Genomic DNA, 57671 nt, shown 5'->3' with positions numbered 1-57671 from the left:
ATTCACAGAAAAACCTCTTATACTTATTTTGCTTGTACACTGACTGTATTACTCATTTTGTAGCTAGTTCCATCCTTGAAATAGACTTTTACCGCATAATCTAAGGTATTGGGAGTCTTATCCAGTTTTTCTGAAAATCTATTTGCTTCAACCGTCTGCCACGTACTCAGTGCTGCTTTATTTTCAGCACGATAAATCACAAAATGAGATACGTTGTTTGAACGGCAAGTCCAATCTAAAGTCACAATTTTTTGATTGGGGTCATAATTTACTTTGAGTCCTTCCACGCTGGCAATGCCATTTTCACCAACATACAAAATCGGTTGTGAAAACTCTGATTTGGATTTGAGCTTACTATAATCTTCTGCCTCCACTTTATACTCATAGCGTTGGTTATTTTTCACGTCTGTGTCTACATAACTAATAGAGGTTGTTAATAAACCATTGTATTGTTTTAACACCTCCCAGCTTCCTTTCGAAGATTTTTTGTATAATGTATGAAAAGAAACATCTTCGCTCGAACTTGGTACAATCAATAGTTTTATCCCGTTTTTCTCAACAACAATTTGTTCAAAAACTGGTGCCGTAGGAGGATTTGTATCTGGCAGTTTTGCCATAACTACTGGCGAATATTCTGAGTGATTATTACTTAAATCAACTGCAACTATCTTATAGAACAACTGTCTATTCAATAATGTTTTGTCTGGGATAGAATCTGTGTACTCAGAATTGGGAACCCCATAAGGCGTAAGCAATGTGTAATTTTTGGCATCCTTACGATACGCCCGATACACCTTATAGATTGCCACATCAGGTTCGGTACTCGCAGGCCAGTCAACAACTACTTTCCCTTGAGGCGTGGCCGAAGCTGTGAGAGTATTAGGAGCTTTTGGAGCTGTTCTATCTTCGATATTTGCCACCACTGGCATTGCATAGTTTACATTACCAGCGGTATCTACAGCTCCTACTACGTAATATCGCCCTGTATACGGCTCAGGCGATGCGTCGGTAAAACTGAGACTTTGACTAGACAAAACTTCTTTTTTGACAAAATTAAATGGTCCAGCCACCGAACCTCCTTTGGCAACAACATAACCCTTGAGATCATTGGTATTACCAGTTTTTTCCCAAGTAATATTTACTTCTTTGTTATCTACAACTTTGATTTTAACATTTTTAGGTTTTGCAGGTGGTGTAAAATCCTTTGGCGAACCTACCATAATATCCGACACTGGACTAGATACGCCAAATGGGTCAATCCCAACGATTCGATAGTAGTATTTGCGATAGTTGACCAAGTTGGAATCGATATAGGTAATCAGAGCACTAGGATTGCTAATCCCTTTGTAGGTTAAAGAATCTTGTTTGAGCATATTTTCATCTGCAGGAGTTTGAATGTAAGGATTGCTCGTAATAGATTTAAAATTCTTTCCATCCTCACTTCTTTCTATCAAATAACCAGAAAACTCACCATCGACGCTCATACGATACCAACGAAGCGTAACTTGTGAGTCACCTTGCAAAATGCCTGCTGTGATAGGCGCGTAAACTTTGGTAAACTGATTCGCAAATAGCACCACCGTAGCAGTATCAACTTTGGTATTAGATTTAGTATCTGCATCAACCCAAACTTTGTACATAATGATATCCTCTGGATTTTTGGGTGCTTTATCGACCCATCGCAAACCAAGCACGGTAGCAGCATTGGCACTATAGTCGGCCGATAACATCGCACTGGCATAACGACTATTTTGCTCATTACTTTTTTGGATAATACCTCCCACACTCTGCTGAAAAGTAGTACTTGCTTTGGGATTATAGAGTGACTGCACGGCTGCACCCACATAACTATCTTGTTTGGAATAACGCAATTTCACCTCCTCAAAGGTCAAAGGAAGAATTTTGTTGGGTGTCAAAAGGGTACTTACACCTTGGTTTGCGCCTTTTGAAATAACTGTTTTTTGAATACGAAAGCCTTTTTGACTAGCAAAAAGCCACTGAGCAGCACTGGTAGGCGCCCAACGCAATACGACCGAGTCTTGGTAATTGCGCACAAGAAGCTGTAGCTTGGGATTGAGAGACTTTTGCGCCTGTGTTTTTAATCCAATAAGGAGCAAAAGCATGAGTATATAACGATTTTTTTTCATGACTCACGATTTTTAAGGATATCGAAAAAAGGGACAAAGAGCGCATTCAGCGAGAATTATTAGAAACCTTTAATTCAAATCAAATTTTAGTAAGTAGCAGGAAAGATTAAATTAATAGTATATCAGAGGCAAAATTTGACTGTAACCTTTTGATTATGAACATCTTCAAATAACCAATATACTGTTAACTAATAACGTTTTCCTACTTATTTGACATTAGGCTTGCACTTTCTTTGTCCCAGTTTACTTAGAATTTAAAATACCCGCCTACGATTGGTGATGGTATAAATGCCGCTGTACCAAAAGTAAAAGCCTTCTCTACTCGATTAGTTGGCGCATCTACATAAGGTTTGTAATCCAATGTAATGTAAGCAGTTGTGCCACCTGTTCGTGGTTTGAAGGTATAATAACTCGATGATTGATAGCCATTATACGCATCCAAATCGGCATTACTAAAATTACGAGCCATCGAAGAGGCGGAGATATTTAACGTCAAACTTCGACTTGTTCCTTGCACGTTGATATTTGCGAAAACAGAACCAAAACCTAAGGAAACGTTTTTCCAATTCCCTAAACTTGTATTCAGTGCTTGACGAGTTTTAACCATATTCTCTCCAAAATTCTTGACTGCATAAAAGTCATGATACGCCACTTGGTCAACTTTAAAGGCAAAAGAATACATGCGGGTAGGCTCGTCTTCTAATGGGAAGAAAGTCAATGAAGGTCCAATAATATCGTCCATTCTTAGCGCTGAGCTAATCATACTGATATTACCCAGCGTTGCTTTCACACCACCCGAAGTCGTAGGTTGATTTGAAGCTGGCTGATTGACAGTAGTTTGTAATCCATTCAATGAGGTATTCAAATTAACCGACCCAATAGATCCAACTTGCCCTAGAATTGACTGACGTTGGGTAGTTACCGCTAAATCTGGCGTGCCTACACCGACGATTTTTCTTAGTTCTTGAACACCGTAATAGATACCTACTTGTTTAGCTCCAAAATTCACCAAAGGCGTGTACACTTCGTTTTGAATATAGGTATCAAAACTTACCACACCAGCTTTCATCGGACTTGACACATTTAATAGGGCAGGCTGATTTTTACCATTACGAGTATAACCATACAACTCAGCATCGTCAAAATTCTCGGCAGTTCCATTAGTTGGCTTTATATCCATGACTAAATAATCCGCTGATTGGACATTATTCGTATTGCGATATTCGGCTCTTTCAAAATTTACGGCTGACAGTTTTTCATTGATAGTACTGTACTTACTAGTTTTGAAAACGATATCATAAATTACCTTAGATTTCGGAATCGAAGAAGACGAAGTTGCTGAACGATTCAAGGCATTTTTGTTGATATAGAAAAAATCCTCTTGGCTTCTTAAAAATGCTGAGGCTTTAGCCACCGTAACCTTTTCTTTTACCATGCGCTAGCCAAAAGTTGCTGATTAAGATTGATGGCTGAGCCTACAGCACTTTGATAAATTCTACGGATTTCGACACGGTAGGTTTTATCATTTTGCAAATTGTTCGGAATATCAAATTTCACCTGATTTTGTTTGTCGTAATACACTGCTGTAGTGAGTGTATCGCCACCATCCTTCGGAATATATACCGCCTTGTAGATATATTTTCCTGACAACAAAGCACTAAATTTTGAATCGCTACCATCTACAGCACTGCGAAAGGCCTCATCAGGAATTTGCCCTTCGATGACTCCTTGTGGCAATTGATTTTTCAGGAAGTAATTTTGTCCTTCTAATGGCCAAGTATAGTTTACGTTGCTAAACTTGATATAATCAGGTTGTTTGGAGGTTGAAAACTCTACCGTTTTTTCTTCTGAACGATTAGCGTTATCACCCTTTCCTCCTACTTCTTCGATACCCAATGAAATACTAAACTTATGTTTGGAAGTTGAAGCAAAATGTTTGTTTTTCGACAAAATCAATTGTTGATTATCATTCACCCATTCAGGTGCTTGAAAGCCATCGAATGTGGTCAAACGACCGCCATTTTTGCTATCTTCATATGTAAGTTTGTATTCCTTAAGTTTAAAACGGAAGGTTTTAACAGTATTATCAGGCATGGCCAATTCATAATCTTGTCCGATACTTGTGTTGAACGTTACAGTAATTGGCGCATCGGTTTCAACCGCATTTTCTCCATTGGCAGGAGATATATCCCCAATGATTTCGATACCATCCAAACCATTATCCTTGTTGTTGGTAGGCGTACATTGTTCTCCAAAAGCCAAATCAAAACCTGTATTTATTTTGATTAAACCCAACACATTTCCTTGAACTTTTACCCTTCCACTCATCCACATCGGATTAGGAATCCCTCCTTTGAGTATTGCTCCAGCGGTCACTTCGCATATTTTGAAACGTCCTGCAGCAAACCAAGAATCTAAATCAATATAGGCACCTCCATTGAGGTAAGCATACATTTGAGCATTGGCATACCAGCCATTCCAGCCCAAGGCTTGTCCACCTTGTTCGCATTCGATTCCATATTCTAAGGCAGCATCAAAGCCTAAAATTGCAGAAGCATTTACAGATAGAATAGCTACCGTAGCGTCAAAGCTACCTTGTAGTTGTCCACCTACCAAAATAGAGAATTTTGGCACAGAGGTAACTCGTCCGTCTTCGTCGGTACTCACATTCGTTTTGGAGGCTACCTTACTATATTGAGCATTACGATACTGATCGGCAGCGGCGTTGGCACCACCCATAAAGTTACTTACCTCAGCAGGCAATTCTGGCAAACCACCTAAGTCATTGCCCATTGCTATATAGAATTTGGCTCCCAAATGCGCTTTTACCACTGGAAGATTTAAGTCCAAAATATTGAAAGCAATACGTTTTTGCGTATCGAGAGGGTCACCCAATTTGATATGCCAATTTTGTGGATCGAAATGTACACGCAAAGGCACTTGAACATTGGTTCCTAAGATGCCAGCCGTAATATCTGCGTTAACATCATAAATACCTGGCGCCAAATAATTGAAAGCGACCGAGCCTTTCACCAAAGTTGTTGGGTCATCAGGAGTGCCATCTTTACTGATAATATTGACAGAGCCCGTAGCGTTAAAATTGTTCAATGCTCCATTAGCAAAACCAGCTTCAAGCCCCACCGAAGCGGTCAATAAGCGGGCATCTGCCACAGACATATACACACGAGCTTTGAGTCCCCAAGCACCTTTTTGTGGTGAATACACTAGCCCTGACTTGGTCACTCCAGGGGCATTGTTCAGCTCCATTTTTTCGGCATCTGAGAGTGGCTTATTGGCAATTTTAGCATCTACAGTTCCTTCTTGTTTCATGTTAAAATACAAGCCTCCACCAAAACCTGTCAAGGTAAGTGGTGGCACTAATACAAAGCCAGGGTTTGCCACCACTGAAGCATCCATATAACCGTAATAGTAGTCATTGGTATTTCCAAAAATGATATTAGATTCGACCGTTGCCAAATTCGGAATTTTCACTTTTCCCCATCCACTTAAGCCTGTTCCATATTTTGCATCATCATAATAAAATTTCAGTTCACCTTTTACATTAGCAGGCCCAAATTGTCCATCAATCGTAAATCGAGAAGGATAGACTCCTTTGAAAGAAGGGGTTAATTTTCCATTTATAAAATCTAATCTACCCAATACTTGTACAGTACCTGAGGCATTTGCCAAGCTGGCGTCGTCGCCACCTACCATGACTTTTACCCCAAATTCAAAGCCTAAGCCGATATTATTTTTCACAAATTTTGGCGGAATCAATTGAATAGGAAAGCCTCCCATTTTTGATTCTTTACCTCCATTAGCCACAGCTGAAGTCATGATTATATCCTCGTGAGGACCGCCTTTTACATCCTTATTGGCTGGGTCTTTTTCATGCTCCCCTGCGAGTCCTCCTTCCAGATACCATTCACCTGTTTGAAGATATATCCCACTTCCAGCAATTTCGTCGCCACCCAAGGCTTTAAAAGTTGAAAGAGAGAAATTCTCAAAAGTCAGGTCAGGCACGACCATATTCAGAGGTGGTTTTGAATCTAAGGTTAAAGTACCATTGAGAGAAAATAAAAACTCAGGGTCTTTATCCTTTATCAAGCCTATCACAAAAACTGAGTTGGGGGCTATTTTCATATTAGCCATAAACACTGGCACGTTGTATCCTTGTGGTTTGGGTTTCACCAAGATTTTGAGCGAATCCAAACCATTGCGAAGATTACAAGTATAATCTAGCACATCCGAACTAATAGGCAATTGTATTTTACCCACCATATTGCCACGTATCAAGGCATTTTTGACAATCAATACCTCAAAAGAATCAACCGAAAAGGCTAATTTTCCCATTTTGCCAGTGGTATAATCCAACAATGGATAACGTGAAGGCGTAAAACGTGCCGTAAGTCCGTCGCTATCAAAAACCATATTGGATGCCGCAAAGCTGAGTCGATTATTGCCTCCGCCGCCTAGTGATTTTGGCAATAGTACATCAACTCGTTGCAAGTACAAACCTTTGAAGGTATTCCCTCTTTCTCCATCGTATTCGGCTGGTGGGTTAAAATTAGGAGGATTACGAAAATCAGAATGGTCATAAAACGCATCTAAACCTTTTACCGAGATACCTCCGGCATCTTTTAATCCAAATGTTGGAACAGTGACAGTAGCAACCCAGTCATTCCATTTATTAAAATCAAATTTGAGTTGCGTAATCACATCTCCGGGTAGCGTATTGCCATTGTCGTCATTCAATTCCAACACATTTTTCCCTAGATTCAAATCTGCCTCTACGTGTACATGACGAACCGAATCTTCGTCGAGAATGGCATACGTACCATCGTTTTGTGGATAGTGGCTTTGCTTAAACGTGATTGGCGTGTAGGGAGCTTTAAAATCTTTGACTAAATAAAGGACTGCATTTTTGGGAAAAAGCTTGTCGGGCAACATACACATTTCGGTGGCGGCCATCGACAAAAAGGAATTATCCTCTGGCATTTTGACATTTAACAATGCTCCCATTTCAGCACCGTCTGGTGCAATCGTGAAATAATTAATACCTATCAAACCAGCGCCAGTACTATAGCCAATAGGCAGGGAAACAGCCATTTGTCCTTTAAGGTCATTCCAAAGTTTACTGGTTAGCAAATTGGTGTAGGTTTTGAGGTAGTCTACACTTATATTTTTGTAGGTCGATAAATCGGGAGGAGTAATGCCAGGCATTTGAAAACCTTCATCGCTTCCATTTGCCAAACCAGAAATAGCTTGATTGGCTGCATTAATTTTCAGTTTGGAAAACTTGACTTTCAATGGAACATAATTCCAAGTAATTCGCCCGTTCCCCGACCAGCCATCTGGCGAATCTATTGCTTGGTCAATCGTCATGTCAAAATTGCCTATTTTGATAGTTTTGCCTGTCAAGTCAGTCTGTTTTACAGCTATCAAATCGGCTGGAAATTTGGCATTTTTACACTTTACAATACTGCTGTTTGCCGCTAACATTTCGCCTTGTGCACCAACTCTAAACGTGCAAACTTCACTTTTTCCATCATTTTGTAAAAAGATTTTTTCGTTAGCGTCTTTCGCGACCACCATCCAAGCATATAGTCCATTGGCGAGCTCGGGGTAATTGGCACCAAAAATGAGATTGGGAGCGACCAAATCCTTCTCTGAATATGGATTTCCTACATTTCTATTGATAGCATTATTAATGGCGTCGTTGGGATTTTGTCCCTCTGGCACTCTAACAAGATAAAAATCATAGTTAATCTGTGCGCCAGCAATATTGCCTACGCAAGGAGTCCAGTTAAAAACGATATTTTGTGGATTGGTCGATTGAATTGGTGTAACGGGGTCACATACAGGCATAGTCAGGCGCGGTGGCTCGATATACGTGATGGGTATCATAATACATCCACGGGGTTCATTGCCGTTCAATATCGCAGGTCGCTGATTGTAGGGCGCCACCTTAATACAGAATTCGTAAAAGCCCTGAGGAATTAAACCACTAATCAAGGATTTGGGGTCGATGCCCGTAATGTCGATGTTACTTTCAGTAAAAAAGTTTTGACTCGAACCAAAAATCTCCACCTCCACAGGCACTCCATTGCCAGGGAGTGTTATCGGCGAGGAAGGCTGATAAGAATCTTTGGTTACGGCACGCACGCCGTTGTTTTGTCCTTTTATTTCTCCCAAAAGCTTTACGTCTACTGGATTGGGGGTTGTATTCGTCAAAATCACTCTCAAGGAATTGTTTGCACCGTCGGGTGCATAATCCTTGAGTCTTGGGCTATAGGGTGGGGGAAAAATCGTTTGAACGTTGATTCCACTAAGGGTTTGACAAAAAGAGTCAAACCCTACTCCCATCAATAAGCTCAGAAAAAGAAAAAGTTTTTTCATGGCGTTGAATGATTTAAAAGTTGAGAGAGTAACCTGCTTGGGTATAAACTTCTGTAAAATTTCTTGCTTCAAATTTGAGATCCTTGTTGTAGAGCAATGCTGCACTCAACGAAAGTTGTTGTTTGCTCGATAGTCTGATACGTCCGTTCCATCGGGCATTGAATGTATAACCGTTGGCATTTTCTTTATAATAGTTTTGGTTGTAATTGACATTCAAGCTATTAGAGAATGACTTCAAGTTTTTGGAAATATTCAAACTTGCCCCCATCGACTGTGTGTTTCCGTATGACAAAAAGTTTTTGATAAAAATCCCGCCTGGACTTATCGTAATTTTCTGTTTCATATTGTTTCTCAGATAGTTGAAAGACAAAAAGAGGTTATTAAACTCTAATAACTGTTTGGAAACAGTATTGTAATCGCTGGAGTTTTGGTAACTCGACATTAGGTTTATCGAATGACTTACCACCCTGTCGCCCCAAGAAAAACGAGGTGCTACCACCAAGCTTTGATTGACCTGCTGGATTTTGAGGGTATCAATAATTCTATCAGGATTATTCTGGAAAGTACCATAATTCGAATAGGTCATCAACATCCCAAATTTGGTGGAGGGTTGCACTGACAAATTGAGCGATCCGATGTTGCGGGTGGTTTGAGTAGCCTTGGTTTTACTAACGTTATCTTGCTGTATACCATAACTACCACTCAGATTTACTCGACCTTGCCAAAAAGAAAAAGAAGGAGAAAAGAGAATTTCTTGTACATCATTGTTGAAAAAATACGCACCCATCGACTTATAATCTGTCGAAATCAAACGGTATTGTACTTGTAAGGATGCAAAGCGTGAACTAAACCTCAAACTACTATTGGCGGCATAACCCACCTGAGTGCTTCGTTTTAGTAAAAATAGTTTTTTCAAAAAATCACTATCAAGCGATATGGTTCCAGTCAAATCTTTGGCATTTACATCGGAGGTATAACCACTTACCCCAACATCGGACGACCAAGTTATTTTTTTAAAAAAGTCAATTGAGAAACAATGCCGAGTGTAGTGTTTTCGGCGGGAGTGATACCCTCGGCTATTGGGATTTTGATAGAATTTTCTTCGTCCCATGCTTTGGTATAAATCAAGTCGATGAAGTTTTGTGAAGACCCCACTCCTACTTTTACGGCATACCCCATGCGTCTGAAGCTAGAGGGTAAAGACGAAAAGGTATTACGAGTTGTATCTCGCAAACTTGCTTGTTGAAAGCGTCCATACATGGCAGAAAAGCGAAATTTGCCAGGATTCAGGTCGATACCTGCTCCAAAAAACATTCGCCCAGCCAATGTGTAATTGGAATAGCTAAGGTTACGATACCCCAAGTGTAGTCTCGCCCATTTGTAAGATGGACTCATTCCAAACTGTTGGAACGGCCCCGAAAAGGACTGACTTTGTTGGTTAATCAAGAAAAAGAATGGCATTTGAATACCATAAAGCGAAATAACAGGACTGGCAGAAATAGTCCAAGAAAAAGGGTCGAGACGTTGCCTGCCTTCAAGATTTGAATAAGTATTAAAACCTAAATTCAAACCTCCTGAAACAGTGACAGGCTTTTGTCCCTTTAGACCACCCAAATCTTGCGCTAATAGCGGAATCTGCCAAAAGCATAGTAGTATGAAAAGTTTATTCATGAGTAGGGCAAGGAAAATGTTTACCCAAAATAAGAGGGTTTATTTGCCTTTATCTATGCCCTTTTTTAGTCATTGAACAAGCGGACAATTGCCTGTATTTCAAACAATTAAGTAATTTTAAAAATGATTATTCCTTTGTTTTAAATAGGACGTAACCCTTTTTACACATTGTTAGGTGATGATTTCGATTTTTGAAGTTGAAAACTTAAGAAAAAAGGGAGTCCAAGACGAAGTCTTGAACTAGGCGAATTACACACTGTTTTGTTATTTTAGTACTTTTTTGAAGTTGATGACTTGGGAAAAATAAGTCCGAACCTAAGTAGTAAACTAGGCTTATTTTTAGTTTTTATGTTAATATCAGCATTAAAACAGATAAGAATGTGTAGATTTGACACAATATTTACAAAATTCAAATTAATCTATTAAGCCCCAATTAATAAAGCGTCATGCTTTTTGAACTCAATTATGAAAAAAGTACTATTTATCGTTGCGATGCTTCTGCAAATTTCAAGCTTCGCTCAGGAAAATGTAAGCATTCTTAGTCCCGACAAACAACTGAAGGTTAGTTTGGCAGTTACAGAAGGCAAAGCGAATTATTCTGTTACTTATCAAGGTATTAAGGTGTTGGAAAACTCTCCATTGGGACTTGCCACGAGTATCGGAGACTTCAGCAAATCTTTGACTTTTGTCAAAAAAGAAGAAAAACAAATCGACAAGACTTACCAACAAAGTAGAATCAAAAAATCCAATATTCACTATGTTGCCAACCAAGTGGTTTGTACTTTTTCAAATGCTGATAAAAAACTTTTAGAAATTACTTTTCAGGTAAGCAACAACGATATTGCCTTTCGCTATGGACTTTTTCCATATAAAGAAACTGCCAACTGTATTGTCGAAAAAGAACTAACAGGTTTTAGTTTTCCTTCAAACACTACTACTTTTTTAACCCCACAAGCACCTGCAGGAAGTGGCTGGATGCGTACCAAACCAAGTTATGAAGAAGAGTACGAAGCAGATGCAGCACTCAATCAAAACTCCAAATATCGTTTGGGATATACCTTCCCTGCCTTGTTCCATGTGGGTAAAGAAGCTTGGGCTTTGGTTTCGGAAACAGGTGTAACAGGTGCCTATTGTGGTTCAAAATTGAGTGAATCCAATAATGGCACGTTTACTATTTCATTTCCAGAAAAAGACGAAAATAACGGTCATGGAAGTGCCGAACCAGCAATGGCTTTGCCAGCTACAACACCTTGGCGTACCATCACTGTGGGAACAAGTTTGAAACCGATTGTGGAGACAACCATTCCTTTTGATGTAGTTGATCCACTATATGCACCTTCACAGGAATATAAAGCAGGACGTGCCACTTGGAGCTGGATTATGTGGCAAGATGACAGTATGGTCTACGATGACCAAATTACGTTTATTGATTTGGCTCAAAAATTAGGATATGAATATATTTTGATGGATGCACTTTGGGACAAAAATGTCGGATATGAACGCATGGAAGCATTGATTAAATATGCTCATTCTAAAAAGGTAGATGTGTTTTTGTGGTATAATTCCAACGGTGCTTGGAACAACGCCCCTCAAGGTCCGAAAAACTGCATGAATAATGCTATTGCTCGTAAAAAAGAAATGAAGTGGCTAAAAGCTCAAGGCGTAAAAGGCTTGAAAGTGGATTTCTTTGGAGGTGACAAACAGGAAACTATCCAGCTTTATGAAGAAATCTTAAGCGATGCCAACGAATATGGTTTGATGATTATTTTCCATGGTTGTACGCTTCCTCGCGGTTGGGAAAGAATGTACCCTAACTATGTGAGCAGTGAGGCAGTTTTGGCATCTGAAAACTTGATTTTCAATCAGCATTTTGATGATAATGAAGCATTTAATGCGTCTCTGCATCCGTTTATCAGAAATACTGTCGGAAGTATGGATTTTGGAGGGACTTTACTCAACAAACGTCTCAACAGAAATAATAATGGAGGAAGAACTCGTAAAACAACGGATATTTTTCAATTAGCGACCGCGGTTTTATTCCAAACAACCGTACAGAACTTTGCACTCACGCCAAACAATTTGACGGATGTTCCAAGTTTTGAAATTGATTTTATGAAAAAAGTGCCAACTACTTGGGACGAAACCGTTTTTGTGGATGGTTACCCAGGAAAATATTGCGTATTGGCGCGTCGTCATGGCAATGAGTGGTATTTGGTGGGTGTCAATGCTGAAAAAACTGCGCTAAAAATCAATGTAAAATTACCCATGTTTGCAGGAAAAACCGTTGCAGAATATAGTGATGACGAGAAAAGAAATCCAACTTTTAAATCTACGAAAGTGGCAAACTCTGGAGAAGCGACCCTTGTAATTCAACCAGAAGGTGGTATTATTTGGGTAAAATAAAGGGGATTCGATTTCGGATTTCGGATTTCGGATGTTGGATTTGTGCCCTTGTCGGAGTTTTCTCCGACAAACTTGCGTCAGCAACAATTTTGATTCTTACCTAGTCTGGGGCTTAGACTCGGATTAGGTAAGATTTCAGTTTTTCGCCCTTGTCGGAGTTTTCTCCGACAAACTTGCGTCAGCAACAATTTTGATTCTTACCTAGTCTGGGGCTTAGACTCGGATTAGGTAAGATTTCAGTTTATAAACTGTTAACAAAATAAGTCCAAGACTAAGTCATGAACTAGTTTAGCCTCTATGTAAGGTAATCACTCATTGACAATCTTCTCACGAATTGCCTTTGCCACGGCTTCGGTGCCACATTGAACTTGAAGTTTGAAATAGATATTTTTGAGATGACGACGTACGGTTTCTATCGAAATAGAACATTCGTGAGCAATCATTTTATAGGAATAGCCTTTGGTCAAATACTCTAGCACCTCTTTCTCGCGCTCAGTCAAATGATACGAATTTTGGGTAGGTGCAGGTTTTCTAAAAGTCTGCAAAATACGTTTGGCAATACCTGGCGACATCGGAGCACCACCTTCAAAAAGCTGTTTTATAGCGCCAAATAGCATACTTGGTGAATCTTTTTTCAGGATATAACCATCTGCACCGTAGCTCAAACAAGCAAATAGTCGATCATCATCTTCAAAAACGGTATGCATGATTACTTTCATATTAGGGTATTTCTCTTTCACCAACTTCACTCCAGTAATTCCATCTATTACAGGCATATCTATATCCATTATGAGCATATCTGGTGACTCAGACTGGATATGCCGTAAAATATCTTCACAGTTGTGATGCTTCCCTACCACCAGAAACTCCTCCGCAGAATTTATCAGTAATTCGAGTAATTCTCGAAGTTTAGGGTTATCTTCATATATTGCTATTCGGTTCATTAATTTGGATTGGCTGTAGGATATGATATGTAAAATTTAGTGAAGACCTGTCAATCAATTTTGATACTGCAAAACAACAGAATAAATAGATCGTTGTAAATAACCTTTTTGGGTCAGTTGCCTTATTAATACTATGCAAACGTATAAACACATCATTTTTGATTTTGATGGCACTATTGCCAATTCTGTCCCAATTTTTCTGAAAATCTACAATGAATTGGCTACAGAAAAAAACTTTAAGCTTATTTCAGCAGAAACTATTCCTCAAATTAGACATTTATCTTATCTAAAGCGAGCCGAATATCTGGGAATTCCGCTCTATCAAATCCCTTTTATTATTCCTGTACTATACAAAAAATACAAGCAAAACATTCAGTTTCTTCAAGCCTATGACGGAATTTTTGATTTTTTAACAACGCTTCAACAGCAGGGTTTCACACTAGACATTGTGTCTTCTAATAGCAAAGAAAATATCCTTCAATTTCTTGACAATCAAAACTTTACCCACTTCAAAAACATCTATTGCTCAGAAAATTTTATGGGCAAAGATAAGGTTTTGAAAAAGCTACTCAAAGCTACTGAATACCCCTTGCGTGAGTGTTTGTACATAGGCGACGAGAACAGAGATATTGAAGCTTGTATGAAAATTAGTATGGATTGCGCATGGGTTAACTGGGGATATGAAGATGAGTTGCAACCACAGCTACAATATTATCCAAAAGGGCACTTCAAAACTCATGAGGAACTACAGAGATTTATTTGTAAAAAAGCCTAATCACTTAATCATTCCTTTGTGAAAATTGTTATTTGGCAAAGTATTTGCGAAAGAAAAAGTACGCGTTGTCACCTTTTTTCTTTCAGTAAACCTGATTTTTAAACGCTTAATCTAATAACATCCAAGCTTTTGATACGCTTATGAAATTAGACGCAAATCAGATTGATGATTGGGAATGGGAAATCAAACCGTCGGTTGGATGGTTCGATTTTAGTTTCAAAAAAATATTGAATCATACTGATTTGATTTGGAGTCTTACCAAAAGGGACTTACAAAGTAGTCATAAACAAACCGTTTTGGGTAACTTTTGGCTAATTTTCCAGCCACTTATCACAACGATTGTATATACGCTCGTTTTTGCCAATATCATTAAAGTTTCTACAGATGGAATGCCCCCGTTGTTGTTTTACCTGACAGGTAATATGCTTTGGAGCTTTTTTGCGGATAGTATGTTTGGTTCACTGTACACTTTCAGGACCAATGCTCATATTTTATCAAAAGTATACTTTCCAAGAATCATTCTACCCTTGAGTAGCGTATTAGTCCAAGCTTACAAACTCGGTGTAAACCTTCTATTCTTTATCGTTGCCGTTTTATTTTATCAGTTTTTTACGAATTGGGAAGTATCCTTTAATTTGAACCTAATAGCAATTCCTTTTCTTCTTGCATTTGTAGCATTATATGCATTGGCGCTGGGTTCATTTTCTTTTATTCTTACCACCAAATACAAGGATTTAGAAAATATTATCCAGTTGGTAATGAGACTATATATGTTTGTTACGCCAGTGTTTTACCCTGTTTCATTAGTTTCGAAAGAGTTATCTTGGGCGTTTTGGTTTAACCCCTTAACGGCTATTTTCGAAAGTTTCAGAGCATGTTATTCGTTAAGTGAGTTTTGGACTATGGAACTCTATATTTCGCTAGGTTCAATAACGGTATTTAGTATGATTGCCTTGCTCATCTTCAGAAAGTTTGAAAGTAAATTCATAGAAGTACTCTAATGGCCAAACCTGTGATTGAATTTGACCATATTTCAAAATCATTTGAAATTGGTAAACTCGGAAGCGAAACGTTACGTCAAGACCTGATTAAATATTGGAAACAACTAACTCAAAAAGCTAGTCTAAATCCATCCAATGATACTTTTTGGGCATTACAGGATATCTCCTTTAGCGTAAATGAAGGCGAGGTTATTGGTATTATTGGTAGAAACGGTTCAGGGAAATCAACTCTCATGAAAATCCTTTCGAGGGTTTTACTCCCGACTACAGGACTTATTCGTGGTAAAGGAAAGATATCAAGTATTTTAGAAGTCGGAACTGGATTTCATGGAGAGCTCACTGGACTTGAAAATATATTTCTCAATGCTCAGATTTTGGGAATGAAAAAGCATGAAGTAACTCAAAAGCTTGATAAAATCATTGCATTTTCTGGAATCGAAGAGTTTATCAATACACCTGTGAAGCGTTATTCGAGTGGAATGTATGTGAGATTAGCCTTTTCGGTAGCGGCACATCTCGATGCCGATATTTTGATTTTAGATGAGGTATTAGCAGTAGGTGACGCAGATTTCCAGAAAAAATGCCTTGTAAAAATGCGGGAATTAGCCTCTAATGAAGGTAAAACAGCGTTAATAATCAGTCATGATATGCAAGCGTTGAGGCAACTTTGTAACCAAATTGCCTATCTGGAAAAAGGTAAACTCAAAGAGTTTGGAGCACCTACTCCAACGATTGCCAAATATTTATATCAGGAAAAAATCGAGTTCTTGGGTCAAGTTTATATTTCACCAGATGAAGCCCCAGGAAATCAATATTTAAGAGTGAAGAAAGTATCTATTACTCCCTCGGAGCGGGTCAACCAAATTATTTATCGAAACGCAACTTTAAGTTTTGAACTTGAATATTGGAACCTTATTCCTGATATTTCAATAATGGTCAGATTATTTGTGTTCAGTTTCTCAGGCGAATGTTTGATACAAATTGACACGCCTCTTAAAAACTTGGGAGTAAATACCCTTCACTGCGTCACAGGAACAATTCCAAGTAATTATTTAGGGGCAGGCTCGTATTATTTCTCCGTCTATTTTCTCGATGCTGACGAACACAAAGTTTTAGGTTTTGATACCTGTCTTTCCATTGATTTGGCTGGCAAGGAGTCTATTATTCTAGGAGACATACCTCAAGCTCATGTATCCTCTATTTTAAAACTTCAATATATTTAAACCCCATTTAATATCTCGAAGGTGTTATGAGTAAAACCGCTTATTCTTCACGTAAAATACATCATTGTCACCTAGAGGAAGGTATTCCAGCTCTCCCAAACGGAGAAGCGGCCTACTATCTTTTTTGGTACAATAATATTCCAATGGGGCATCTTTGGCTAGATAGCATTTACCCAAAAGATCTAACAGAATGGGAGAGTTTTATTATAAACTCGTTGAAACAAGCATGGTCTTTCTATTTTAAGCCGCTCAATGTGTCCGAAAAACATCAACTTTTACGTGCATTTAAGGACAACCCAACCTATCTAAACGAGCAATTTTCTAGTAATTATAAAAAAATATTTCAACGTCCTACTCCTACTACTTCATTACCAAGTATATCTGTTGTGATTTGTACGAGGAATAGAACCTCCGCGCTCAGAGAATGTCTTACCAGACTTTTTCTTTCCACGGAAAAAAACTTCGAAATAGTAGTAGTAGATAATGCGCCATCAGATAGTGGAACGGCGGAGTTAATTAAAAAGGAGTTTCCCTCAGTAACTTATGTATTAGAACCCCGTAAAGGGTTAGATATTGCCAGAAATACGGGAGCACTTACAGCAAAAGCTGAGATTCTAGCCTACACCGACGATGATGTAATTGTTACCCCAGAATGGGTTTCTCAAATCAGACAAAGCTTTGAAGATCCACTTACGATGTCGGTCACAGGACTGGTTATACCGTATAGATTAGACACCGAGGCTCAATGTTTTTTTGAGAGATTTTGGGGATTCAACAAAGGTCATCAACCACTTATTTTTGATAAGGCCTATTTTGCTAAACATCTACCTGTGGGAGTACCTGCTTGGGATGTTGGAGCTGGGGCGAATATGGCATTTAGGAAAACAGTATTTGAAAAAGTAGGATATTTTGATGAAAGATTGGATGTAGGTGCCTCTGGTTGTAGTGGTGACTCAGAATACTGGTATCGGATTATGGCAGAAGGTTTTACCTGTAGATATTTTCCTCATATTTATGTTTATCATCAACATCGTGAGTCGTGGAATGATTTAAAAAAGCAGATATTTGCCTACATGAGAGGGAATGTAAGTTCTGTATTGGTGCAATACCAGAAATATCATCATCAAGGAGAATTGTACAGACTTAGAAAAAGCTTACCACTCTACTATCTTAAACGAATTAAATTTGCTATTTTACATCCAAAATCAAGACATAACAAGTTCATTTTAGAAGAAATAAAAGGATGTTTTTCTGGTTGGAAATTTTTCCTAAAACATAAAGATTCTCCTTTTTATCCAGAAATTTGAACTGTAATGCTACACAGATTTTCAAAAAACTAGTGGGTACGCAAAATATAATTGAATTTTTGAGCTTACGGCTTTGAGCTTTCGGCAAAAATATATCTATCGTTACTAAAAACAATTTAAGACTCTTTGCCTTGTGCCTGTTGCCTTATGCCTTCAACAAAAAACTTAATTCTTATTTTGCACGATTACCTAGGTATTCGGCTACAAGTCGTTAGTGAAATAGTTTATGGTGTTGCTTAAGAAGTCATAATTACATTTTGTCTGCTACCAACGGCTGAACGCCAAAAGCCCAATAATGCATGAATATTGTGCATTATTCCTTGATTCAACTCTTCTTGCTATACATTCTTATAAATTTCGGCATTTCTGAATTGCCATATTTCCTTATTGTTTAATATATCATCTAGTTTAATATTATGTCTCTTTACAACGTTAGAACTCCTGATTCGCCTCCCAAAATTGAGGCAATTAGTATTGATAAAAGGCCGTTGATATCTGTTATGATCCCTGCCTATAATTGTTATGCGTATGTCGAGCAGACCCTAAAAAGCGTCATACATCAAGTTCAGGACTTCTCTGATTTTCAAATAGAAATTATCGATGACCACAGCACAGATGGCGACCTTGGTGCTATTGTAGAGAAATACAGTCATTTGAATATCGGTTACTTTCGTCAGGAAAAAAATGTGGGTAGCCTCAGAAACTTTGAGACCTGTATCAATCGTGCTAAAGGTCACTGGATTCATATCTTACATGGTGATGATATGGTGAAAGAGGGATTTTATCATGAGATTTTTGAGTTGATTCGGTCTTATCCGAAGGTCGGTGCAGTGTTCACTGATTATATCTATATGAATGAAAAAAATGAAGAACTATATGCCTTACCTCCCTTGCATCATGAATCAGGAATTCTGCATAATTGGTTTGAAAGAATCTCAAAAGGGCAGCGAGTACAGCCCCCCGCAATTGTTGTAAAACGCTCGGTATATGAAGATTTGGGTAGTTTTTTTGCCGTACACTATGGCGAAGATTGGGAAATGTGGGTAAGAATTGCCTCCAAATACGATTTTGCCTATACCCCAAAATACCTTGCCCTATATCGACTCCATCAGAATAATATCACAAGTCGTTCCTTTTTATCAAACGATGATATCAAAAGCATCCTGAAGGTTATAGACATTATTCAGCACTATTGGCCAACAGACAAAAGAAAGGAGCTTAAGCAAGAGGCTTTAAAAAATTTCTCACAATACTTTGCCAAAATTTCCGATAAAATTTATCATGATTATCGTAGTCCTCAAGCAGCTCACAAACATGCTTGGCAAAGCTTTTTAATGCATCAAAATCAGATTACGCTCAAATACTTCGTAAAAAATACCATCAAACGCATAATTAGGTACAGAATTTAATGGTAGAATATTGAGCGAGTGAGTGATTCCATTTGTAGAAGTATTTAGGCTTTGAGATATCAGCTTTCAGCGATGGGCTTTGGAAAAAGCAGGTCTTTGGTTATTAAACTCTTTGCCTAGAGCCTGCTGTCTAAGCATTTTAAATCTTCTTTTGGACTAATACTTAACTAACCTAATAGCATCAAAAACATGAATAAACCCCAATTTCTAGGGTTGGGATTATTCTACAAGTTTTTATCAAAAAAGCGGTCGAAAAATAAATTTTTGACCGCTTTTTTGATGCTACTATGCTAGATATGAACGGCTTAAGATGCCATCATTGCATCTTTACTGATGTATCACATAATCGCTCAATTAGAGATGCTCCCTCTTTTCCTGACACAGATACAGCATAACCCTAAATCAATAAATTCAGGAGAACTCAATCTGCATCTTATTTATTTGTCACTTTAAATACCCAAGCTGGTTGCGAAGCAAAAGCTGCACGAACTTTTTCAGGAATAGTTACTTCAATTCCGTTAGGAGTAATTTTGTATTTTAAAGGTTTGATTTCTCCAATCAATGTTACAATTGTAGACTTTTCAGCCTTTTTCCAAGGTAAAACCACCGTCGCTGGAACAGTTTCTCCTTCTTTGGCCAAGTAAGTCAAATACGTTGATTTTTCTTTTCCAGTAAATGCCCATTGTCCTTCACGGTATGGCGCCACAGGTTTGGTACCGTAAATAGATTCTCCGTTTACAGATACCCATTTACCCATTTCTTCCATACGTTGGTAGGCTTCGTTGTGCCATTCACCGTCTGGTCCTGGGGCTACATTCAACAATAAGTTACCATTTTTAGCCACGATGTCGACCAACATGTGAATGATTTCACGAAGCGATTTGTACTTGTCATTAGGTACATACGACCAGCTGGTCCCCATAGTAGTACAAGTCTCCCAAGGAATCGGCATGTAATGGTCAGGAATAGACTGTTCTGGTGTTACATAGTTTTCGAATTCACCCGTTACAGTACGGTCAACCACCAAAAGCCCAGGTTGATTCTTACGACCCATAGCAGCAATTTTTGCCATGTCAATATCTTGGTCATAAGGAATCGTTTTTTGCCAACTGATATTTGGATCAATCGTCGAGAATGGACGTACCCAACCGCCATCTAACCAAAGAATATCCATTTTGCCATATTGGGTCATCAACTCCTCAATTTGGTTGTAGGTAAAGTCTTTGAACTCTTGCCATTTTTGAGGATATTTCTTTGGATCATAGTTGACATTGCGGTCTTTTGGTGGAAAATATGACCACCAATATGAAGGCGTATTCCAGTCAGGTTTCGAGAAATAAGCCCCAACCATGAAATCTTTTTTACGAAAAGCATCAAATACTTCCTTGGCAATATTGCTACGTGGATTACTAGAGAAAGGCGTTTTTGCATCCGTCACTTTGTAATTGGTATATTTTGAATCAAACATACAAAAACCGTCATGGTGCTTTGTGGTAAAAACCACATACTTCATCCCTGCTTTTTGAGCAGCATCTGCCCATTTTTCTGGCGCAAATTTTACAGGATTAAAGGTAGTTTGAAGGTTTTCGTAAGCTTTTTTGTATTCAAAATAATTGGTAGAAGACGCCCCTTTACGCTCGCACCAACCCTCATCTTCAGGACATAATGACCAAGACTCAACGATACCCCATTCGCTGTAGGTACCCCAGTGCATCAACAAACCAAATTTGATGTCTTGCCAGTTGTCTAATTTCTTTTTTACCAACTCGTCCTTCGGCCATACATACTTGCTATGGTCTTGTTCTGAGTGTTGTTGGGCGTTAGCATTGAAGCCAAATAAGCTAGCGGCCAAACCTGCGATTAAAAATGATTTTTTCATTGGGTGTTTTGATTTGCCAGAAAATTCTACTTGAGTTCCGGCTATTAAAATTGAAATTGGGTGAATGTAAGTAATAGTGCTGAATTATGAGTGGTGAATTGTGAATGTAAAATTTTAATTATCAATACTTTGTTCTCACCATCACTTAAATTTTATTTTGCATGACTACTTAAGTTAGTGGGCAAAATAAAATTTAAGATTGTGCTTTGGGCCTTCAGGTATCGGCTTTCGGCGGTGGGCTTTGTAAAAAAGCATGGCTGAGGTCAATAAAAGCATTTTAACACTCTGTGCCTTGTGCCCGTTGCCTTGTCCCTAAACACATAACTTAAATCTTATTTTGCTCGATTACTTAAGTTAGTGGGCAAAATAAAATTTAAGATTGTGCTTTGGGCCTTCAGGTATCGGCTTTCGGCGGTGGGCTTTGTAAAAAAGCATGGATGAGGTCAATAAAAGCATTTTAACACTCTGTGCCTTGTGCCCGTTGACTTGTCCCTAAAGCACATAAATCAAATCTTATTTTGCACTATTACTTATCAAAACTTAGATACTATTATTTTAATGCTAATTTCTTCAAAATATACTCACCTATATTTTCTCCTTGTTTACCACCATCTTCAATTGAATCTCGAAAATGGATTCCCCCATAGAGTCTAGAGATGGCTGCTTCTTGGGCAGCATGTTTAAAAGATTTGAATTTTCGAGCAGGAACTCCAAACTCTACTTCTACCACATCTGTATAGGCAAAATTATCACCTACTAGCGCAGTTAAAACTGTTGCTACAGAAGCAGATACAACGCTATGTCCACTCGTATATTCTGGAAAAGGAGGAGTTTGTAGGACAGCTCTCCATGCTGGATCTATCCACTGATTGATCACCGTTTCGGGTCTTATTCGGTTACTTCGATATTTCTCATCCCAACAAGAAATAAAAGCGTCCGCCATCGTCATGGCAACAAGTGCATGCGTTCGAATCGTTTTATTTAGGTCTAATTTCTTTTGAGTACATGCGATACCAGTAATTCCCATCCAATGCCCCCCAGGAGAAATCTTCTTTGTCCCAAAACTGATATGTCCTTTTTGGTTTAAGAAAAAAGGATTACAATCCCAGAAATTTGCAATATGTAATTGGTCCTTTGTCAGGTTTCGAGATGCCTCGTATACTTCTTTGGTAAGAGCATAAAACTCACTCTTTGGGTCTGCACTGTAAACTACAGGAGGATTGGGTTTAAATTGAGCAGCACTATCTAGTACAAAAGGGCGAAGAGTTCGCCAATGAGGCTCATACGCTTCTGTATATGCTGGTGGGGTCGGTTGCCAGTATCCAGGTTTATTGATTGGTGTATATCTTAAATAACCACTCGTTTTTACGTAACCATCTTTTAAAGCATATTTCACAAATCTTTTTACTACGCTATCAGCCAATATTTTTGATTCAGCAAACGCTTTTGGAGTCAATTGAAGCTGAGCCTTTTGAATTAACTCTAACTTAGGTTTCTCCAACAAATATCCAGAGGGTAATAGCTCTTCCCCCATTCTTAATAAAGTATATATTGATGCAAAATCTGCTACAACAGATTCTCCTATCTTCAAATCTCCAAGCTGAGGATACTGTCTCAATTGAGAGAGAACTTGATTGGCTGAGGTATTGTGTTCACATAATGCATTTACCTGCCACGCTGCCAAAGTAGTGTACGCATAGTATCTGGCTGCGGCACAGGGACCCGTAACATCTTCGACCATGACATCAGTTATTTTCTTTAGGGATTTAACATAGTCTGTGGTGGATAACGTTGAATTGGCTTTAGGCTTTGGTTGCGCTATAGATTGTAAAGCCAAGAGTGTCATCACAAAAAATGGAAAAATGCGAGAAATATTCATAATGGAAAGTATTTACAATCATCCTTACACGAGTATGTGAAAGTGGAGATGTTTGAGTTCTATTTTTTGCTATTCAAACGATAGCTTTTTACACTGTCATTATTTCTAAAAAAATGTATTTGGCTACCTTTTGTTTGAGGGATAATTACCATATCTCTTACCTCACCTTTTACTTGGAAACCAGATTGATTTTGAGGTATATAGGTAAATGTACCATTTCCTTTGTTCAAAAATAACTGACCATAGTTAGCATCCATTCTGCCTATTTTAATTCTAGAATGAAAGAGATTTCCAGCTAAAACTAGATCCTTAAAACCATCTAAATTAACATCTAATAAACTAATGGCATATACTGGTGACATTTGCGCTTCGACTGGAAGAGGGATGGGGTTGAATATTCCTTTTCCTTGATTGAGCAATACAATCGACTCAAACTGATTTGCTTCTAATTTACTGGCTTTGGATAACTGTTCTGGGGTAAAAAGTTGCTCCATACTTGCATCAGCGTAACTAGTATAATTAGGAAACTTTTTTCTTAATGAAAATACTTGATTTAAAGCTTCATCACGGCTTACCAATGGATAAGTTTTCCCTTGCACATAGTAATTCACAAATGGATCGATAGCCTCATTTTGGTCAAAATCCGCGTATGTTAGGGACACAGGCGTCTGTAAACTAGGCTTCAATTGATTGTTTTTACCATAATTTCCAACCACCAAGTCCAAATCACCATCGTTATCCAAATCGGCAGATTCTAAAGATGACCACCAGCCAATGCTAGGGTAATTTGATAGTAATAATTCAGAAGACAAAAATTTACCATTTGTATTTTTAATCCAAAGGATAGGCTGCCATTCTCCCACTAAAACTAAGTCCTCCCATCCATCACCATCAATGTCAATGTTTTTGCCAGCAGTTATTCTCCCTAAAGTTTCAAGAGCGGGTGCTAATTCTTTCGTAACATCTGTAAAAAAACCTTTGCCATCATTTTGTAGCAATCGACTTCCAGGAGAAAAAGGGTACTTCCCAGGAATTATTCTTCCTCCGATTACTAGGTCTAGGTCGCCATCCTTATCAAAATCAATGGTCATTACACAAGAGTCACTATTCAAATCACCTGTCACCAGATTATCTTCTGCCTTCCTAAAATTACCTTTACCATCGTTTAGGTAAAGTCTATCTTGTAACAATAAATCATCAGGAAGGTAGGAGTATCCTCCACTTACGACATACAAGTCCAAATCGCCATCTTTGTCTGCATCAAAAAAAATAGCATCTGTATCGGTACACATGATATCACTATCGATACTAGCTTGTTCGGTTCCTATCCACGAACCATTGGGTTGTTGAAGTAAAATAGCACCTGATTGGCCCTTCGAGCCACCGACATATATATCTACTAACCCATCTCCATTTACATCGCCATGTGCAGTCTTAGGACCAATGTATGATAACATATTTGGTAAAAGCAATTGGCGCTTGAAGTCGTTATAATCATCCTCTACATTGCCGTAGGGTAAGGTGTCAGTATCAATTTGTTTAAAATATGGAGCTTGGAGATTTACAGCCCATTGGCCAAAAGGTTCTTGAACTTTAACTTTATGAACTTGGTTTATTGCCGGATTTAGAAGTGTTTGCTTCTTATTGTTAGGAAAAATAATTTGTACACTATCTACTTTGGTTTTCCCTAGCCCAAAATGTAGTGGAATCATCATACAAGATTGAAAGCCTCTTGTTGGGAAATGCTCTCTTAATTGCTTTTGTCCACTTTGATACACCAAAACTTTGGTTCCATAAGTTTTGGCATCTAATAACCCATCTATGTCAAATGCAATATAGTTTCCTTGAGTTTGTTCATTCAGGTAAATACTGGCCTCAAGGTTAACATTATTTGTGACTATTTCTAAATCGCCATCATTGTCCAAATCGGCATATATAGCCCCATTGGAAAGGCGAAGTTGATCGCACGCCCATGCAGTAGTTTTATCTTCAAATTGGAGATTACCCTTATTCAAGAAGAAATAGTTTTTAGTAAGTGTAGAAGGCATTTCTTTGATAATATCCATTAAGGCAGTAGGACTCCCTTGAGCTGCTTTTAGCTCTTTATCAGCATAAAACTTCATAAAGTCCATGTTGGTGTAATCTCTCAAATAGCCATTTGTAATATATATATCTTTTTGACCATCATTGTTAAAATCTGCCACAAGCGGTGCCCAGCTCCAATCTGTATTAGATACTCCAGCCAACTGTCCTATTTCACTAAATGTCCCATCACCATTATTTAACTGCAACATGTTACGCATAATTTGATGATAAAACCCATTACGAACCATAGATTTATAATTCTCATAGTTTTCGGGGCCATAAAGTAGTTTTTGGCGACGATTATCCTCTGGTAACATGTCTAAGGTCAAAATATCAGGCAAACCATCATTGTTGATATCCACCACCTCATTTCCCATTGAAAACTGACTTAAATGCCCAACAGAAGTCTCCAATTGATCCGAAAAAGTGCCATCTTTTTGATTGATATAGAGATAATCTTGTTCGATATAATCATTTGACACATAGATATCAGGCCAGCTATCTTGATTAATATCAGCAATGGCAATACCCAATCCAAACCCAAGGGGATTTCCTTTGATATGCGCCTGTTCGCTCACATCAATAAACTTTCCATGATCATTACGCAAGAGCCTATCACCTGCTTGAGGGTCTCGCTGACTTTTTAGAACCGAGGCATCAAAGCGTTTATAATCTTTAATGCTATGGTTGAGTAAAAAACAGTCGAGGTCGCCATCTTTATCGTAATCAAAAAATGAAGCTTGAGTTGAGTTTGTTGGTAGGTCTAGTCCAAACTGCGAGGCTTTTTCAACAAATTGAAAGTTCTTTTGATTTATATATAGTCTATTTCTTCTTGAAGCTTCATCACCATCTCCCGAATAACAAACATAAATATCTAACCAACCATCTTGATTTATGTCCACCAAGGTTACACCTGTTTTCCAACCATTTCCTTTACTAATACCAGCACTAGCAGTCTGGTCTTTAAATTTCATTTTTCCCATATTCTGGTAAATACGATCAGAAACCATATTACCAGTAAAATACAAATCTATTAGTCCATCATTATTAAAATCACCTGCCGCTACTCCTCCTCCATTATAAAAATATTCATAAGCCAAAACATTATGCTTTTCATTTTCAGTAAGCTGATTTTTAAAAGAGATTCCCGTTTCAGTTGGCGAAAGCAATCTAAATTGACCAATTGTTGGGAAGAAAAGAAATGATACACAAAATGCTAGCAGGAGTCTCATGAGGCAAAAGAATTGAGCGTTGATGTCCGCAATTAGTTAAAGAGGTAAATTAATCAAAACCTCAAATTATTCAAAATGCCTCTTTGAGGGAGGCATTTTGAATATAATTTCAAGAAAAACTAAGCTGTACACTAAAAGTATTTTACACGTTATTACTATTCTTTAAACTATAAGTTAAAAGAAAACAGGCACAGAAAATATGTGCCTGTTTGGGTAATAGATTATTGTTTATCCCACCACATACGAGTAGTAAATAAATCAGCGCCTTGTTGAGCCACAGCTGCATTGTAGTTAGCAGCATTTTTAGATGACTCTGACTGAGGGTATTTCAAACGACGTGGAATAACACCACCTGTTTCGTTACCAGGGTAGTTTGTTGGCGTCAAAGCAGGGTATCCAGTACGTCTCCAGTTAGCATAAGCCTCATAAGAGTTTAGGAAGTTAACTGCCCAATACTGAGTATGAATCTGTTCCATCTGAGTATTAGTTGTTGTAGCATTATATGGATGCGCAGTCAAATAAGCTGTGATCGCCGCATCAGAGATTGTTGCACCATACAAGCTAAACATTTTCATAGCAGCAGTCACACCTTTGTTATAGTGAGTAGCAGCTTGACCGTCACCCCATCCACGCAAAGCAGCTTCTGCCAACAATAATTCTACCTCAGCATAAGTTTGGAATAACGTTGGAGCAGCATTACTAGCTACATAGTTCAAATTAGCCTCTGAATATTCAGCCAATGAATTATCGTTCCAAGTTGTAATAAGGTTTTTGATGGTTGTATTATCATAACCATTTGGAAGACCTTTTTGTACTGCTGGAGCAGAAGCTGTTGCTAATTGAGTAGCATCAGCGTTTCCTTGCCATAAAGTAGCAAAATATGGTAAACGAGGGTCATTGTTGTTTTTCAAGAAATCAACAAATGTTTTACTCAATTTACTGTTTGCTTTACCTTTCAAGTTAGCAGCATCGTATTCTTGAGTTCTCAACGTATTACCATCTAAGTTACGATTATTATCATTGGTATCTTGGTGATTAATTTTTGCAATGTCATCATTACTTTGCATTACTCCACCAGAAATTGCTTTTCTCACCCAAGTTTGAGCAGCGCTAGCATCTACTTTAGTCAAACGCATACCTAAACGTAACATCAATGAGTTTGCAAAGCGTTTCCATTTTGCAACATCTCCACCATAAACAGCATCAGCAGTTCCATAAGTAGCTTTTGTTGCATCTAAAGCACCACCAGCTTGCTCTAACTCTTTCAACAAATCAGCATAAATATCTGCTTGTTTGTCATATTTTGGAGCATACAAGTTCGACAAATAACCTTTTCCTGCTTCCGAGTATGGAATATCACCATAAAGGTCAGTCATGCGGCTATAGATATAAGCACGCCAGATACGAGCTACATTGTATTTGTTTGACAATGCTGTATTGTCTTTCGTCAATGAAATAATTTGCTCAATTTCCTTTACTTGGTTTTGGTAACCTGTATCAAAGTAAGCACTGTAATACTCCACGTTTGAAAGGTATTTATCACCTGACCAATAGGTATTCAATGAAGCAAAATGCTGAACCATTGCACCACAATAAATCAAGTTGGCACGGTGGTTTTCATATCCAGTACCAGCCGTTTTTACAAGATTGTATGTGAAAAGGTTTTCTAAAACAGGGTCAGTAAGAGCATTAGGGTTTTTGTTCATTTCCTCAAAACCCTTATCACATGATGTAGCTAACATTGTCGCTGCAGTGAGCATTCCTGTTAGCATTAATCCTCTTTTTTGTTTGATATATCTGATCATTATTTTCAAAAGATTTTAGTAAAAAGACTAGAATTTAGCTGACAAGTTCAAACCAAAGCTACGAGTAGTTGGTACACCAAACATTTCCAAACCTTGAGCATTGCCGTTGTTGTAAGTTGATTCAGGGTCAATGTTAGGAACATTGTTGAAAATCATCAACAAGTTACGAGCAACAAAGTTGATTGATAATGATTGGATTGGAGTCTTAGCCAAGAATGATTTTGGAACATTATAACCAAATGTCAATTGTCTCAACTTAGCAAAGTTGGCGTTGTACACAAACTCATCAGTAATAGTAGTTGAAATACCAGTGAAGTAGTCTTGAGCAGAAATCGTCTTAGTAAATGGAGCACCATTTTGATCAACACCAGTTACAGTAACACCACTTTCGCGAACGTTGTTAGCAACTGTACGTTGTGTCAAACCAAAACGAGTTGCAAAAGCATTTGTTGCAGAGTACAAAGAAGCTCCGAATTTAGCATCAATCAAGAAGCTAAGGTTGAAGTTTTTGTAGCTAAATGTGTTAGTTAAACCCATTGTTACTGGAGGAACACCTCTACCCAATGAAGTAAATTCGCCTTGTATTGGCAAACCTGTATCTTTGTTGTACACAGTATTACCATTTGCATCTTTTTTAGCACGGTAACCTGCAATCATACCAAATGCCTGTCCTTCAAAGTGATAGATATAAGCATTACGAGTTCTTGATTCATCCATTGAAAGATTTGTCAAACCGTCTGCAATCTTGATAACCTTGTTGTCATTATAAGCGAAATTATAGCTAACATCCCATTTCAAGTTAGAAGTTTTTACTGGAGTACCAGTTAATAAAACCTCGATACCTTTGTTTTCAACACGACCTACGTTCAATAATACATCCGAATAACCACTAGATGATGATACTGAAGCTCTAACTGCATCGTTCTCAGTTACACGATTGTACAATGTCAAATCTAAACCTAAACGATTATCAAGCGTTTTTAAGTCAAAACCTAATTCCGTTGTTGTTGTAGTATTTGGCTTCAATTGAGAGTTAGGAATTGTACTTGTACCAATGTTCATCAATGGGTATCCCATATACGAGTTTGACTGTAATGTATATGGTAAGTTCAAGGCATAAGCACCTGGATAACCACCACCTACTGTAGCATAAGATGCACGTACTTTACCATAAGTCAACCAATTTGGACGAGAAGCCAAGGCATCTGAGAATACAAAACCAGTACTTACTGCTGGATAGAAAATGTTATTATTCTTAGGGTCTAATGTAGAGAACCAGTCTTGACGACCTGTCAATGTCAAAAACAACATGTTTTTGTAAGATAAGTCAGCCGAACCATAGACTGAGTTTACTGCAAACTTTTGATAGTCGTAGTTCCAGTTACTCTGAATCAAGTTACTAGGAAAATAGTTGAAAGGAACGTTAAATTGACCACCACTAATACCTGTACCCTCACTCACTTTTGACATTTGGTTACCACCAACGAACGCATTTACTGAATAATCACCAATTTCTTTCGTATATCCGATGATTAACTCAGCGTTAGTTTCAGTGATTTTACGCTCACTTTGACTCAAACTACCACGAGTGTTGTAAGCGATACCTGTTGGTTCAATCTGCCAGAATTTCAATTGGTTGTAGTCTGTACCCAAACGAGCTTTTGCATACAAGTTATCAGTCAAATTATAACGTAAGTTGAATGAACCCATAAAACGATTACGATCATCTGTGTTCTTTACGTAGTTAGTAGCAAAATACGGGTTTTGAGCATAAACGTTATCATTCCAAAGAGATTCATAGCCACGGCTATCTACGCCCGGAGCTAAAGTACGAATGTCAATACTTGTAGCCAACAACTGAGCTGCAACGTTAGGGTTTTTAGGAGTATCAGACAAGAAAGAACGGTTTTCACCATTTTCTACGTTATACTGAACAACACTTTGGAAAGTTAATTTTTTCGCCAGTGTACCATTTGTAGCCAAGTTGAATGACTTACGGCTAAATGTCGAGTTAGGAACAACGCTTTTCGAGTCAGCATTTGACATTGAAAAACGGAAGTTCAAATCTTGGTTACCACCCGAAATCGCTAATGTATTAGAGAAAGTACTACCTACGTTGTAGAAATTCTTAATGTTATCTTTTTGAGCAACATAAGCGCGAGATACACCATCTGGTTGAATTACTGAAGAACCGTCCAATTTAGCACCCCACGAAAATCTACCAGCTGCAATCGCCTCGTCTTTAGTCGTAGGTTTAGCACCTCTAGTACCTGAACCATACAAATACTGATAATCAGTAAGGTTCAAAGGAGTTTCTGCTGTAAATGTAGAGTTGAAATCAACACCTAAACCTTTTTGTCCTTTACCACTTTTTGTTGTAATCAAAATTACACCACTACCAGCACGGAAACCATAAAGTGCCGCAGAAGCACCACCTTTCAATACTGTTACAGACTCGATATCATCAGGGTTGATAGAGTTCAAACCATCCCCTGTATCGAAACCACCCCACATACCTGCCGAGTTAACGTTAGTATTATCCATTGGAACACCGTTGATAACATACAATGGTTGGTTATTACCACCCAAAGAACCGTTACCACGGATAATTACACGGCTAGAACCACCAGGGCCCGTTGCTGTACTTGTAGCGTTTACACCGGCAATTTTACCCGAAAGTGCATTACCTAGGTTAAGTTCACGAGCTTGCGTAAACTCTCCTCCTTTTAACTCTGTTACTGCATAGCCGAGTGCTTTTTTGTCTTTTTGAACACCCAAGGCTGTTACAACCACTTCTTGTAGGTTTTCAACTGTAGCCTCTAGTGCTACATCTACCACAGCACGGTCGCCAACAGCAACTTCTTGCGTTGCAAAACCCAAAGATCTAAAAATCAATACTCCGCCTTTAGGTACGTTAATAGAATAACTACCAACTGCATCAGACACTGTACCTTTTGAAGTACCTTTAATCAGAATGTTAACTCCTGCTAAAGGTGTATTATTACTATCAGTTACTTTACCTTTTATTGGGCCTTGAGCAAAGATAGTTTGCCAAGAAAGGAACAGTAATGCAGTAAATAAGAGAGTAAATTTACTTTTGCATGCTTTCATTTTTATGAACTGTTTCAGTGAAAAAATTGAATTGGATGTTAATATGAATGATAAAAAGGGATACTTTTCCCTAAGGGGGATTGGTGGCAAATAATGCTTTTTTCATGGATGGTTAAGAATAGTATAACGTGGAAAATTGGGATTATGTAATTATTAAAAAAATGCTGAATCAATTTCACTTAAACTCAAAATAATACAGGTATTTCATTTAATATCTCAATAAGTATGCGATATTAGTAAATTATTTTAATAATTAGTACAAAAAAAAACGTTTGTATACCAAATAGGAATTTTACTCACTCAATTCATATTCAAAATATTCATGAATTAAAAATAACGAAAACAAAATATAATTTGCAAATTTTATTGTAATATTACATATAATTTTAAAATATTAAAACAAAACCCTATATAATTCGAGTAAAAGTACTTAACATTTTTTTAAAATATATTAATATAGTAAGTATTTTCTACAAAAGCCGACAGACCCCACAAGTTTTTTTAAGATTAAATCATATACTTGTTGCTGAAAATATTAATTTTTCTTTTTTTTGTGGTATTGTAGACTGAACCAGTAGAAAATATCAGCTCATTTAGTAATATTTATTCAGGATTGACTTTCTTCATTTTTGAATAACAGCACGGTAGGTAATTTTTCAAGTGTCTTCTCAGATACTACATCTTGATTAACTTATATACTAAGCTCCACTTATCAGAAAGCCTATCAAACTATTTATAAAAAATGTAAACCTTTTAGAACTGTTTAACGAAGTCTATGTTGGTCGAGTAATAGTCAGTCTACTCATAACCACATACTTGAATTCTTATCCCTGAATATATGTCTGATTTGTACAAATCTGCTCCGGATAGCGAAATCGTCGAGAGAGAGTCAATTGTTGATTTAAAGAAAAACAAACTAAAAAAGAAACTTTTACAACACCTTTACAATGGTGGTAATTTTACCATTGCCCAGTTGACCAAACAGCTACACACCAGTGTGCCTTCTGTCACAGCATTGGTCGAAGAGCTTATCAATGAAAAGTGGGTAATTGAAGTTGGTATTGCAGAGGTTCAACTAGGACGTAAACCTACTCTGTATAGCCTAAACCCCTACGAACGTTTTGTTTTAGCACTGGATATTAACACCTATCAATCGAAAGCTTATATCCTTAATCTTCAAAACAAGGTAATGTACAGCGATGACATTCCTGTTTGCATTGATGGCGATAGTCCTATCGCCGACCAATTAATTAGAGCCGTTGAGAAATTTCTAGCCATTGCTGCCTACAGAGTTGAACATTTTGTGGGTATCAGTGTGTCTATGCCGGGCTTGATTAACCCTCGTACAGGCCTCAACTACACGTACCCACATGTAGTAGCTGATGGAGGAAGTTTAGTCTATCTCATGAAAAGTGCGCTGCATTTACCAGTATTCATCATCAACGATACACAAGCTATTACTTTGGGCGAACACCATTTTGGACTCGCTAAAGACATGCAACATGCCATTACCGTAAATATGGACTGGGGTGGCGTAGGTTTTGGGGTGCTTGTCAATGGACAGGTTCTACAAGGAGAATCTGGCTTTGCTGGTGAATTAGGGCATATTCAGGTGCGACCAGACGGAGAACTTTGTCATTGCGGCAAAGTAGGTTGCTTAGATACCGTTACAAAGGCATCATACCTTATCAAACGTATCAAGGAATTATTGAAAGAAGGACGTGTTTCGCAATTAGCGAATAAAAATATTGACCAAATCGATATCGAAATGGTAATTGAAGTTGCCAATCGTGGTGATGGACTTGCGATTGACTTACTCCATGATATTGGTAAAGAAATGGGGAAAGGTCTGGCTATTGCAGTACACTTGCTCAATCCCAAAACCATTATTATCAATGGTGCTTTAGCCAAAGCTGGCAAATTTATCAGTAATCCAATCGAACAAGCGATTTACAAATACTGCTTGGCTGATTACAAAGAAAATTTGAGTATTGTCATTTCTGAGCTCGGCGAATCTGCCAAAGTGTTAGGTCTACAAGCTTATGCGCTCAATAAGGTACTGGCAGAAGATTAATCATTGACAAATTATTTGATATTACGAACTCTCATCTGACAGTCACAAACGACTTTTGATGAGAGTTTTTTATTTGGTCAAAATCATTTTGGTAAAATCAAACACTCCTTACATTTTCTCTAAATCTACCTACATACAATTTGGATAACCTCAAAGATTTATTTGCCATAGTTTAGCGGAACAAAAACAATAATTCAAACAATCCGCTATGAAAAAACCATTTGTCTCTCTTTTCTGCCTAGGCATTACTATAGGACTTTCAAGCAGTCAGATCAATGCCCAAGGTTTTTTACAAAAACTTAAGGAAAAAGCTGAATCCGTAGCAGGAGGAAGTGGTACTGGTGCCAAGCCTAGCAAAGCACTCTATGAAAAACAAAAGGAAGATGCCTCTAAAAATGTCCTTGAGGCAAAAGGTATTACCAAAGATCCTTACGGACTTGCTGGTATTTACTACACGCGTGAGCTATTTGTGTGTGGCAAAGAAGAAGGAAAACCAGACAAAGCCATTGGAAAGTTTTTAGTGAGTTTTGAGAAGGAAGCAAATGCTGTAAAAGTAAAACTAACGCCAAGTTATGGTATCGAAGAAAATGTACCTTCTCTAATTATTGGTCGCAATGATTTTCCTGCAGACCTTGTACTTAAAATTAGTTCGGCTATCAAACAGCCACGATTTGACGCTACTATTGGCAATTCAGCATTTTATGGTTTTTATGCAAAACAGAAAGTGGTCAAAGACGGAGAGTATGTAAAGGAATCAAAAGAAACCTTGAAAGATGCTTCCAATCTGCATTTGGTATTAATCGAACCCGGTTTGATTTTAATAACGCCAGGCAGTGGACTTTACTACATTCCCAAAGGTGGTCGTGATGCAAGTGATGTAAAAAGTGAAAAAATGGATCCAGTTATGGTTCTTTATGCAAAAAATAAAGAATCAAAAGCTCTTTCATTAACCGACGAACAACTTTATGATATGCTAATTACCCACCAAAAGGCTTATCAACAAAGAGATGATTTAAAAATTGACGGTCAAAAAGAGGCCTACAAAGCTATTGATGAGGCTAATGCATCGCTTTTTAATGGTTCGAGAAATAGTAGTTCAAGCTCGTCGAAAAGTAGTAGCTCGAGCGATAAAACTTTCAAAGTTGAATTACAAAATTTAACAGGTGAAGATGTGTACTACACGGTCAATGGTATGAGCAATACGCTGAAACGAATTGGAAACAAAATGATTGAGGGTATATATGTGAAAGTTGGAGCATCAATTGTTACAAAATCTGGAAGAGTGATAGCCACTATCACAGAAAGCACTAAACCAAGCACAAGATTTAAAATTGAGTAAAACGATCTACATTGATGTCACCGAAATAAATGTAGTAGTAATTTCGGTGACATCTTTTTAATTAAATTACTCAAACACTGCCACCGCTCGTACAGGCGACCCCGTTCCTCCTCTGATTTTAAGTGGCAAAGCAATAAACTGAAAGCGTCCACGCCCGATTAGCTGATGAAGATTAACCATATTTTCATAATGCGTAAAGCCCATTTTTCCGCAGATATAATGTACCTCTTTATTGCTTATTTTGGGTATCCCTGGTGAAAGAGTTTCTACGCCAAAGGCAGATATTTGCTTCTCCCCTAACCATTGAGTTGCCTCCGCAGTCAATCCCGGTCCTTTGTTCCAATTTTCTGTGGCAAAATACTTTCGATAATGATCGGTATATAGCAATACAGTATCTCCTTTTTTGATATCAAGACTGGCTTTTTCGCAAGCTTTATGTAAATCTTCTGACGTAATGAATTCTTGCAGCCCTTTGTGACTCAAATCCAAGCAAATACCTTCAGTATAAAACATAGATAAAGGCATCGTGTCTATCGACTGTCCTGCAAATTCTCTACCCATGTGATTAAGTGCATCGACATGTGTACCTGTGTGCTCACTTATGGCTAATTTATAAACACTCGGAGTTTGAGTTTCAGCATCAACCAATCCATCCCACTGCTCATGGGTAGCATGAATTTCCATTTTTACGGCTGGTAAGCTATGAAAAACCGACATTCCATCGAATATTTCTTGGCTCAAATCAATTATTTCCATTATTCAAATATTTTTCCTCTGTTCAATATTCCTTTGGGGTCTAGAGCAGCTTTCAAGGTTTTCATCAATGTTATTTCCTCTTGACTTCGACTTAAATGTAACCACCTCTTTTTCTCTAAACCAACACCATGTTCGGCAGTAATAGAGCCGCCAATAGCTCTAAGTGGTGTCAAAACAATTTCCTCTACTTGGTGTCTTGTACTTATAGCGTTTTCGTCAGTACTTACAAAAAGGTGTAAATTACCATCACCCATGTGTCCAAAAGCATAACATTCCACCTGCTCAAATCTGTTCTGAAGTTTGCCTTTTATTTCTTCAACATAGGATTCCATGGTATTGATAGGCAAACTTATATCAAATAAAAACACAGGATTATGAACCTGAAAAATGAGTTCTACCTGCTCTCTTATTCCCCAAAACCAGTCTAGTTCTTGTTGAGACTTTGCCAAGGCAGCATCGGTAATAATCTCTTTTTCAAAACAATTTTCTAATAATTCTTCAAAAAGGTCTTTATCGGTTTGTGGGTTTTGACCCAATGCTTCGATTAGCACATAAAAAGGTGCATTCTGTGGCAATGGAGCTGAATACGGCGATGGCGCCGAAGTCATCAATTGGTAATAATCCTGCCAAATAATCTCGTAGGTGGTCAGCAAACTATTGAGACACTTTTTAGCTTCATGTAAAAACTGAACCGCATCCTGAAAACTTTCAAGGCATACTAAAGCCGTATTACGGGATTGAGGAGCATCTTCTATTCTTAATACGGCTTTGGTGATAATACCTAAAGTTCCTTCCGACCCAATGAATAGTTGTTTAAGGTCGTAGCCTGCATTATTTTTCATCATTTTATTCATTGATGAAATGATAGTACCATCGGCCAAAACTACTTCTAAGCCCAACACTAATTGTCGCATAACACCATAACGCAATGCCTGAAGTCCGCCAGCGTTGGTTGCTATATTGCCTCCAATCATACAACTGCCTTTTGCGCCCAAATCCAAAGGAAATAAAAAACCTTGTTTAGCCACCCTTTGTTGTAAATCTTGCAAAATAACCCCAGCTTGCACCGTCACCGTTTTATTTATGACATCTATTTCTTCTATTTTGTTCATTCGTTCCAATGTAATGGCAATCTCATCACCCGAAACCTTAGTTCCCCCAGCAACGCCTGTCAAGCCTCCATGTGGCACAACAGGTTGGGCGTATTCATGACAAATACGCATGATTTCGGCTAGTTCTTCAGCACTTTTTGGACGAGCCAAAGCTTTGCAGTAAAGTGCCTCGCCTGCCATCCAAACACTTGCAGGGCGATGAGAGGCGTCTGCTTGAGAAAGAATACAGTCTGAACCAAACAACGCTTGGAGTTTTTCTACAATATCATTCATTTATATGCTTGTGTTTTATGGATACAATAAAATGTTGCTTTGGAATTTCTCTTTTCAAAGTAAAAGAAACGTCTAAGAGCGGTCATCTTTCGAAATAACATAGATACCGAAGATTAAAGGACATAATTCAAAATTATTACTTCTCTGTCAATAGCAATTCCAAGTAAAGATATTTTCGTCTTTCATTCGAATTAAATATTTTTTATAGCAGCGAATTATTCCTATTTTTGCCATGAGTCAGAAAAGAAGAAAGCGTAGGCGTTTTCTTTGCCTGTTGTAGGCATAACGCTTCTTCATTCATTCACTCAATAGCACAATGAAAGAATACGGCACAAACGTCCAGAAATTAGTTGATTATATATTATCGGTTCAAGACAAAGAAAAGCGTACCAAATATGCTTACTTGCTTGTCGAACTGATGCGTCAAGTACATCCGAATATGCGTGATAATCAGGATTATTCCAACAAACTGTGGGATGACTTGTATATTATGTCAAACTTCAAATTGGATGTCGACAGCCCCTTTCCTCCTCCATCGCCAGATGCCGTAGGAAAGCTACCAAAACAAGTACCATACAACGTAAACGAACTACGTTTTCGCTACTATGGTCGCAATGTTGAGTTGTTGATTAAGCGTGCTATCGCTGAAAGTAATGAAGAAGAAAAGCGTATTTTGGTAGCACACATCGCTCGATTAATGAAAACTTTTTACCAAAACTGGAACAAGGAAGTAGTCGACGATGAAGTTATTTGGGGTCATTTGTTAGAAATGTCAAATAATTTATTGGCTCCTGTGGTAGAAGGTATCTCTGGAAAATCTGCTTTAGGCAATTTGCGCAATGCACGCCCTGCTACCAGCAATAACAATTCTAGTAACGGCCGCAACAACAATAATAACAATAACAGCAATCGTAATTTCGGTGGTCGTAATAACAATCACCAAAACGAAAGAAACGATCGTAATAATAATCGTAATTCGAACGGTCCACGCAACAACGACAATAGAAACAATCACAATAATCGTAACAACGGAAAACGATAGTGCTGTTGGCCTCAAACACAAATCAACAAAATAATAGACCATTAGGCTTAACGGGCGCATTATCCCTTAATTATAAAATAGTATATGGCATCATTTAAAGTAACAGGCGGTCGCCACCTAAAAGGCGAGATTATCCCTCAGGGAGCCAAAAACGAAGCTTTGCAAATCTTGTGTGCGGTGGTTTTGACCAAAGAACCCGTTACCATTCACAACATTCCTAACATCCGTGACGTAAATCAATTGATTGAGTTATTGGGCGATATGGGTGTTCGTTGCACACGTTTGAGTGATTCTTCTATCAAGTTTGATGCCTCAGAAGTAAACCTTGATTATCTAAATTCAGAAACATATAAGCGTAAAGCAGCGGCTTTGAGAGGCTCAGTAATGTTATTGGGACCAACTTTGGCTCGCTTTAAAAAAGGTAGAATTCCTTCTCCAGGTGGTGACAAAATCGGTCGTCGTCGTTTGGATACTCACTTTCATGGCTTCATGAAATTGGGTGCTAAGTTTAACTACAGTCAAGAAGATGGCGGTATCTATGAAGTTGATGCTTCGCATTTGCAAGGTGCCTATATGTTGCTCGACGAAGCATCGGTAACAGGTACAGCCAACATCGTAATGGCTGCTGTATTGGCAGAAGGTACAACCACTATTTACAACGCTGCTTGTGAGCCTTATTTGCAACAGTTGTGTAAAATGTTGAACCGCATGGGGGCTAAAATCTCAGGGGTAGGTTCAAACTTATTGACTATCGAAGGTGTATCAGAATTGCATGGAACAGAGCATACTATGCTTCCAGATATGATTGAAATTGGTTCATTCATTGGTTTGGCGGCTATGACTCAATCAGAAATTACCATCAAAAATTGTTCAATTCCTGATTTGGGGATTATGCCACAGGTATTCCAAAAATTAGGTATCAAATTGGAATTCAGAGGAGATGATATTTTTGTTCCAGCACAAGACCATTATGAATTAGAAACATTCATCGATGGTTCAATGCTAACTGTTTCTGACCACCCTTGGCCTGGCTTTACTCCAGACTTGTTGAGTATTGTATTGGTAACAGCGATTCAAGCAAAAGGAACAGTATTGATTCACCAAAAAATGTTTGAAAGCCGTTTATTCTTCGTGGATAAATTGATTGAAATGGGCGCTCAAATTATTCTTTGTGACCCACACCGTGCTACGGTTGTTGGTTTGAACCGTCAACAACAATTACGTGGAATCCGTATGACATCACCCGATATTCGTGCAGGGGTTTCGTTGTTGATTGCAGCACTTTCAGCTAAAGGAACATCAATTATTGAAAATATTGAGCAGATTGACCGTGGTTATCAAAATATTGATACCCGTCTTAATGCAATTGGTGCCGAGATTGTTCGTTTATAGAATAGTACAAAGGCCCAGTGTTAAAACACTTCAGCGATTCATGGTGCTGAAGTGTTTTTTTTGTTCTAAAAATAAAGGTCTGACCCTAGATGTTTTCATGATTGTTTAATCGGCTAATTCGCTATCTTTAAGAGATAAATATTTAACATACCACATTCATGAACATCAAACAAAAAACACTGCTTTATCTCATTGGCATTCCTGTTGCGTATGCACTTGCACTAAGGTTGCTCTACAAAATACCTCGTCTTGAAGGAATTTTTTCGTTAATGTCTATCAGTTTTTTGTTTTTTGTTCCCTTTATCGTGGGGACATTGACTACCTATTTAGCCTCCGAAAACTATACAAATACCAAAGCAAAAGCAGCCTTTCTTCCTTGGATACCAATATTGATTTTCTTCTTTGTCACATTTTTATTTGCCATTGAGGGCTGGCCTTGCCTACTGATGATAGCCCCTATTTTTTTAATCGCAGCATCAATTGGAGGGCGATATGGAGTAAATTTGAAAAAAAGAGATAAGAATAATCGGCTACAACTATCAGCGTTGACTGTCCTTCCCTTTCTTATATCTCCAGTCGAGCAAATGATTGGCGCACATACCTCTGAATACAAAGCATATACCTATATCGACATAAAAGCGCCAGCGGAGAAGATTTGGAGTAATGTAACTAGAGTTAGAGAAATTTCAGAAAAAGAAGACCAAGGTTATCTTACGCATTTGCTCAATTTTCCTCGTCCTGTAAAAGCCGAGCTCAATTATGAAGGTGTTGGTGCATATCGTGCTGCTATATTTACCAATGGACTCGTTTTCCATGAAACTGTAACAGAATATATTCCTCTCAAAAAAATGTCATTTACCATCAAAGCACTTCCTCACGAAATTCCGCTTACAACTATGGATGAACATTTGGTGGTTGGAGGAAAATATTTTGATGTGCTCAATGGCACTTACGAACTCGAAAAGTTAGGTAATAATTCTTACCGACTTCACTTATTCAGTAATTTCAAACTAACGACCACTTTTAATTTCTATGCCAGTTGGTGGACAAAAAACATCATGAAAGATATTCAAAATAATATTCTTCAGATTGAAAAACAACGAGCTGAAGCCTACTCACTGACTAAATAATATTCATTCTTCCTAATTAAAGACTTAGTCTTTAATTAGGAAGATATCACGCGAAATCTCTCTATTTTTTCAAATTGGCAAATCAATCAAGAATAAACTTCCCGTCTTTGGGTTACTCTGAATATCAAGCTTTCCTTGGTATTTATTGACTCTTTCTCTGATATTTTGGATACCATTTCTATCCGTTTTTTGGTTGGTATCGAATCCAACGCCATTGTCTTGAATCGAAAGAAGGATTGATTTTTTTTGAATCATAATCTTTATACTCGCTTCGGTACATTGACTATGCTTGGCGATATTATTGACGGTTTCTTTGAAAATCAAATAGATGTCATGTCGTTTTTCCATGGGCAAAGCAATACCGCTCAAGTCCTCAGGAAGTTGTAATTGATAGTTGATATTCTTTGCCTCAAACAGCTCGCTGGCATAGCGTGTCATACGAGAAAGTACATTTTCTAAACTATCATTTTGAGGTTTGATACTCCACACAATATCGTCTAATGCCTCTGCTATCTTTTTGGCATCTTCTGAGATCCGTTCGACAAAGCCCTTATTTTCAGGCTGTTCTATGAGTCTTTGTTTGAGGATATTACTGATAATATTGATCCCGCTGATGGTTGAACCTACTTCATCATGCAAATCAGCCGAAATCTTATTTCTCACGGTATATATCTCTTTAATTTGCCTAATACGGTACAAATAAAAGCTATAAACAGCCACCAGCACTAGAAATCCTAATAATGTCTGAAACCACCAAGTTTGATAAAAATGAGGTTTAATTTCAAAATTAATCGCCAAAGGCACACTTGCCCAATTCCCTTGACTATCGCCTTGTTGTACTAATAATTCATATTGTTTTGGCGATAAATTCGAAAAGCTTATCATTTCAGCATTTCCATTATCTATCCAATTTTCATGAATATCGGCTAGTTTAAAACGAATGTGATTTTGCGAAGCTGATTTAAAGTTCAAAGGACTTAGTCTAATCGTTAAATTATTCTGCTGGGGCTCAAACACTAGCGATTCATGGGTATTGACCAATGTAGTATCGCCCAAAATTTCGATGGTAGAGATTTTTAAATTTGATTTAATATGCTTCTGTTGAAGCCTTTCCAACTGCAAAATATTAAACTGATTCGTAAAACCAAGCCATAATTGGTTGGCCGAATTTAGGCTATAGCCATGTACCACATCATTTTCGGTCAAGCCATCTTTTTCGGAAAAATAAGACACTTGGTTCTGTTTCCCTACCGAACATACCCCTTCGGTAGTACCCATCCAAATAGTACCTTTTTTATCCAACACAATCGAGTTACAATTTCCTCCTTTTAGTTTAAGATTTCCTGATGCTCCTGTCCGAATTATTTTCCCAGTCACAGTATTCAGCACATTAAACCCACCATATCCAGATATAGCAATAGTATTAGGAGCGTGGTAAGCCAAGCTTAAATAATAATCGGTAACAAAATCGGTATGCTTATTTTGATTTTCGGCTAAAACAAATTGTTTCTTTTTGATGTCAAAATGAGCAATCCCAAAACCTTTAGGAAACCACGCCGAAAACCATAGATTTCCATCCTCCGTTTCGAGAATATCCGTAAAAACATTTTGCTGAAAAAAGTTTTGATAAGGGAGCTCTTTCCAAGGCTGAACTAACTGATGTGTCTGCCAATCATATACCTGAATCGCTCCCCATTCAGGTAAGCACCACAGTTGATGCTGCCTAGTCAGACATACCTTTTTGATATTGGTGGAAAAAGAAATAAGCTTTTCCCAAGACTTTTTCTCAAGGTTTAATCTAAAAATGGCTCTCTGAGTACAAGCCAAAAGATTTCCTGTATCATCTTTCAGAAGCTGATTGACTGGCGCGCCATTAGGAATAGCAAACATTTGAAAATCGTTATTTTTCTCATTCCATGATAACACCCCCGTATGCGAAAGTCCTAGCCAATTGCGTTCTGAATTTTCATGAAAAAAGCAGGTGACTTTTACTGGAAATGCCACCAGTTTTTTGGGCAAATCTACCTGTAGAAGCGTTGCATCTATGGCAAAATCATGCTTGAGAAGTCCTACCGAAGAGGCTAACCATGTGATTTGATTTTGGGTATCCAAATAACAATCCTTCATGGTAATCCCTTCTTCTCTAAGATTAGAAAAATCTATAAATGACTGCTCCTGAGCATTAAAAAGATACAAAGAACGGTCAGTGCCAAGCCAAAAATGCGATGGTAAATGAGCGGGTTTCAAAAACACAGGAACGTCAGACTTAGAAGGAAGCTTGACGAAAGGACTAATCCGTTTTAGGGAGATTTCTAGTAAAAAAATACCTTCATTCGGCGTCGCAAACAAGACAGAATCCTTGCTCAAAAATGCAATATCACTTACAGATTGATTTTTCAAAACCTTCCATAAACGTTTTCTCAGTGGGTCATAGCACTGTATTCCCCACTGATTGGTAACCCAAACACGCCCTTGGATATCCTCCACAAAACGGCTTTTGAAGATATTAAACTGATAACTTGGCGTAATACGAAAGACTTTTAAATGCTTAGTTTGTGGTTCATAACACTTAATATTGTTAAAATCATTGGACCAAACTCGTCCTTGACTATCAGCATAAATATTTTCGTAATGGTCATTTTCGGGAAAAGCATCGTGGAGGTTGGAAGAGATTTCTTTCTGGATTTTTAAGCTTTTTTCATCAAGGCTGAAAAGTCCATTAATGTTGGCAAACCAGATTTTCCCTTTGTGGTCTGAAGACAAACCGAAGAGCATTTCAGCTTGTGGGAAATGGGTAAAATGATAGCCATCGTAGCGACTAATACTTTGTTTGAAACCCAACCACAAAAATCCTTGGGCATCTTTGGTAATAAACTGAACCTCTTTGGACAATAACCCTTCCTTAATTCCGAGGCGCTCAAAACTAATCCCAGAGTTTTGAGATAACAGTTGTGGAGTGGAAATGAGAATTAATAGCAAAAAAGTAAAGTATAATTTTCTGAGCATGTTGTGTAAGGTCTTTATCAAATCTAAACAAATGGCGTTGTGGTAATAATTATTCTGATTTACAGTTTGTTATCCGAATAATCAATTTTAAACAAAGAATTCGATTTTTGAGAACACTTCCAAAGCTTGTTCATGTTTTTGCAGTAATTTTTGAGTAAATGGAGTTTTTAAGTCTTTGGAATAATTTATGCCCTTTTAAATATTCGGCTTACGCCATTATTTTTCACGAAACTTCAAGCAATTTCATCTATATTTAAGGCATAAAATTCTGACCTTAAAACAATCCTTTTTTACAATTATGTCTGAAAGAACCATTGCCACACGCAAACGTATTGCGCTGATTGCACACGACAACAAGAAAGCTGAACTAATCGATTGGGTATATTACAATAGAGGAGTTTTGTCGCGTCATGAGCTCTTTGCGACAGGTACAACAGGGAAATTAATTGAAGAAGCTATAGATCGACCTGTCAAGAAATTTTTGAGTGGTCCACTCGGCGGCGACCAGCAAATTGGTGCATTGGTGGCTGAAGGCAAAGTGGATGTGCTAATTTTCTTTTGGGATCCAATGGCTTCACAACCTCACGATCCAGATATTAAAGCACTTTTACGCTTGGGTGTAGTTTGGAATATTCCAATGGCATGTAATCGTGCTACCGCCGATTTTATCTTGACTTCCAACCTTATAGCTGAAACCTACGAGTCAGTACAAACTGATTATTCGGGATATTTGAATAGAAAAGTTTAGTACCTTATTCGAAAAAGGCTGCGATGAACATTGCAGCCTTTTTCGAATCAATAATATCTTCTCAATTCAAGGAACTTCCTAAGAGCACTTTCAAATAACGCGCCAGACGCTCGATATTTTGTTTTTGACCTTCATCTGCCTTGTGTGCTTTTACCACAATATCGTACATTTCAGAAGTATCAAACAACATTGACCAATCTACTTGGGTTTCGTCTCCTTTTTCCTCAAAAAACACGGTTGTTGTAAAATGAGGATTAAAATGTTCAAAAACGATTTTATGATAAGGAATGATTTCTAAATAGATACTTCGATTGGGATAATTTTTCCCATCTGGCCCATGCATGGTCAGTCTCCATTCGCCCTCCTCTTGAACATCCATCACCTGAATGGTAGAGGTAAAACCAGCAGGTCCCCACCAGTTGACTATATGTTTCGGCTCAGTCCAGACTTTCCAAAGTAATTCAATCGGAGCATCGAAGGTAGTTATAGTTCGAAGCTCTTTGATACTAGTAGTATTCATTTTCATAAAGGGTTTAGCATTATCGTAGCTAAAAATAGCCGAAATTTGACGAATACCAAAGTAATATATTACTTTATCGCTATTCTTTGAGCTTTGATACTAGTTATGTCCTTTGGTTGCTAAATCAAAAACTTTACAAAAATTTGCTCCACCGATTTTGATAATTTCGGGTTCGGTTAAACCTAGTTTTAGTAATTCTTCCACAACGGTATAGAAATACCCCGAATGCTGAGATTCCCATATTTCATTGGTGCGTTCGCCAAATCGTTTTGGCTGATTGGCATTGTTCGGACGATTCTGGTTTGCATTTGGAGAACGGTAAGCTGGCGTCAATTTGGTGTCTGTTCCCAAACACACATGATCTACCCCAACAACCTCCACCATTGCTTTAATATTTTGTGCATACATTGATGGAGAGTCGGTCAAATGTCGCCAAACTCCGATTAAGCCACCTGCATCCGCTACGATTTTGGCTTGTTCCTTGCTTATCAAACGAGGCATCATCATTTTAGCCATATTTGGATTCTGCCCCAATTGTGTATTCAAACTTGTATGGGAAACTACCACAGGTTTGCTCGAAATTTTGAGAGCATCGTTGATAGCGGCGTCGCTGCAATGCGTTAAATCAATCAAAATTCCGAGTCTATTACATTCTTTGACCACTCCTTTTCCAAAATCTGATAATCCATTAAATTTGGGAGGATTAGTATAGATATCTCCCAAAGGCACCGAGGCATCATTGTCGTGTAAAAGCCCTAATTGTCTCAAGCCACGTTGATAAGCAATTTCTAAACGCTCTATTTTTCCTTCTAAAAAGTGCCCTCCCTCTACCGATTGAATTACCGTTGGAGTACCCGATTTATGAGCCTTTTTTAGGTCTACCAGATTGTATGATCGCTTGATTTGATTGTTTTCCAGTATTTTATCCATGGCATCCAAGCCATTCATAAAACGCTCATAAGCTTCTCCTTCATAAGTGAGCTTTTGGTAATCAACCGCAAAAGTCATACAAATGGCAGAAAGTCCCGATTTTTTCATTTCTGCTTTTAGCTCTACCGCAGGACCTGGCAACTCCTCTTTTTTGAGCGGAACATCAATGTGATTGTGTGTATCTATCGCAATGGTTTTCTTTATGATAGCGACTATACGAGGGTCGGTTTCATCTAGGGCAAATGAATGAAAAGATTTGAGTAACATGATACCTCCCATACCAGAGATAGCAGTCAAAAAATGTCTTCTTGTAAAATCGTTTCGGGTTTCTTTCATGATCAGTTTATGAATTGATTGTTGGTAAAATAGCTCGCGTTATTATTGACCGAACTCATTAATATTGACAGACCATTAGACCAGAATGTTGTGCGATTGTAAAGATGCTTTGGTGTGATTATAACTTTTTTCGACGTATATAACCTCTTACTCCATCAACGCGTTATAAATCGAGATAAAAAATGAGCACATTCAATTTAATTGATATCCTTTAGGCTAGAAACCCTAGCATTTAGTAAAAAAGCCTCATTGAATTCATAGGAAATATTTTACCGAAAGCCAATAGCTGAAAGCTCCAAGCATGAATTTAATCAAACATTCCTTTGACGGTTTTTGTACTTTCCTGGCGTGATGCCTGTGATAGATTTAAAAACTTTAGAAAAATATGGCACATTTTCAAAACCTGTTTGTGTAGCAATTTCTTCGAGAGTCATATCTCGAGTAATCATCAAATACTGCGCTCTCTCTATCCGTTTGTCCAAAATATAAGCCATTGGTCGCACACCCATGGTTTGAAGAAAAAGTCTTGAAAAATAATCTACATGCATGTTGGCACGTAATGCCAGCATCTTCACAGAAAGTTTTTCGGACATATTCAATTGAATATAATTGATAGAATCCATGATTTTGGAAGGAATTAAGGATTCGACCTGTGGAGAAAAATTTTCCTCTGCCAAAAATCTCGCCATAAGCTGAAACAATATTCCTTGAGTCTCGAACTGACAAGAGAGAGATTGTTGAAGATTAAGCTCTTGGTATTCTTTATAATAAATATCTTTCTCATAAACCTCAGGATTGTCTGATCGATTGATTCCTCTTCCGGGATTAATGGCAATGAGACGTTTAAAATTGACAATATCTATCTCATGAGCTTTTACCTTCAATACTTTTCGTTGATTAAAAAAAAGTGATAATCCACTCCCTAATTCTTCGAAAAATTGGACAAAATATTGACTCAAATACTGCTCACAAATCAAATCACAAACCGTAAAACTCGGAATCAGGTACAAGAAACCTGCCTCTAAATCTATAGACCCTTGTGTACTTGTAATTTTTCCATGGCCATCATCTATATAGTACAAGCGATAATAGGGACTCACCACGGTTTTATAATTCCATTTCGACCCCAACTTTACGTAGTCGACGTGTAAAAGAGAAAACAACTGATTTCTAGCAATATTTCTCATCTCAAAAGCCCAAAGTCTGATTAGTATAATTTAGCAAGAAAACTACCATACATAAAAAATAGTATAACACCCAATAAAAAAGGTAATATAGGTCATTAAACTATACTAAATAAAGATTTTTCATAACCTTTTCTATGATGAAAAGACAGATAAAGAATATCCTGAATACACAAAATATCTGATTTGTATAATAAAATTGCTGATTTCTATAAAAACAACACAAGGGTAAAGTCTAATTTTGTTAATTCCATTTCACTCTAATTCTGAGAATTATGAAAAGAAGAACGCTCCTTAAACAAATTGGCTTAGGTATTCCAAGTTTGGGCTTGGCACAACAATTACTTGCGAAAAAGCAGTCTGAGCACACCATACTTGAAGAGGCAATCGCTAAGGGAAAATTTACGCCCGATTGGGCTTCTTTAGAGCAATATCAAGTACCGAAGTGGTTTCAGGATGCGAAGTTTGGTATGTGGGCGCATTGGGGACCTCAATGTCAGGCAGAAGCAGGCGACTGGTATGCTAGAGGGATGTATCAAGAAGGAGATTGGCAATATAAATACCATGTAGAAAAATTTGGGCACCCGTCTAAGTTTGGGTTCAAAGATATTATTCATGAATGGAAAGCCGAAAAATGGAATCCAGATGAGTTGGTCACGCTTTATAAAAATACTGGAGCAAAATACTTTATCGGTATGGCAAACCACCATGACAACTTTGATATGTACGATAGTAAATATCAGAAAAACTGGAACTCAACGAAAATTGGCCCTAAAAAAGATATTATCGCAGGCTGGGCAAAAGCTGCCAAAGCCAACAATCTTCCTTTTGGGGTAAGTATCCACGCAAGTCATGCTTGGCGATGGTATGAGTCTGCTCAACGAAGCGATAAAAATGGGGCATTGGCGGGAGTTCCTTACGACGGCAAACTGCGTAAATCTGACGGAAAAGGAAAATGGTGGGAAGGTCTAGATCCTCAAGAACTCTATGCCCAAAACCATGAGCTAAGCGAGAATAGTCTTCAGAATGGCGCTATTCACAAACAGTGGGAATGGGAAAATGGGGCAAGCAGACCATCCAAAGAATACATTGAGAAATTCGTAAATCGAACTATCGACCTTATCAACAAATACGAACCCGATTTGCTGTATTTTGATGATACCAAACTTCCATTTTGGCCAATCAGCGATGCAGGATTGCGAATTGCAGCCCATCATTACAACATGAGTATCAAGCGTCACGGAGAGTTAAGAGCCGTCATTAATGGCAAAATTTTGGATGAAAACGAACGAAAAGCCATGGTCTGGGACATCGAACGTGGACAAGCTAGCGATATTCAACCTTTTGTTTGGCAGACGGATACTTGTATCGGAAGTTGGCATTATGACCGTGGTGTTTATAATAGAGATGGCTACAAATCAGCCAAATCTGTCATTCATGCGCTGGTAGATATTGTTAGTAAAAATGGGAATTATTTGCTCAATGTACCCGTTCGTGGCGATGGAAGTATTGATGAAAAAGAACGTAAAATTGTAGAAGAAATCGGTCGTTGGATGGCCGTAAATAGTGGAAGCATCTATGGCACAAGACCATGGAAAATCTATGGAGAAGGTCCTTCTACTCAGAACGAAGCCAAGCTAAATGCACAAGGTTTCAACGAAGGTAAAACAAAATATACTTCAGAAGATATTCGCTTTAATACTTTGGGAAATACGCTTTTTGCCACAGTAATGGATTGGCCTTCGAATGGCAAAGTGCTTATCAAGAGTTTGGCTCAAAATAGCCCTTTACATTCCCAAACTATCAATAAGGTGGAGTTTTTGGGGAATCAAAATCAACCTTTGAATTTCGAAAGACATTCAGATGGATTACACATCCAATTCCCTGAAAACAAGCTAGTTGATAGTTACGCCAATGTTTTGAAAATTTCTTAGTAAATAGAAATTCAATCTTAAGACAACGAATTATAATCCTCTTTGTTAATGAAAGTAAAAGGAAGTTTTAGTTAATGGTTTATCTGAGGTCTGGTTACCGGACAAAATTGAAAATACTAGTTCAAGACTTAGTCTTGGACTCATTTTTTAACAGTTTGAAACTGTTTTTACAAAATTCAGTGAAAAAGTCCAAACACCTGAATCACACTTTCACATTTTGCCCAGTAATCAGAATAATAACTAATAATATCTTCCTACTTATGTATTAAAAATTTCACCTAAAAATGAGTCATTACTCAATCACTAAGTTGTAAATGACTCTTTTTTCGATTAAGTGAAGTTATGAAACCGATGGATGCAATTTCCCGATTCTCACTGTCGTGAGCAATAACATCACAAAAGCACCCATTGAAAAATATCCTAAAGCCAAATCTGGCTGAGTGGCAGGATGTAACATATTTACCACAGTATAACTCAATCCTGAAGTAAGAATAAAGGCAACACCTCCCGTAAATCCACCTGAAACACCTGCAATTTTAGGGAAACGACTCAGACAATACGTAAAGTAGTTGTTAAAAGTAAAACCAGCCGCCAAATGAATAAAAAAGGCAAATCCAAGCAGAGTGTAAAGGTTTTGAAGCCACTGAGAAGAAATATACATGGCCAAAATCAAGGTGGTTTGCACCAAACTTGCCAATTGTATTTTGGGTAAAAAGGGTTTATTCATTAAAGTGCGTCCCAAAAATCCACCCAACATCCATGCTATCCCCATAATTAAGGAAGCATATCCAACGGTCACAGGCGTATATCCCATCTGATGCTCAATGATAAACGGCGCACTCAGATTGAACAAAAATATCATTCCATAGCTAAGTCCTACAATCAATAAGCCCAAAAAGAAATCAGGAGTTGTAATCATTTCCTTAAAATTACGCAACAGATTACCCGCATTAAAGGCAGTCTTTTTACGAATAGTTTCGCCCGAAAACAAAAACTCTAATACACATACCACACCACTATATACCGCCAATAAGTAAAAATTAGACTGCCAGCCAAAATGTTCTTGCAAATACCCCCCAATAAACGGTGCCACAATCGGACCAGCCGACCAAACAATGGTCATGAGGCTCAAGTATTGTCTTCTTTCTTCGCCCTCATACACATCCACAAAAAAAGCTCGCTTGGCCACAATCGCAAAAGCTGAGAGAATTCCCTGTATCACACGCATCGCATAAATCATGTATATATCTGTACTTATGGCAGTTATCCAAAAAGAAACCATAAATAAAAAAAGAGAGATAGTCGACAGTTTATATCGTCCGAAGGCATCGAGAATACTTCCTACAAAAAACTGGGCAATGGCATAGCTCCCCAAATAGAGGGATAAAGTGAGCTGTATGCTGTTTTCTGCTTGACCAAAATATTTTGCCATATATGGCATCGAAGGCAAGTAAATATCCGTTGCCAAACCCGACATTGGTATTACCGCAAATGCTAACAAAGTAGCAATAAATCTATTTTTTTCCTGAACTGCTTTCATGATCTTATTTTAAGGGACAAAGTAAACAGGCACAAAGTGTATGAAGTGATTATTTACTAAGCGCTTTTCCAATAAACAGAACTTTTCACTTTGTGCCTAAGTGCCTTATCACTGTTCACTACTAATTTTAATTCAAAATTATAGGACAAAAAGAAGGCTACAAAAGAAGATTCAAACAAGAAATTATAAAATTCAAACAAGTTCTAGTTTTCTTAACTCTTTTGGTTTGTTCCCTGTAGCTTTTCTGTAAAAATTATTAAAGTAAGCAGGATATTCAAATCCTAAGCAATAGGCAATTTCGGCAATAGCCCAATCGGTATAAGTTAATAATTGATTTGCCTCAAGCACAATTCTGTGAGCAATATGCTCGGTGGTAGTTTTTCCCGTAATTGTTTTGACCGCACGATTCAAATGGTTGACATGCAAATTCAATTTATCAGCAAAGTCTTTGGCGGTGGTCAACTGCAATTGATTTTGCATGGAATCAATTGGAAATTGGCTTTCCAATACATCAAAAAATTGCTGAGTAATACGAGCATTAGCATTGACAGGAACTTCCTGTTGCGATTGGTTAAAGGACTTTAAGGCATAATGCACTATCAAATGCAAATAATTTCGCATAATATCCTGTTTATAAGCATAGTTACCCAAACTTTCGCATTTCATTTTTTGAAACAAATCCGATATTTCGTCAACACTTTTTTCATCTAAAAAATAAACTTTATCGGTATTCATTTGAAACATAGGTAGCTCTGTCAACAAATTATCTCGTTGATGAATAAAGGCTTCATTAAAAATACAGAACCAACCTTTCTGCAAATCCGAAACAGATTGCCAATAATAGGGTAAAGTTGGGTTACTAAAAAGCAAAGCAGGCTTGTCGATATAGATCGTTTTGTCTGCATATTCTACACGACCCTCTCCTATTACAAGTGTTACTTTATAATAATCTCGACGTGAATAAGGTAAAAGATTTTTACAATCTCCTCTTTCAAAAACATTGATATGAGGCGCATTTTGACTAATAGATTCTCTTGGTTGAATCTCTAGTCTCTGATAAAACTCTTGTAAATTCTCTGTTACTTTCATATCACTAAATTATAAAATTCAAACCATCTTTTAGAATACTTATTTTCACAAAATGTATTTTTTCAAGAACAAGTTCCCTATTACTAACAGTTCTTTAAAATTTAATCTTTAATTTTATATAGTTTGTTTCTAGTAACAGGAATACACTATTTTATGGTATTCACTCATTTTCTATTTAAACATTTATGCAATCTCCCAACCGTCGTACCTTTTTGCGTCAATCCAGCAGTTTAGCCTTGGCAAGCTTGCTTCCGTCCTCTTTGTATCAAAGAGTGTCTTTTGCTAAAACCGTTAAAGCCAAAGTTCATGTCAATTTTGAAAAGCCAATCGGTAAAATAGAACCTGAAATCTACGGACAATTCATCGAATATCTCGGTCGAGCCATTACTGGTGGAGTGGTTGATGCCAAAACTAATCAAGTCAGAAAAGATGTGTTGGAAAAAATCAAAAGACTTCAAACGCCTTTGTTGAGATTTCCAGGAGGTACTGTTACCAAAATATACCACTGGCAAGACGGTATCGGTCCCAAAAACTTACGTCCCGTTCGACCAAACCTCATTTGGGGTGGTGAAGAAAGCAATCAATTTGGTACCAATGAGTTTATCGATTATTGTCGTTTGCTCAAAACCGACCCATTTTTGGTGGTCAATATGAATACAGGTACACCAGAAGAAGCCTCCAACTGGGTCGAATACTGTAATGGTGCGGGAAATACCTCCTTTGCTAGCCTACGCAAAAAACATGGTTATCCTCAAGCTCACAAGGTAAAATATTGGGGATTAGGCAATGAAGAAAGCGCCGTTCCTGATACGGGTCGTTTACAAGACCCTAATAAATATGTAGAAATAGCTTGGCAATACGCCAAACTTATGAAGTTACAAGACCCTAACATTTCGCTAGTTTTGGCGGGCGGTGATACCAAATGGAACGAAACGCTTATCAAAGAACTCCATCCTATTGCCGATTATATCTCCTTGCATTATTATGCCAATTCCAAGAAAGGTCAACCTGCTTCACTCTTTGCGCATATTGATACATTCGAAAAAGAAATCGTAGCTACAAAAAAGCAAATTCATGAACTAGCACCTGAAAAAGTAGAGAATTTTAATCGTTGGTATCGTTTTCCGGCCCGTAAAAAACCCTTAAAAATTGCCTTGGACGAATGGGGAATCTGGGAAAATGAAGGAAAAGGTGCTTACAATCTTGAAGTAACGTATCAGTGGTTTCATGCCTTAGGGGTTGCAGGCTTTCTGAATATATTCCAACGTCAAGCAGACATTGTGGGCATGGCAACTTGGGCTCAGACCGTCAATGTGCTAGCGCCAATAATGACCAATGATAAGGAGTCTATCTGTCAAACAGTTTTCTATCCACTCGAACTTTATCGTAAATATTGTAAAGGAACAAGTATTGTCACCGAAGTCGAAAGTCCAGCCTTGGAACAATTGGGCGCAGAAAATCTTGGCATTTTAGATACTGCTGCCAGTTATGATGAAGACACCAAAACTCTAACGCTCGCTGTTGTAAACCGTCATCCAACGGTGGCTGTAGAGACGGAAATTGATTTCCCTGTAGCCAAAAGCTTGAAAATATTTGAGAAACATGAGCTTACAGCTACCTCATATACGGCAGCCAATACGCTTGAAAAACCTTCTCAGAATGTGGTAAATTATCAACATCAAAAGATCGATAACAGTATTTCAAGTATCACCCTAGCTCCTGCTTCTATTACACTCTTGAGATTTAGGTAAATAATGTAGTATTTGTTTTTACCCAGAAAGGCAATACGTTCGGTATTGCCTAATCTATAGATTTTCTTAGGGATTCAGTTTTAAAAACCCTAAATTTGCACTTTCTTAAGTAATTCGGCTGTTTTATGTAATTTTTCTGACTCAAAATTACCGAATTAGGCACAATCAACTATCAATTTGCTATCATCATGATTCATTTCTTCGGAAGTCACTCTGGTAATGTTTTTGCTGTCCAAGCTCAATCTGCCATCGCAGAGGAAGATATTCAAAAACTAGTGTGGCTTTTCAACAGTTCAAGAGACCATCGTTTCACTGTCATCAATCAAGAGGATGCTTCGTTAGAGGCGGTTTTTGTAGGTCCACGTGCCGCTATGATTACTCCATGGAGTACCAATGCTGTGGAAATTACCCAAAACATGGGTATTCAGGGAATTATCCGTATTGAAGAGTTTGCTCAGGTAGCCGAAGATTTTACGGACTTCGACCCAATGTTATCGCAAAAGTACACAAGCTTACACCAAGCTATTTACACGATAAAAATTCAGCCTGAACCTATTCTCGAAATTGATGATATTGCAGCCTACAACAAACAAGAAGGGCTTGCGCTAAGTCAGGAAGAGATCGACTATTTGAATGGTCTTTCAGAAAAATTAGGTCGCAAATTGACAGATTCTGAAGTATTTGGTTTCTCTCAGGTAAACTCTGAACACTGTCGTCACAAAATCTTCAACGGTACGTTTATCATCGACGGAGAAGAAAAACCAAGCTCTCTTTTCAAGCTCATCAAGAAAACTTCTGAAACGAATCCAAACGATATCGTTTCTGCTTATAAAGACAACGTTGCTTTCATCAAAGGTCCTCGCGTTACTCAATTTGCTCCAAAATCTGCTGACAAACCAGACTTCTACGACGAAAAAGAATTCGATTCTGTTATTTCGGTAAAAGCTGAAACACACAACTTCCCAACAACTGTTGAGCCATTTAACGGTGCAGCGACGGGTTCAGGTGGTGAAATTCGTGACCGTTTGGCTGGTGGACAAGGTTCTTTGCCTTTGGCTGGAACGGCGGTTTATATGACTTCATATTCTCGCTTGGAAGAATCTCGTCCTTGGGAAAAAGGAATGGACGAGCGTGCTTGGTTATATCAAACACCAATGGATATCTTGATAAAGGCTTCGAATGGTGCTTCTGATTTTGGTAACAAATTCGGTCAGCCGCTGATTACAGGTTCTGTTTTGACGTTTGAACATGAAGAAGAAGCTCGCAAATTAGGTTTCGATAAAGTAATCATGTTGGCTGGTGGTATTGGTTATGGCAAAGAAAGTCAAGCCAAAAAACAAAAGCCATCGGTTGGAGATAAAGTAGTAGTATTAGGTGGCGAAAACTACCGTATTGGTATGGGTGGAGCAGCCGTTTCTTCGGCAGATACAGGTGCATTTGGTTCAGGTATCGAATTGAATGCGATTCAGCGTTCAAACCCAGAAATGCAAAAACGTGCCGCCAATGCAATTAGAGGCTTAGTTGAGTCAGACGAAAACCCAATCGTTTCTATCCACGACCACGGTGCAGGTGGACACCTTAACTGTTTGTCGGAATTGGTAGAAGAAACAGGCGGTTTGATTGATTTAGACAAATTACCAGTTGGTGACCCAACGCTTTCAGCCAAAGAAATCATCGGTAACGAATCACAAGAACGTATGGGCTTGGTGATTGGTGAAAAAGATATAGCAACGCTTCAGCGTGTAGCAGAGCGCGAACGCTCGCCAATGTACACTGTGGGAGATATTACAGGTAACAACCGTTTTACATTCGAATCAAAATCTACAGGTGCTAAACCAATGGATTTTGCCATTTCGGAAATGTTCGGAAGCTCGCCTAAAATTGTGATGGAAGACAAAACTATTGCACGTAATTACGCAGGTTTGTCCTATTCAGAAACAGAAATTCCAACGTATTTGAATCAAGTATTGCAGTTAGAAGCTGTAGCTTGTAAAGATTGGTTGACCAACAAAGTGGATCGTTGCGTAGGTGGACGAGTTGCCAAACAACAATGTGCTGGTCCATTGCAATTGCCTTTGAACAACGTAGGTGTGATGGCCTTAGATTTCAAAGGAAAAGATGGTATCGCCACTTCTGTAGGACATTCGCCAGTAGCCGCTATCGTAGACCCAGCAGCGGGCTCACGTACTGCTATTGCAGAGGCATTGTCAAACATCGTTTTTGCACCATTGAAAGACGGTTTAAAATCGGTTTCATTGTCAGCTAACTGGATGTGGGCTTGTAAAAACGCAGGCGAAGATGCACGTTTATACGAAGCCGTAAAAGCTTGTTCAGACTTTGCCATTGAATTAGGAATCAATATTCCAACAGGAAAAGATTCCCTTTCGATGAAACAAAAATATCCAAACGATGAAGTAATTGCTCCGGGAACTGTAATTATCTCGGCAGGGGCTCATTGTTCGGACATCAATAAAGTAGTTGAGCCAGTGCTACAACGCAATGGCGGTTCTATTTACTATTTGAATTTATCAAAAGATCATTTCAAATTAGGCGGTAGCTCATTTGCACAAATTTTGAACAAAGTAGGTAACGAAGTTCCAACGATTCAAGATGCAGCATACTTCAAAACGGCGTTCGATACTTTCCAAGATTTAATCAAAGCAGGAAAAATCGAGGCAGGTCACGATATCGGTAGCGGTGGTTTGATTACGACTTTATTAGAAATGTGTTTTGCAGATGTAAACCTTGGCGCCAACTTCGATTTGTCAGGTTTAGGCGAAAGCGATACCGTAAAAGCTTTGTTCAACGAAAATATTGCCTTGGTATTCCAAGCAGATGCTTCAGTTGAGGCAGTTTTTGCAGCGAACAATATTACAATCGTTAAAATTGGAGAAGTAGCAGAAGGAGATACCGTTTCAGTGAAAAACAATGCTACTTCATTTGATTTTTCAGTAGCTGATTTAAGAGATGTTTGGTACAAAACTTCATTCCTTTTAGATTCAAAACAATCGAAAAACGGAACGGCTTTAGACCGCTATACCAACTACAAAAACCAACCTTTAACTTACACATTCCCTTCACAGTTCACAGGAAAATTAACTGACCACCGTGCGATTTCAACTCGTCCGAAAGCAGCAATTATCCGTGAAAAAGGCTCGAACTCAGAGCGTGAAATGGCAAATGCGATGTATTTGGCAGGTTTTGATGTAAAAGATGTTCACATGACTGACCTTATTTCTGGTCGTGAGACATTGGAAGATATTCAGTTTATTGGTGCAGTTGGTGGTTTCTCAAACTCAGATGTTTTAGGTTCGGCAAAAGGTTGGGCTGGAGCATTTTTGTACAACGAAAAAGCCAATGCTGCCATCAAGAAATTCTTCGAACGTGAAGACACGCTTTCGGTAGGTATTTGTAATGGTTGTCAGTTGTTTATGGAATTGGAATTAATCAATCCAGACCATGATATCCACGGTAAAATGCACCATAACAAATCGCATAAGCACGAAAGTATCTTTACGTCAGTAACTATCCAGCAAAACAACTCAGTAATGCTTTCTACCTTAGAAGGAACTACTTTAGGTGTTTGGGTATCACACGGAGAAGGTAAGTTTGTATTGCCTTATGGCGAAGAACGTTATCACATTGTTGGTAAATATGGTTATGCAGAATATCCTGCTAATCCAAACGATTCGGATTACAACACCGCCATGATGTGCGACTCAACAGGTCGTCACTTGGTAACTATGCCACACATCGAACGTTCGACCTTCCCTTGGAACTGGGCAAACTACCCAGCCAACCGCAAAAACGACGAAGTAAGTCCTTGGTTAGAAGCATTTATTAATGCGAGACTTTGGATTGAGGAGAAGAATAAGTAGAGATACTAAATTGAAAAACATGAGTCATCCCGAATTTTTCGTGAAGACTTTTAAAAAAGAAACCTCCTTGTTTACTTTGTGAATTACGACAAACACAAACAAACAGGAGGTTTCTATGCATAAAGCATTTCTACAAAATAATGACATAAAATCGAGTAAGTCAAGACTCTCTCATTTACTTCTTCATAAACTTGATCTTTATCTTGCTGACGTCCAGTTATCGTTAGATTCTGTTCTGGATAAGCGTTTAGTTCGTACTTTTTACGATTTAATAGTTGCCATTTTATTGCATCGACACAACTCTATGGGCTTATTGCTTAGTGAGTTAGGTGGCTATATTTGCGGTTTTTCACATGCTCCCGCTGGG

34 protein-coding genes and 1 pseudogene are annotated in these 57671 nt (G+C 38.1%); 16 read left to right on the top strand and 19 right to left on the bottom strand.

What is annotated here, in order from left to right:
- Positions 1 to 23: 23 nt before the first annotated feature.
- The 5 genes from BWI92_RS23065 to BWI92_RS23045 all read right to left on the bottom strand — a co-directional run bounded on the left by BWI92_RS23065 (position 24) and on the right by BWI92_RS23045 (position 10217).
- Positions 24 to 2147, bottom strand: a complete 2124-nt coding sequence (locus tag BWI92_RS23065) for a fibronectin type III domain-containing protein (RefSeq protein WP_095167261.1) — start codon at positions 2145 to 2147, stop codon at positions 24 to 26.
- A gap of 247 nt (positions 2148 to 2394) precedes the next feature.
- A complete protein-coding gene (locus tag BWI92_RS23060) occupies positions 2395 to 3582 on the bottom strand; it encodes a hypothetical protein (protein WP_095167259.1) in 1188 nt (395 codons plus the stop codon).
- On the bottom strand, positions 3576 to 8546 hold the full coding sequence (locus BWI92_RS23055) for a hypothetical protein (protein ID WP_141234892.1): 4971 nt from the start codon (positions 8544 to 8546) through the stop codon (positions 3576 to 3578). The genes BWI92_RS23060 and BWI92_RS23055 overlap by 7 nt, the downstream gene beginning before the upstream one ends.
- Before the next feature lie 13 nt (positions 8547 to 8559).
- Positions 8560 to 9657: a hypothetical protein gene (locus BWI92_RS23050; RefSeq protein WP_141234891.1), complete on the bottom strand. Its 1098-nt coding sequence runs from the start codon at positions 9655 to 9657 to the stop codon at positions 8560 to 8562.
- A complete protein-coding gene (locus BWI92_RS23045) occupies positions 9552 to 10217 on the bottom strand; it encodes a hypothetical protein (protein WP_095167253.1) in 666 nt (221 codons plus the stop codon). Before BWI92_RS23045 ends, BWI92_RS23050 begins: the two co-directional genes overlap by 106 nt.
- 465 nt (positions 10218 to 10682) lie before the next feature.
- Here BWI92_RS23045 and BWI92_RS23040 point away from each other — a divergent pair, with 465 nt between their 5' ends.
- Positions 10683 to 12620 (top strand): glycoside hydrolase family 97 protein, encoded by a 1938-nt coding sequence (locus tag BWI92_RS23040; RefSeq protein ID WP_095167251.1) that lies wholly within the window; start codon positions 10683 to 10685, stop codon positions 12618 to 12620.
- Positions 12621 to 12928: 308 nt separating this feature from the next.
- Here the strand turns inward: BWI92_RS23040 and BWI92_RS23035 are convergent, their stop codons facing one another.
- Complete coding sequence (locus BWI92_RS23035) at positions 12929 to 13564, bottom strand: response regulator transcription factor (protein ID WP_095167248.1); 636 nt, start codon at positions 13562 to 13564, stop codon at positions 12929 to 12931.
- A gap of 133 nt (positions 13565 to 13697) precedes the next feature.
- Here BWI92_RS23035 and BWI92_RS23030 point away from each other — a divergent pair, with 133 nt between their 5' ends.
- From BWI92_RS23030 to BWI92_RS23010, 5 genes are all read left to right on the top strand, one after another.
- Positions 13698 to 14339 carry an HAD hydrolase-like protein gene (locus BWI92_RS23030; protein WP_095167246.1) on the top strand — a complete coding sequence of 214 codons (642 nt, stop codon included), beginning with the start codon at positions 13698 to 13700 and terminating at the stop codon, positions 14337 to 14339.
- A 140-nt stretch (positions 14340 to 14479) separates the two neighbouring features.
- Positions 14480 to 15340: an ABC transporter permease gene (locus tag BWI92_RS23025; protein ID WP_095167244.1), complete on the top strand. Its 861-nt coding sequence runs from the start codon at positions 14480 to 14482 to the stop codon at positions 15338 to 15340.
- A gap of 11 nt (positions 15341 to 15351) precedes the next feature.
- Positions 15352 to 16563 (top strand): polysaccharide ABC transporter ATP-binding protein, encoded by a 1212-nt coding sequence (locus tag BWI92_RS23020; RefSeq protein WP_176464514.1) that lies wholly within the window; start codon positions 15352 to 15354, stop codon positions 16561 to 16563.
- Positions 16564 to 16589: 26 nt separating this feature from the next.
- Positions 16590 to 17870, top strand: a complete 1281-nt coding sequence (locus BWI92_RS23015; RefSeq protein WP_095167240.1) for a glycosyltransferase family 2 protein — start codon at positions 16590 to 16592, stop codon at positions 17868 to 17870.
- A 416-nt stretch (positions 17871 to 18286) separates the two neighbouring features.
- Positions 18287 to 19279 carry a glycosyltransferase gene (locus BWI92_RS23010; protein ID WP_095167238.1) on the top strand — a complete coding sequence of 331 codons (993 nt, stop codon included), beginning with the start codon at positions 18287 to 18289 and terminating at the stop codon, positions 19277 to 19279.
- 433 nt (positions 19280 to 19712) lie between these two features.
- On the opposite strand, the gene BWI92_RS23005 is transcribed toward BWI92_RS23010, so the two are convergent.
- From BWI92_RS23005 to BWI92_RS22985, 5 genes are all read right to left on the bottom strand, one after another.
- Positions 19713 to 21158 (bottom strand): alpha-L-fucosidase, encoded by a 1446-nt coding sequence (locus tag BWI92_RS23005; RefSeq protein WP_095167236.1) that lies wholly within the window; start codon positions 21156 to 21158, stop codon positions 19713 to 19715.
- Between the two features lie 550 nt (positions 21159 to 21708).
- Positions 21709 to 23037, bottom strand: coding sequence for a vanadium-dependent haloperoxidase (locus tag BWI92_RS23000; RefSeq protein ID WP_095167234.1), 1329 nt, complete (start codon positions 23035 to 23037; stop codon positions 21709 to 21711).
- 59 nt (positions 23038 to 23096) lie between these two features.
- Positions 23097 to 26354 carry a VCBS repeat-containing protein gene (locus BWI92_RS22995; protein WP_095167232.1) on the bottom strand — a complete coding sequence of 1086 codons (3258 nt, stop codon included), beginning with the start codon at positions 26352 to 26354 and terminating at the stop codon, positions 23097 to 23099.
- 221 nt (positions 26355 to 26575) lie between these two features.
- A complete protein-coding gene (locus BWI92_RS22990; protein WP_217903463.1) occupies positions 26576 to 28159 on the bottom strand; it encodes a SusD/RagB family nutrient-binding outer membrane lipoprotein in 1584 nt (527 codons plus the stop codon).
- 27 nt (positions 28160 to 28186) lie between these two features.
- Positions 28187 to 31270 (bottom strand): SusC/RagA family TonB-linked outer membrane protein, encoded by a 3084-nt coding sequence (locus BWI92_RS22985; protein ID WP_095167230.1) that lies wholly within the window; start codon positions 31268 to 31270, stop codon positions 28187 to 28189.
- 838 nt (positions 31271 to 32108) lie between these two features.
- Between BWI92_RS22985 and BWI92_RS22980 the strand changes: the two genes are divergently transcribed.
- Together BWI92_RS22980 and BWI92_RS22975 are read left to right on the top strand one after the other, a co-directional pair.
- Positions 32109 to 33344, top strand: a complete 1236-nt coding sequence (locus tag BWI92_RS22980; RefSeq protein WP_095167228.1) for an ROK family protein — start codon at positions 32109 to 32111, stop codon at positions 33342 to 33344.
- Between the two features lie 208 nt (positions 33345 to 33552).
- On the top strand, positions 33553 to 34683 hold the full coding sequence (locus BWI92_RS22975; RefSeq protein WP_095167226.1) for a hypothetical protein: 1131 nt from the start codon (positions 33553 to 33555) through the stop codon (positions 34681 to 34683).
- A gap of 66 nt (positions 34684 to 34749) precedes the next feature.
- Here BWI92_RS22975 and BWI92_RS22970 read toward each other — a convergent pair whose 3' ends face one another.
- Both BWI92_RS22970 and BWI92_RS22965 read right to left on the bottom strand, forming a co-directional pair.
- Entirely contained in the window at positions 34750 to 35439 is a 690-nt protein-coding gene (locus BWI92_RS22970; RefSeq protein WP_229363493.1) for a cyclase family protein, read from the bottom strand.
- A complete protein-coding gene (locus tag BWI92_RS22965) occupies positions 35439 to 36824 on the bottom strand; it encodes an FAD-binding oxidoreductase (protein ID WP_095167222.1) in 1386 nt (461 codons plus the stop codon). The genes BWI92_RS22970 and BWI92_RS22965 overlap by 1 nt, the downstream gene beginning before the upstream one ends.
- A gap of 316 nt (positions 36825 to 37140) precedes the next feature.
- On the opposite strand from BWI92_RS22965, the gene BWI92_RS22960 reads away from it, so the two are divergent.
- The 3 genes from BWI92_RS22960 to BWI92_RS22950 all read left to right on the top strand — a co-directional run bounded on the left by BWI92_RS22960 (position 37141) and on the right by BWI92_RS22950 (position 40388).
- Positions 37141 to 37866 (top strand): DUF4290 domain-containing protein, encoded by a 726-nt coding sequence (locus BWI92_RS22960; RefSeq protein ID WP_095167219.1) that lies wholly within the window; start codon positions 37141 to 37143, stop codon positions 37864 to 37866.
- A gap of 84 nt (positions 37867 to 37950) precedes the next feature.
- Positions 37951 to 39258, top strand: coding sequence for a UDP-N-acetylglucosamine 1-carboxyvinyltransferase (gene murA / locus BWI92_RS22955; RefSeq protein ID WP_095167217.1), 1308 nt, complete (start codon positions 37951 to 37953; stop codon positions 39256 to 39258).
- 158 nt (positions 39259 to 39416) lie between these two features.
- Complete coding sequence (locus BWI92_RS22950) at positions 39417 to 40388, top strand: hypothetical protein (RefSeq protein WP_095167215.1); 972 nt, start codon at positions 39417 to 39419, stop codon at positions 40386 to 40388.
- A gap of 69 nt (positions 40389 to 40457) precedes the next feature.
- Here BWI92_RS22950 and BWI92_RS22945 read toward each other — a convergent pair whose 3' ends face one another.
- On the bottom strand, positions 40458 to 43394 hold the full coding sequence (locus BWI92_RS22945) for a triple tyrosine motif-containing protein (protein WP_095167213.1): 2937 nt from the start codon (positions 43392 to 43394) through the stop codon (positions 40458 to 40460).
- Between the two features lie 298 nt (positions 43395 to 43692).
- Between BWI92_RS22945 and BWI92_RS22940 the strand changes: the two genes are divergently transcribed.
- The gene (locus BWI92_RS22940; RefSeq protein ID WP_095167210.1) at positions 43693 to 44142 is read left to right on the top strand and encodes a methylglyoxal synthase; all 450 of its coding nucleotides are present in this window, start codon (positions 43693 to 43695) and stop codon (positions 44140 to 44142) included.
- Between the two features lie 61 nt (positions 44143 to 44203).
- Here the strand turns inward: BWI92_RS22940 and BWI92_RS22935 are convergent, their stop codons facing one another.
- From BWI92_RS22935 to BWI92_RS22925, 3 genes are all read right to left on the bottom strand, one after another.
- Complete coding sequence (locus BWI92_RS22935; RefSeq protein WP_229242182.1) at positions 44204 to 44662, bottom strand: SRPBCC domain-containing protein; 459 nt, start codon at positions 44660 to 44662, stop codon at positions 44204 to 44206.
- Between the two features lie 99 nt (positions 44663 to 44761).
- Positions 44762 to 45928 (bottom strand): dipeptidase, encoded by a 1167-nt coding sequence (locus BWI92_RS22930; RefSeq protein ID WP_095167204.1) that lies wholly within the window; start codon positions 45926 to 45928, stop codon positions 44762 to 44764.
- Between the two features lie 311 nt (positions 45929 to 46239).
- Complete coding sequence (locus BWI92_RS22925) at positions 46240 to 47115, bottom strand: AraC family transcriptional regulator (RefSeq protein ID WP_095167202.1); 876 nt, start codon at positions 47113 to 47115, stop codon at positions 46240 to 46242.
- 272 nt (positions 47116 to 47387) lie between these two features.
- On the opposite strand from BWI92_RS22925, the gene BWI92_RS22920 reads away from it, so the two are divergent.
- On the top strand, positions 47388 to 49046 hold the full coding sequence (locus BWI92_RS22920; RefSeq protein WP_095167200.1) for an alpha-L-fucosidase: 1659 nt from the start codon (positions 47388 to 47390) through the stop codon (positions 49044 to 49046).
- 340 nt (positions 49047 to 49386) lie between these two features.
- On the opposite strand, the gene BWI92_RS22915 is transcribed toward BWI92_RS22920, so the two are convergent.
- Together BWI92_RS22915 and BWI92_RS22910 are read right to left on the bottom strand one after the other, a co-directional pair.
- Positions 49387 to 50586, bottom strand: coding sequence for an MFS transporter (locus BWI92_RS22915; RefSeq protein WP_095167198.1), 1200 nt, complete (start codon positions 50584 to 50586; stop codon positions 49387 to 49389).
- 192 nt (positions 50587 to 50778) lie between these two features.
- Complete coding sequence (locus tag BWI92_RS22910; protein ID WP_095167196.1) at positions 50779 to 51675, bottom strand: AraC family transcriptional regulator; 897 nt, start codon at positions 51673 to 51675, stop codon at positions 50779 to 50781.
- 185 nt (positions 51676 to 51860) lie between these two features.
- Between BWI92_RS22910 and BWI92_RS22905 the strand changes: the two genes are divergently transcribed.
- The 3 genes and pseudogenes from BWI92_RS22905 to BWI92_RS27800 form a co-directional block, all read left to right on the top strand.
- Positions 51861 to 53426 carry an alpha-N-arabinofuranosidase gene (locus tag BWI92_RS22905; protein WP_095167194.1) on the top strand — a complete coding sequence of 522 codons (1566 nt, stop codon included), beginning with the start codon at positions 51861 to 51863 and terminating at the stop codon, positions 53424 to 53426.
- 188 nt (positions 53427 to 53614) lie between these two features.
- A complete protein-coding gene (gene purL, locus BWI92_RS22900; protein ID WP_095167192.1) occupies positions 53615 to 57304 on the top strand; it encodes a phosphoribosylformylglycinamidine synthase in 3690 nt (1229 codons plus the stop codon).
- 115 nt (positions 57305 to 57419) lie between these two features.
- Positions 57420 to 57671 (top strand): annotated as a pseudogene (locus BWI92_RS27800) (hypothetical protein); the annotation flags it as partial.

It is taken from the genome of Flectobacillus sp. BAB-3569 (assembly GCF_002270355.1).
In the GTDB taxonomy this organism is placed as follows: Bacteria; Bacteroidota; Bacteroidia; order Cytophagales; family Spirosomataceae; genus Flectobacillus; species Flectobacillus roseus.
The sequence above is the reverse complement of the archived record's forward strand: the minus strand, read 5'-3'. Positions and strand labels throughout refer to the sequence as shown.

Bases quoted from the DNA above. Each gene is read 5' to 3' on its own strand.
- BWI92_RS23065 (WP_095167261.1), bottom strand. From the start codon at position 2,147: ATGAAAAAAAATCGTTATATACTCATGCTTTTGCTCCTTATTGGATTA.
- BWI92_RS23060 (WP_095167259.1), bottom strand. From the start codon at position 3,582: ATGGTAAAAGAAAAGGTTACGGTGGCTAAAGCCTCAGCATTTTTAAGA.
- BWI92_RS23055 (WP_141234892.1), bottom strand. From the start codon at position 8,546: ATGAAAAAACTTTTTCTTTTTCTGAGCTTATTGATGGGAGTAGGGTTT.
- BWI92_RS23050 (WP_141234891.1), bottom strand. From the start codon at position 9,657: ATGGGACGAAGAAAATTCTATCAAAATCCCAATAGCCGAGGGTATCAC.
- BWI92_RS23045 (WP_095167253.1), bottom strand. From the start codon at position 10,217: ATGAATAAACTTTTCATACTACTATGCTTTTGGCAGATTCCGCTATTA.
- BWI92_RS23040 (WP_095167251.1), top strand. From the start codon at position 10,683: ATGAAAAAAGTACTATTTATCGTTGCGATGCTTCTGCAAATTTCAAGC.
- BWI92_RS23035 (WP_095167248.1), bottom strand. From the start codon at position 13,564: ATGAACCGAATAGCAATATATGAAGATAACCCTAAACTTCGAGAATTA.
- BWI92_RS23030 (WP_095167246.1), top strand. From the start codon at position 13,698: ATGCAAACGTATAAACACATCATTTTTGATTTTGATGGCACTATTGCC.
- BWI92_RS23025 (WP_095167244.1), top strand. From the start codon at position 14,480: ATGAAATTAGACGCAAATCAGATTGATGATTGGGAATGGGAAATCAAA.
- BWI92_RS23015 (WP_095167240.1), top strand. From the start codon at position 16,590: ATGAGTAAAACCGCTTATTCTTCACGTAAAATACATCATTGTCACCTA.
- BWI92_RS23010 (WP_095167238.1), top strand. From the start codon at position 18,287: ATGTCTCTTTACAACGTTAGAACTCCTGATTCGCCTCCCAAAATTGAG.
- BWI92_RS23005 (WP_095167236.1), bottom strand. From the start codon at position 21,158: ATGAAAAAATCATTTTTAATCGCAGGTTTGGCCGCTAGCTTATTTGGC.
- BWI92_RS23000 (WP_095167234.1), bottom strand. From the start codon at position 23,037: ATGAATATTTCTCGCATTTTTCCATTTTTTGTGATGACACTCTTGGCT.
- BWI92_RS22995 (WP_095167232.1), bottom strand. From the start codon at position 26,354: ATGAGACTCCTGCTAGCATTTTGTGTATCATTTCTTTTCTTCCCAACA.
- BWI92_RS22990 (WP_217903463.1), bottom strand. From the start codon at position 28,159: ATGATCAGATATATCAAACAAAAAAGAGGATTAATGCTAACAGGAATG.
- BWI92_RS22985 (WP_095167230.1), bottom strand. From the start codon at position 31,270: ATGAAAGCATGCAAAAGTAAATTTACTCTCTTATTTACTGCATTACTG.
- BWI92_RS22980 (WP_095167228.1), top strand. From the start codon at position 32,109: ATGTCTGATTTGTACAAATCTGCTCCGGATAGCGAAATCGTCGAGAGA.
- BWI92_RS22975 (WP_095167226.1), top strand. From the start codon at position 33,553: ATGAAAAAACCATTTGTCTCTCTTTTCTGCCTAGGCATTACTATAGGA.
- BWI92_RS22970 (WP_229363493.1), bottom strand. From the start codon at position 35,439: ATGGAAATAATTGATTTGAGCCAAGAAATATTCGATGGAATGTCGGTT.
- BWI92_RS22965 (WP_095167222.1), bottom strand. From the start codon at position 36,824: ATGAATGATATTGTAGAAAAACTCCAAGCGTTGTTTGGTTCAGACTGT.
- BWI92_RS22960 (WP_095167219.1), top strand. From the start codon at position 37,141: ATGAAAGAATACGGCACAAACGTCCAGAAATTAGTTGATTATATATTA.
- murA (WP_095167217.1), top strand. From the start codon at position 37,951: ATGGCATCATTTAAAGTAACAGGCGGTCGCCACCTAAAAGGCGAGATT.
- BWI92_RS22950 (WP_095167215.1), top strand. From the start codon at position 39,417: ATGAACATCAAACAAAAAACACTGCTTTATCTCATTGGCATTCCTGTT.
- BWI92_RS22945 (WP_095167213.1), bottom strand. From the start codon at position 43,394: ATGCTCAGAAAATTATACTTTACTTTTTTGCTATTAATTCTCATTTCC.
- BWI92_RS22940 (WP_095167210.1), top strand. From the start codon at position 43,693: ATGTCTGAAAGAACCATTGCCACACGCAAACGTATTGCGCTGATTGCA.
- BWI92_RS22935 (WP_229242182.1), bottom strand. From the start codon at position 44,662: ATGAATACTACTAGTATCAAAGAGCTTCGAACTATAACTACCTTCGAT.
- BWI92_RS22930 (WP_095167204.1), bottom strand. From the start codon at position 45,928: ATGAAAGAAACCCGAAACGATTTTACAAGAAGACATTTTTTGACTGCT.
- BWI92_RS22925 (WP_095167202.1), bottom strand. From the start codon at position 47,115: ATGAGAAATATTGCTAGAAATCAGTTGTTTTCTCTTTTACACGTCGAC.
- BWI92_RS22920 (WP_095167200.1), top strand. From the start codon at position 47,388: ATGAAAAGAAGAACGCTCCTTAAACAAATTGGCTTAGGTATTCCAAGT.
- BWI92_RS22915 (WP_095167198.1), bottom strand. From the start codon at position 50,586: ATGAAAGCAGTTCAGGAAAAAAATAGATTTATTGCTACTTTGTTAGCA.
- BWI92_RS22910 (WP_095167196.1), bottom strand. From the start codon at position 51,675: ATGAAAGTAACAGAGAATTTACAAGAGTTTTATCAGAGACTAGAGATT.
- BWI92_RS22905 (WP_095167194.1), top strand. From the start codon at position 51,861: ATGCAATCTCCCAACCGTCGTACCTTTTTGCGTCAATCCAGCAGTTTA.
- purL (WP_095167192.1), top strand. From the start codon at position 53,615: ATGATTCATTTCTTCGGAAGTCACTCTGGTAATGTTTTTGCTGTCCAA.